Genomic DNA, 57,671 nt, shown 5'->3' on the forward strand with positions numbered 1-57,671 from the left:
GGCACTGAATAAGCGGGCTTTAAGTCCATCACCACCTGATCTTCCTCATCGGTGAAGTTCGTGGATAGTATGCGACCAAAGTGGTTTGCACCATTGCTTTGAAGGCTGTTATTTACCTTGGGCACCGGATGCCCCCAGGAGCTTCGTGCAGGATTGTCCTTCGAAAAAGCCCCAGCCCTGTAGGATGGGGCGCCTATATCGCCAGAAATCAACCCATCTCCAATGGTGATTACATAACTACCCACATCGCTATGATTGTGATTTTCGGCATTATGGCCAGCTTTGATCGCGATCGAAAAAGGCACCTGCTGCTGACCCCGGGATAATACAATTCCGAAATCATCAAAATAGGTTACCTCCGGCAAGACGATCTCCTCCTGCTCTGCAGAAAAATATCGCGATGAATCTGACCATATTATCAGGGCTTCCACCACCTCATCCACGATAAATTTTTCAGGCTTATTTGACCCATAATGCGCGGCAGACATATAATAAGCGAAGTTATCGCTATCATCTTTGACCCTCGTCACCCCATCCGAAAAGGGAGCATAAAGGCCTGGATACAGCTGATAGTTTTCCGGAAAATTGGCCACTCGCTGGAGTTTTTCAGGATTGTCAAACTCAAATAGATCCACCTTCCCCCCGGTATAGTCTGATAATAATTCTGCCAAATACAAATAATGCCCAAAACCATAGCTCCAATAGCCTGTTCCCTCGGAGCAATAGCCATCTTCCCCAAAACCTGATAAATAATACCTCATGCTATTCAGTGCACAGCCTACCGCTGCCACCCGATCCTCGTCCTTCTCGGCACTTACCAAGGTAGTAAACACACTGCCACTTGTACAGACCGAATTCCAATTGCTGGTGGAGCGTATCCAGGAATTACTGATGGGATCTTCTTCCTTACAGGAGGCCAGATAAGAGTCGATAATCCTCCATTCCAGCTGTTCCCTGATGTCGGTTTTTAAGTCCGTGGAGAGGCGGTCTTCCAACAGACTATTAGCAAGGGCCAGGACCAATCCAAACTTCCTGGCACCAAGGTCTATCGCCACTCGGCGGCCTTCAAGCACGCTATTTTCGGCATCATCATGGTTGGGATGCAGCCAGGACTTCATCTCCATAATCGCCCGGATATACACTTCTATTTGTGGTAAATACTCCCCCCTATTTTGGATACATTCCGCCACAATGAGCTTCTCGAGACGATCCATACTGCGGTAATAGCGGGGCTTATAGATACCCCGATTCCCCTCCTTATTGGCTAGCCTATAGATGGAGTCGGATATGGGTACCTCAGGCTGAACCTCCATAAAAGAAAGTGCTTCCTCAAGGGTTTTCTTGCCAAAACTAGTACCGGCTATTTGCTGCCAATAGTTGCGGTCAGAAATGGGCTCGGCCGGCTGGTAAGCGCCGGTGGGCAATAGCTCCTGGAGCATCGCCAGCTGGGCCTCATTGGGGTAGATCTCCTTCCCTTCGGTGAGAGACAGGTACTTAGCGATGTCTAGTTTAGAATCTGATTTCTTCTGCTGCCCAAAAGCCGCAGCAGGTAGTAAAATCCCTATTACTATTAGGCGGAGAATGAGTTGATGGATAGAATGCATTTATTCCGGGTTTAGTGCTATGCGGTTAAAACTTAATTTCCTGATATCCCCCAGCTTCAAACTGGTAGGTTTTGCTATTAATCCTAAGGCTTATGGACACCTCATTATGGAGGTAATACTTACCTGCGACCTTTTCCAGCAGCACATTCCCCGGTTCTTCGGTTTTGATTTCTAAACCTAGAGCGCTTAATAGGCTGCCATTCCCAAGGAATAATACCCAATCCTCAGTTCCCTTGTCTGCCACCATTGCAAAATCTCCATTGCTGGTCATCTCCTGGTACTTGGCGGTCTTATGATCATGCGAGGAAAAGTGATAATCGACACGCCCAGATTTATGCTGCACCTGCACCCCTACGAAATCCGAGGCACCATTCTCATCTTCGAAGCCAGAGATAGATGCGATGGCACTCCCCTGGGTAGAGGTATATGGCTCATACACGCTGATAAAAGGATGGTCCCAAGCCTCTCCATGCTGCCTGGCCGCTAGGGTCAAATAGGGGGAATGAGAAACATCATAGGGGAAATCATGTCCTTTTTTGAAGGCGGTGGTGGCGGGAGATTTGAGGGAAAACACCTCGCGTCCCTCCATGCCTTTCATCCATAAATTCATATAAATATCCTCTTCATTCTCTGGAAAATCCACCTTCCAACGAGCCTGATAGTCTGCATTGGTCTTCACCGACTGCTTGTCCCATTGGTAATCAAGGGCAAATAAATGTCCACCAGCAAAGGCCATTTCTTCTGAGGGCTTCAGCGCCAAAGGCTGCTCGTCTATTCCTAATATCTCCAGGGTCTGCCCGAGATTATGGTAGAAATAGTCATGATATTTGTCTCCATTTCGCTGCTTCCGGGAGCGGAATATGTCCAGATAATAGCCGCTGCTTTCGCTGGTTTTAATGATGCTGACCAGCCTTTGCTGATCACTGCGGCTCTCAGGCTCCAGGAAATACACCTCCGCAAAAGTCAGGTCCTGATAAAAACCAGTTTTCTGCCCAGAAGCGGGGTATTCTGCGATCAGGTCATAGGCATGATTACTCAGCATCACAGGATAAGAGGAGATGCCATCCACCATGACGGTATTATGAGCGGGAAATTGGGAGTAATATTCCAGGTAGTCTGGCTGGAAATAACTCGAGCCCCTGCCTGACTCAGCCCCTAATACGAAACCCTTGCCATATAATTCCATATTGATGCCATTGGCATGCATATGATTGCCGAGCGATCCGGAGAGGGAAACCATCAGGTCATTCTCCTTGTCCATGCCTGTACGCTGCACATGCCAGCTTATATTGGGAGCATAGAAAGTCTGACTGATATATTCGTCCATCCCGGCCGCTGGATAGGCAGGGTTTAGCTCCAATGCGCTGCCTTCGGTGAAGGAGGCGATGGAAGGCCGAGGTCTTTTCTCAGACTTAGTAGCACCCGCATTTGGCTCAAATAATCGGTACATACCCGTAAATTCCTTCTCCAAATCCGCATCACCCGACTGCTGGGCGATCCAGATCAAATCCGCCATCGGCTGGGTATCCACTGGCCCATAATAGGAATCGCCAAAGGCCGTAATCTGGCCATTTGGAAATAGGTATTGCGGAAGCATTTCGACTGCCTTCCTGATCGTAGGGGTATAGGGAAGGATATTGAAGTCCAAGGACTTATAAAAATCCCGGTAAAAATGAGTCAGATCCTTCGTCACCCCCATGGAATAGCTTGGGCATTCTGCCCAAACGCCATTTTCAGGATCATATCCGTAGGACAGGAATTTGGTCAATGACCACTGCCGGGCAGAAGTCTGGTTGAGTAAATAATCTATATAATACTGTCGGCCTTTTTTATCTTTATAGTTTTGGTCATCCTGTAAGATCATGGCCACCTTAAGGATTATTTTGGCCTGGTGAAGGTTCCAATTGTTCTGGGGCACGCCATTCTGAATAATCAGGTCCGCCCACTTCTTGAAGGTCGCCTCATAATTAGCGATGTTTTGAGGATGCTTTTCCCTGATATATCCATGCAAATAGTCGTATAGCTCTGATAAGTCCACCAGGATATTCTCATGAATCACCTGAAAAGAGGATAGCCCCACCAAGGTTTGGATATGGCTATTGGAGATGTCGATAGGCTCCTCCCGGTAATACATCCCTGCCATATAGGTATCAAAGAGCTCAAAGGAAAACTGAGCATAGGTCTCCTTTTCTTCCAGCCAATATAAGAAAGCTGCATCCCGCGCATAGCCTATAATTTCCTGGTTGATGCTCTCGATCCCCTTGCCAGTTTTCGATTGTTGTACCCATTCCAGAGGATTCCCCTCCTTGGCTCTATTATGGAAATATAATCCACGCTCATCATCCATATAAGGAAGGACATCCTCCAGCTTTGGTCTGCCAAATGGGGTAACAGGATCGCGAGAGCCTGAAAACCTCACCGTTGGCACCGGCGCTTCTCCTTCTGCATAGGCATAATTTATCCCATCAATATACACCTTGGTGGCCTTGCTGCTCCAGTACATCTGTAATCGCGACACCATCCATTCGGGGTCTTGCTTATACTGGTCAATATAAGGATCGATGCGCTCGTGAAGGCCTTCCACAATCTGTCCCTCTCGGCTGCCAGCTCCCAGCTTTGACTGAAGCTCATTCTGACTGAAAGATTGGAGTCTAGGGTAATCGGTGGAAAAATGATCAGGCAGGGGAATTTGCACTTCCTGCTGCGCCATGCTCAGCCCCGTGACACATATACCCCAAACCAAAATTATAAGCTTTTTCATCTTGAATTAATTTGATGATTATTCATTTATATACATTTCACCGGGCCCTCTTCTCCCATCTATTCTCCAATATAAAACCTTTTACTTGAATTAAATAAAAAAAACTCAATCGGAAATAAGTCAATGGAAAACCCCGTAAAGGGGAATTCCATTGATTATAAATATGAGCTTAAGAGCTTGCTCTAGTTTATTTCTGCATCGTCGGAGGCCCTTCGATATAGCCCAAAGAGGCTAGGAATAAATCTGCCTCTATGGTGGTGAGGCGGTAATATATGCCATCACCTTTATTATTATTAAAGAAGCCATGGCCCTGTCCTTCGTAAAGGTGCAAGTCACATCGGCTCCCTACCTCCTCCATTTTTTCCTTATAGTTTTCGGCTATGGATACTGGAATCAGATGATCCTCAGTACCTAGAAACACCACGGTAGGCGGTGTGCCGGCGGTGATATTATGAGCAGGAGATATCTCCAAATAACGATCACCCATCCGCTTATGCTCAAAGCCATCGGGGCCATTATCAAACACTGGATTATAAAGTACCAGGGCATTGGGGACTGCGCTGATAGAAAGATCTTCTCCTTCTTCATCCAGACCTGGAAGCGTACCGCAGGCAGCAGCCAAGTGGCCGCCGGCAGAGCCACCAGAGGCGACTATCCGATCTGAGTCTATATTCAAATCCCCGGCATTTTCTCTCAAAAACCTCATGGCTGACTTGGCATCATTCACCGCCTCATAGGGAGTGGTCTGATGTCTGGACTTCACCCGGTAATCGGCCAATACCGTGATCATGCCTCTGGAGGCAAAGTAATTGGCCTGTGGGCGAAACTGCTCGATCGTACCGCCATTCCATCCTCCACCGAAGTAGAAGATGATGGTGGGGTAATCCTGTGCCTCATCAAATTCCTCAGGATAGGTAAAGGTCAATTTTAAGGTATCCTCATCGACCACCTTATAGATAAGGTCAAAGGAATTTTCGATGTCTATTTTTGCCGCGATCGTAGCCGACTGCCGGGCCATTGCTGCTCCCAGGCTGACCATAAATAGAGCAATCAATACAAGGTAATTCTTCATACTATTATATTTTTTTAACTTCTACAAAATAAGCTCCAAGCTCCTGTCCGTCCTCTAAGATAAACCATGTTTTCAAGAAGGTGTCCCCTTTTCGTAAGTGAATAGTATATTCGACAAATTCATGGTCTCCTTCCACCGGTTTTATCCAATCGACATCTTGAACATTTAGTCTAGCCTCCTTAATATTAAGTGCCACCCCTGCTTTACTTTCGCTAACGGAGGTGCCGGGTATCGCTGGTCTTGGCGGTGCCGGGGCATTTAGGGCCAGTCCGGTCTCCTCAGGCCATCTACGCAACCGTATTCTATAGTCTCCGCTTTCTTCCACACGCACGGTCCAGAAGCCATTGTCTATAAATCCCTCCCGTATATGGCGCTGATGCCAGGGGCTGATCTCCTCGGTATGCCAGTCGTGGCTATAAAGCTTCACTGGATTAGCCTCCTCATGTCCCAGATAGATGCGAGGTTGATCTTCATATCCGGGGAGGAGCTCCTTCCACCATTCTTCATAGGCAGCGGTAAACGCAGCCATTTTATCAGGGTGTTGCTCCGCTATATTCGTGCGCTGCTCGGGATCTGTTTCCAGATTGTATAGCTCCACTCCATCGATCAGCCTCCACTTCCCTTGCATCAGGGAGGTTCTTCTCCATGGCTCCGGCACCTCGGTCCGCTGCGAATTGGTAATCACTATACGCTCCTCAAAGTTCGCTTTATCTCCATGGATTAGAGGCAGCAAGCTGCTGCCATCGAAGGATAATTCGGCCTGCACCTCCAGCTGACACATTTCTATCAAGGTGGGCACCACATCATAATGCGCCGTCAGCTCATTGATATCTTTACCGGTACTGATCCCTCCGGCTTCCCAGTGGATGAAGAGTGGCACACGATGGCCTCCCTCGTATTTGCTGGCTTTGATACCACGCATTCCCGCATTATATCCTTCGCTCACAAAACCATCCAGCCTATCACCTACTACCTTCGCCCCCTGGGCAGTACCATTATCCGTCATGAATATCAAAATGGTGTTCTCCTTCAACTCCTTCTCCTCCAGGAAGGAAATTAGCTTGCCGATATTTTCATCAATATTGGCTATCATACCATAAAATGCCGCATTAGGAATATTCTCATTGTCCCGATAGGGATCTATATATTTGTCCTCCACGAAATAAGGGGAATGGGCCGCATTGGTGGGTAAGTAGCAGAAGAAAGGCTCGTCGGCATTATCCTCCATAAAATCCATCGCTTCCTCAAACCATATATCCGTGCAGTAGCCTTCATATTTCTCTAGCTTGCCATTATGAAGATAGGTATCATTGAAATAGTCATTATCAAAATAATCCATGGTCTGCTCAATGCCGCCGCCGCCGTGCACGAGCACTTCCTCAAAGCCCTTATCTTCCGGGCGGAAGGGATAATTATCTCCCAGATGCCATTTGCCAAATATCCCTGTTTTATAGCCATTGTCTTTCATGATCTGGGCCACAGTCACCTCTCGCTCCAGCAATAAGGAACGACCATTGACGGTGTGCCAGACCCCTGCACGATTGGCATTATGTCCGGTAAGTAAGGCTGCACGACTCGGTGCGCAGGTGGGATTTACGTGGTAATCCGTAAATCGTGCACTTACCGAGTGAAGCTGATCTATATTTGGAGTCTTGATATAGGGATTTCCAAGACTGGCGATGTCTCCATATCCCTGATCATCCACCAGGATCAGGATCACATTGGGCTGGCTTCTCTCCTGTGCCTGCAAGGCCGCAGAAACAATCAATAAACCAATGGCGATCATGCCCAGGGTCTTTTTATATAAGCTTGATTTTCGTATCATCGGGTACTTATTTAGGTTATTCTGATATTATTTCTACTCCTGCACTGACGTCCTTTTCCCAGACCTGCAACTTATGGAGCATATCCACCACGATCTCAGGATGGCGGCTAGCCAGGTCCTTGCTCTCGGAAAGATCAGTGCTCAGATTATACAATTCGGCTTTCTTATCTCCTTCTTTTTGGTTTACCACCAGTTTCCACTCGCCGGTACGAACGGCTGCCTTACCCTTAAAACGCCAAAAAACGTCTCTTGAACTAATGGCATTACCGGTAAGAAAATGATCCTTAAGGCTTATGCCATCCGAATGGAGGTTTTGGGTCCCGCCACCTGCCAAATCCACAAAGGTGGGGAGCAGGTCCATCGTCAGGACAGTTTCCTCGCTGACCGTACCTGCTGCTATTTTGCCGGGATAATATACAATGGCTGGCACGCGATGTCCTCCTTCATATATGGAGGCTTTGGAGGCTCTCAGCGGGCCATTATCCCCTCTTCCTCCTGCTGCACCATTATCTGAGCAGAACACCACAATGGTATTTTCTAATAATCCTTCCTCTGCCAAGGTCTTCATAAGCTCTCCTATGCCCTCATCCATCGTCTCTATCATCTCGGTATAAATGCTGGCCACGCTATCATTGGGCACCTTTCTGATAAAATCCCCGCTGCCCTCCACGCGAAGAGGAGCGTCATTTCTCCCTTGGATAGGATAATGCGGCGCCTCCTGAGCCAGGTACAGAAAAAACGGTTTTCCTGTCTTCTTCGGATGGTTATCTATAATAAACTGCTGTCCATAGGACGTGATTAAGTCGGTGGTATAGCCCGGTTCGTCCTTGATCTCCTTACCCTGCCACCAGTCCAGGTAGCCCGCCTGATCGATATGGGAATGATAATCAATATTGCCACTTACAAAACCTGCAAACTGGTCAAAACCCTGAAATGTAGGATTATATTCCCTGCCATATCCCAAATGCCATTTTCCATACATTCCACACTGGTAGCCGGCATTACTGAGCACCTCCGCCATCGTATCCTCTTCCAGGGATAAGCCCACCTCTCGGTGATCGGCGGCGGTGATTACTCCCTCCACTCCTGTTCGCTGCTGGTACTTGCCAGTCATCAATGCTGCTCGTGTGGGGCTGCAAACCGGCCCATTGGCATGAAAATCCGTAAACCGGATTCCATTCGCTGCCAATTGATCCAGATGGGGAGTGTGAACCGTTTTGCTGCCATAACAAGACAGCTCTCCATAACCCAGATCATCTGCCATAATCAGAATAATATTGGGCTGAGCAGTCTGTGCCTGCCCCCATGCCGGAAGCAGCATCCCCAATCCGAGAATCATCCTATAGCAGTTTTGCTTTATCTTCACCGTATTCATTTTAAGTTATTTAGGGTTATGAGAAACCAGATCAATCCCAAAGGGGTCAGTCTCGAGTCCAGATATGACTATCGTCCAGTAATTTCTGATATTCAGATTCCAGAAGTTTTTTCATCCTTCGGAGGTCCTTGGTATTTTTTCCAGCTAGGTCAATGGCCTCTTCTTTGTCGTTTTTCATATGGTACAATTCGAAATCCGTCAAGCTAGCCTGCCTTACCGAATCTTCATTGCCAGTATAAACATTTTGAATTTTAGGTAGGTAATCGTTGTCCATCTTTAGCCTGGCTAATATCTTCCAATCGCCATCACGCATGGCCACTACCTGGTCATTCAGAGCGTTATAGAAACTCCATAACAAAGGCGTCTTCCGATCAAACTTCCCAGACTTCAACAGGGGTACGATCGACTCTCCATCTAATTCCCGATCTGGAAGCTCTGCTCCCGCCAGTTCGCAGAAAGTAGGCATAAAATCCAATGAGGAAACCACCGCATCGGAGTTTCCGGAATAGCCTTTCTGACCCATCCAATAGATAATTCCCGGCACCCTAAACCCAGCCTCATTGGTCCAGAGTTTCATCCCCTTTAGGTCTCCGGGAGAGCCATAAGATCGGGAGGCTTTGGGATAGCGGTCGAGTGTCTCAGGGCCATTATCAGAGGTAAAGATCACCAGGGTATTTTCACCATAATTTTTCTCTATATATTCCATCAGTCTTCCCACCGCAAGGTCCACATTGGCCACATTGGCAAAGTACTCTGCCTGCTTCAGGTTTTCCGCCATGGGTAAGTATTTATCGACCAGGTCTTGTGGAGAAGCCACGGGCTCATGGGGTTCATGGAAGGCAATCTGCAGGTAAAACGGCTGGTCTTTTTCTTTGGTTTCCAGCCACGAAACGGCCTCATCCACCACAATCTGGCAGCTGTACCCTTCGATCTCTCCAAGATTCTCCCCATTTCTGACAAAATTATTAGGGTTTTCGTGACTTGGCGCCGCATTATTGTGCGTGGCAAACCAATGATCAAAACCGAAATGATCGGGAGTCGGCTGCTCCTCGGAGTTAAACAGTGAGCTGCAATGCCATTTACCCGAAAGGCAGGTGGCATATCCCACGGACTTCAGCCTCGAAGAGATGGTCTCCTCATGGGCCTGGAGGTGAACCATATCCCTATTATCAGGGCGTTGTTTTTGTCCCCCAATAATAAAGTCGTAAACCCCAGCTCTATTTGGGCTACGCCCCGTATATAATCCCACCCGGGAGGGAGAGCATACCGGAGCTGCAGAATAAAAATTCGAAAATTTCATACCTTGAGAGGCCATCTTATCCAAGTTGGGGGTCTCAATCACCGGATGACCATAAGAGGACAAATCCCCATATCCAAGATCATCGCATAAGATAACCACGATATTTGGCTGGCCTGAGACCTTTTTCTTTTCATGAAATGAAAATAGACTTACCGTCACTAAAATAAGGAGGAGGGAAATTGACTTATACATTTTTTTCATTCTTGATTCCAAAGTTTATAGGGGTCATCATGCTTTTGCATTTGATCGAGCAGCAAGGCTTCCATTTCTTCCAGCTTCGCTTCATACTCAGGCAGGCCTGCCAGGTTCGTCTCCATCTTTCCAGTCATTTGGTGCTCAGGAAGGTATTCATGAGGGTTTTCGGCTAGATTGAAGAGTTGTGTTTCTCTCACCTCTCCATCCATCACATCGTATTTGATGAGTTTCCAATCTCCTTTTCGCACCGTCCTCATTCCCGGCTTGGTACCACCGCAATACACTCCATACTGTACCTCTCTGATCGTTTGCTTTTCACCGGTGAGCAGAGGCTTGAAGCTTTTCCCTTCCACTGTTTCAGGAATCTCTATTCCCGCCAGATCACATAGTGTAGGCAGGACATCCAATAAGTAAATATTACCTTCTACACGCTGTCCCGCTTTGATGCCGGGACCTTGCACGATGAAGGGAACCCGCCAGGTATGCTCATAGAGATTTTGCTTTCCCATCAGCCCATGACGGCCTATGGACATGCCATGGTCGGAGGTATAAATAATATAGGTATTGTCCAGCTCACCCATGTCTTTAAGCTTTTGCAGCACCTTGCCCAGCTGGATATCAATATTCTCAGAGCAGGCATATTCACGGCCTAACTCATTTCGTACGGTTTGCTCATCCCTATTTTTCCATACCCCACTGACACGCTCTTCATCTCTGAGCTGTGGATGTCCATGAAAGAAAGGATGCTCTATCAGGTAATTTTCCTGAAGCGGGGGTTGTTTAGGGTTGGCAGGTGGAAGGCTATTTTCATCCTTATGATTTACCGCACCGTATTTCTCCAATAGTTCCGGCGTGCCGTCCCGAGTATCATGAGGATGGGAAAAACCAAAATAGATCAAAAATGGATCTTCCTCTTTGGTGGCCTCACGGTCACCTAAATAATCCAACACCTGCTCCGCATGCCATGCGCTGCCTGTATCATCAGTGCCTCCCCGCTTGGTGGCATCTTTGACCACTGAAAACAGCCTATTGGCTCCGGGGTACGAATTTCCTGCTTTACAGGTTCTCATCGTTTGGTATCCGGCCCTGTTAAACACCGCCGGCAGGCTCTGCTCATCCAGGGGATGGGGGTCGGTTTGTTTCTGAAACTGAGCACTTGGAGGAAGATGCCATAGCGTCCTTCCTGTCATGATCATATGTCTGGAGGGCGTGCACACCGCTCCATTCATGGAGCCCATATGACGGGCACTTTCGAAGACCATACCTGAGGAGGCCAGCTTACTTATATTCGGAGTTTCCAGGATGGACTTGGCATCATATACCTGCAAGTCAAATGGCGACTGATCGTCCACCAGCACAAATAAGAAATTTGGACGTTTGGCTTCTTCTTTGCTCTCGCAAGAAGATATCATCCCCCCGACAAGGATCGCGAATATAAACCTTAATACTCTATGGTCTTTGATCTTCATTTTTAGGTTAATCTATAGTAATTTGAATATTATATCCAGCAGGATATTCCTTTTCACCTTGCTTGGGAAGGCTGATTTTTATGGGCTGATCTGAGCTATAACTGTATTTACCCTCCTTATATCTTAGCTCAGCGCTCATCGGGCCTTCAAGACTTTCGATTTGATAACCATCGAACCTGATTTTCTTTCCTTTACCCAAATACAGGTATTCCAGACGTCCATTTTTTAAGGAAGCTATGCCGAATATGCCTTCAAAAGCACTGTCATGCTCCCCTTTATACTCCTGCTCATCTGTGGCATTGAAGATATACTGCTCATTATCCTTGCTACTTACTTTTAAGCTCACAAAATGCTCGGAGGCTTGCAGCCTGGTGATTTCTTCTATGGACTTTTCACCCTCCTCATACGATTCAAAAACAGCTACAAAAGGGCTTGTTGCCGCATTATTATCAGTTTGTCTAATCAACAATGCTGGGGTTTTCTCAGGGCTTTTATTTATTTGCTCCGGGCTGACATCTGGTCTCAGCGTGGTGGGTGGGGCATCCATCTGGAAAATCGTCCTGCCTTCCTGGCCCATCATCCACATATCCACATGGATCTTTGGCGAGCTGGTCGATAAGATCCAAGAGGACCTAAAATCCTCGCTATGCCTGACGCTTTTTACTTCCGAGAAATAAGAATAGGCCGGATGAGGGGCATTGGGAATGGAGTCCTCCATCAGCGGCAAAGCTGTTCCATTGGTGGTAGTGAGCAGATGTTCATTCCCTAAACTATGATGTAAATAATCATTTTCCTCCAGATCTGATCTAAATATATCAATATAATAACCAGAGCTTGGCGATGTCCTCACCATGGCGATCATCCTTCGCTTTTCATCTGCGCTAATATCAGCAAAGGAGAAATTTTCGGAAGTGGTCACCTCATTATAGAAGCCGTCTGCTGGCACGAAGGGATCCATCGCATTGATGGTGATTTCCCCCTTTTTATATCCCTGAACAATGGTATTGCTTCCTACAACTCCTGTATAGTAGTTCATATCAGCAGACCAATAGGACTCGTATGCTGCTCCATCAGGAGCCAGTGCCCATCCATTGCCGTAGAACTGCCAGGCAAGCCCATTAGAGGAAAGGTGGCTTCCTTCCCGGCCTCCGTATAGGGTAAACATCATGCCGTCCTGATCATCATTACCATTTTTCATAATCATATGCCTATGAAATGGCGAATAAGCAGCGCGATGATAGGGCAAGGTACTGTCCTTAGTGCTCAAGGGCTCGTTCAGCACGATCCCCCTCCAGCCGCCATTGGACCTCTGGTACTGACCGGCCTGGAAGCCTTTATTGAGCACGGCAGCGATCTTCTGGGCATTGATAGTGTCGCCTTCCCAGGTATAATAAGTTAGTAAGCGCTCAAAAACCGCATAGTCCAGTGGGCCACCTCTCATATCTCCAAAGACCACCAAATTGCCCCTTGGATCCAACCATCCTAAATTAGCCATTGCCGCTTTTTGAAGGAGTGGATTATCCCCGATGGTATTTACCCCATTAGCATATAAGGGCATAGCCATCTCCAAAACCACCCCAATCATCGCAGAAGCATAGCCAGGCGACTCGGGCCATAAGCCGGTATGTTTGTCATAATTCTTGATGATTTCTGGAAGTGCATCGTGGTATTCCCTTGATATTTCGGTATAATAAGGAATATAATACTCCCGTCCTTTGCCATCTTCATAATAGTCGTTGGTCTCCAATACCAGCATACTGCTAAGGATATGTCGGTAGCGGTTTACATTCCAATTGCCCTTACTACCTCCACGGACCAATCCTATTTCTATAAAACGCTTAAATACCTGGCCCGCAAGATCGGTAACATTCATATCAAGCTGCGCTAAATGGTCAGCAGGGTTATCCATCATATAATCATGCAAAAAATCATAAGCTGTGGCGGCGGGATATTGGCGATCATCATGGATCACTTCGTAATCATAATAACCCAAAATTCCTCCCGGCTCATATCCACCCGGGCCTTTGGAGGAGCGCTCAGGATCCAGTGGCGGCTGCATATAGTAGGTACCTATCAGCCAGGTCCAAAGGATATCAGCAGAAAATTTAGCGTAATTTTCGTCCTGGGTCATATAATAAACAAAGGAAGCCTTCTCCGCTAGTTCGAGGATCTCCTTATTATTATTTCGGATCATATGTCCGCTTTCTTTATAAGGCACCAATATAGGTGTGCTATCTCCCGAGGATCTGCTGATTCCCCACATGTCCCCAGTCTCATTATAGGGTGTGCGCTCCTCCAGAGGGACATTTCGGAAGTCATTCCACCTTCGCATGCCTGGCAGCCGAACCGTCGGTACCGGCGCATTGCCTTCACCATAATCCCAATCCTGATCCTTGATATAGCATTGCGTATAATGCTCACCCTCCTTCCAGTACATCGCCAGACGAGAAACGATCCAGTCCGGATCAGTCTGGTGTCTGCTGACATAGGGATCCACTTCTGCTAATAATGCCTCCCAGCTTTCCTCTGCCCATCCATTATTGCGGATTTTCTGCTCTAAGGCAGAACGGTCGTATTGAGCCCCAAATAATACGGGATGGGAAGCCGTCTCCTGCCCGGAAGAAACCGACTGAGCCATGGAATCTCCTATCCCCAAGCTCAGGCAACTTAGCGCAAATACTACTCTTATTAATCGATCAATATTGATTATCATTCTTATGCTTTTTTTTCAGTAAGAAAATCCATTACTAAAGGCTCAAAGGGTGGATTCCTTGCAAATCGAAATATGCCTAAAACCTTTTAAAAGAACTACTATATTTTTCTCCATAAAGCCTCAATTCTTTGCTTCTTTTGGAAGTCCATTCCTCCACCTGACCAGAAACCGCATGTTGGAGGGACAAATAATTATTCTTCCCTATAAAATCACTGCGCCTGGAGCCGAGGCACTATTTTATCAATTGCTTCTGCAGGTCCTCCAGGGATTTACCCTTGGTCTCTGGCAGGAATCTAACCGCAAACCACAGGTGTAAAACCATTGCCACAAAGAAGAAACCGAATGCTATAGCACCTCCATTGGCCAGCTCAGCCACCATAGGGAAGGTCCAGGTCATCACCGCTGCCCAAAACCAATGGACAAAAGTGCCAAATGCCTGCCCACTTGCCCGTACTGAATTGGGGAATATCTCTGAAATAAATACCCAGATCACTGCCCCCTGCGAGAAGGCAAAACTGGCAATGAATCCCATCAAATAAATTAAAACTCCATAGCCGGAGAAATTCTGTATATGAAAGGACCAGGCGGTAAGGCCGAGACTGATGATCATCCCTACAGATCCGATAATCAACAGCTTCTTACGACCTATCTTATCAATTACCGTCATTGCCAATACCGTGAAGATCATATTGGTAAGTCCTATGGCTATGGCTTGCAGCAAGGCGGAATCTTCTCCGATCCCCGTCATTCCAAAAATCCGTGGGGCATAATACATGATGGCATTGATCCCTGAAAACTGGTTGAATGTGGCCAGCATAAAGGCGAGAAGTAATGGATAACGGTATTTTCTACTGAAAAGCTTCACGCTTCCTGCATGCTCTCCATCCATTAGCGAAGCCTTGATCTCTGTCAGGGTATTGCGAGGATCTAAGGTCCCCAGTTTCTGCAATACATTCAGCGCCATCTCATCCCTGCCCACCTTGACCAGCCATCGTGGACTCTGAGGAATGGTAAATAATAATAGTAAAAACAATACTGCCGGCACGGCTTCCACGCCCAGCATCCATCGCCAGGCCTGATCATCGATCAGATTATTGATTATATAATTTGAAAAGAAGGCCAGTAAAATTCCGAAAACGATATTGAACTGAAACAGCCCCACCAATCTACCTCGATACTGGGCGGGGGCAATCTCGGAAATATACATGGGGCCCAATACGGAGGAAGCTCCTACGCCTAGTCCACCAAGAAAACGGTAAAACAAGAAACCTTCCCAAGACACGGTAAGCGCACATCCCAAAGCAGAAACCGCATAAAATACCGCAAGCACTACCAAGGTATTGCGCCTTCCAAAGGCCTCACCGGGCTTGGCGGCAAACATGGCACCAAAGATAGTCCCGATCAGCGCAATGGCATTGGTGAAGCCATGGGCAAAACCCTGCAAGCCAAATACCTCCTTGATGGACTGCTCCGCACCGGAGATTACGGCGGTGTCAAACCCAAATAGCAAGCCCCCCAAAGAAGCTACTATAGCTCCCAAAAATAATTTCTTAGTCATTTAGGTATCCGTTTATGATTCATCATTCATTAAAATATCAGGCGTATTAATCAGCTCTTTTTGGCCTGAGCCTCTTTATATTTCTTTAGCCTGATTAAGGCTTCTACATAGTAATAGTCCGCATAATTGATGGAGGCATCGATTTCGGATCCTCCGGGATGATGACCCGTCGAATGCAGTAAGAAAGCTGAATTTTGGTCCCTACTTTGATAGCGCTCAGAGGACAATTCCACGATCATTTTTTCGGCCAGTTCCATATACTTGGCTCCCTTTTCGCCGCCCACCATGGGACCCAGCTCCAATAAAGCGGAGGCCGTCACTGCCGCAGCAGAAGCATCTCTGGGTGCATCAGGGATATCAGGCGCTGAGAAATCCCAGTAAGGAATCAGATCTTCCGGCAATTGGTCCAAGTACACATCGGTAACTTTCTGTGCAAAATCCAGGAATTTGGCATCTTTCGATTCTCTATATACCAGGGTATAGCCATAGATCGCCCAGGATTGGCCCCGCGCCCACATCGTGGAATCGGCATAACCCTGATGCGTCACCCCCTTGATCTTCTCCCCACTTTCACGATCATATACCACCACATGATAGGAAGAATAATCCTCCCGGAAATGATGCTCCATCGTGGTCTCGGCATGGTCGATGGCTATGGAATCAAAACGCTCCTCTCCCCCATTATCAGCACTCCACATCAGAAGCTCCAGGTTCATCATATTGTCCATGATGGTATTATGCTGAGGCCATTCCATATTGGGCACATCCCGGGGCCAACTCAGGATAGTACCCACATTGGGATTATACAAGGTGGTAAGCTGGTCTGCCGCATCTAGGATCACCTGCTTGTACTCCGGATTACCGGTCAGTCGATAGCCATTGCCAAAGCTGCAAAATATCTGAAACCCAATATCATGATCCAGCGGTGCCTGCAGTGATAGAGGCGTCAAAAAACGGGTGTATTTATCTGCCGCCTCTTTCCATTGCTCAGTTTGGGCATATTCGTATAAGTACCATAGCGTCCCCGGCCAAAATCCACTGGTCCAGTCTTCCACCGGCACATAGCGCCAGGCCGTTTCGCCCTTTTTGATCGTACGAGGAAAAACCGAGTCTTCAGGGATCATTTGCAGGGTTTTCTCCGCCTGTGCCAGACAGTAGTCCAGCTGATCATCCACCTTAAACTCTTCCTGACTTAGCTCCTCCTGCTCATTATTTTGCTTTGGACCCTCACATGCTCCAAACATCATAATCATGGAGAGCAGTGATAATGCTATTTTCCTATTTTCTAATATCATATTTAGTATCGTTTCATCGTTATTGTCCTTCATTTGTTATTTGATAGGCAGGCGGAAGGTGAAAAGCCCATTTTCGTCTTTCTCCATTGAGCTTGCCTTCTGACCGTTTAGTAGAAACTTGCCGAAAGAGGATTTCCCTAAGCTGATCTTTGCCCCTGCCTGACCATCGATATAGGCTGTGCCTTCGTGGCTTATTTCTCCATAAAACTTTGATAGAGAATGAGCCATTACCTGTCCTTCCCTTCTCAAATAACTGCCATGGCCAATAAAAAACTGCTTAACATTTTCCGGCTTGGTTCGGTCAACACCTGCTTCAAAAGTTAGTGCTGTCAGGTAGGCGTCCGTTTCCCATCCGTTCATAGATATCACACTATTCCTATGCTTCATGCGACCATCTGCCAGAAGGTTAAAATACACTTCTGTCACCTCGCCATTTTGGGTGATTCTGATACCCAAAAAGTCCTTTCCTTCAAATTTCTCAAGTATTGGCAGTTCCTTGCTTCCCTCCTTCAATAGGATGGCATTGATAAATTTGGTCCTAATGGATTCCTCATGATGACTAATGGACCAATATGGCAGCTGCTTTTCGGGCTCATGATCCTTATACCCCATTCTTTCCTCTAAGCGCATCTGCTCAGGAAAATCATGTGGCAGGCCTCCATCAGGAAAGGTCTCCGGATAAAGTGCCTGCACCAATACCTCAGCTTCTCCCTCCTTTATGGATAGATATTGGCCATTTCTTTTAGAAGTTCCATTATAATGCAATAGCCACTCAAACTTGCCCGGCTGATGAGCCAAAAGGTCATCAATCACCAGAATCACATCCCCTACCCATAAGAAGCTCCGGTAATTCCTTCTCAGCAGCTGAGCATAGGGACCGGAGGCATCCGCCAATAGGTACTTGTATTTTTCGCCCTCTATCAGGTGATGTAAATCCCCATGATTGACAGTACCGAAATAGGGGTCTTTCCTATCCTGTCCTTCCCCATCAAATAAAATCACATTATGTGCTTCACTTTGGCAATAATACTCCGTGTATAAGGGATTACCATAGGAGGAATTTCCTGAATCAATAATGAGGTTTTTGCCTTGGTGAAATAAGATAAAAGAGCCCGCATCCGCATGAGCATGGTTCCAGCTAAAACCAGATTTTACTGCTAACAGGCTGGCATTATCATCCCAGGAACTACGCATAGTAGCCCAATCCATCTCCTCATACAGGTGGGAGGTGGCCAGATCAGGCCTAAACCCAGGATCCAAATCAGGAAGGTCAGGATGTAAAATCAGCCCTATGGGCGAATTAAGTTCTAAGCCTTCCATGTCGCTACCTACATTTACCTTATCAAGGTACCAAGCGTACCGCTCGTCCTGATAGCCCAGATTATATAGCAGGACCACGCATGAATTTCCATTTCGATGGATGTCGGTATCTCCGAAATTCACCGACATGGGAGCATCATCTTTCACGTAATAGGTAGTTTGGATAAAGAAATCCACGAACTTCTCCAGAATCGGAAAATCCTCTTGCTCCATGGAGGACATAGCATTCTCCATGGCATATCGGAATAGTAAATACTGAGAAACCCCATAAGCCGCATAATTGATGCTTTCGTAAAATCCACCATCCTGATCGAAGGTGGGTATCTTGTTTTGCAGCACAGATCCAGAATAGCCGATCCACTCCGCAGCGGTACCTGCTATTTCGCTGATCCAGGTCTGGGCCTCGGGGATTTCATTTCGCACCGCAATGGCCGATAGTCCAGCCATATAGACACAGGCACTCCACCAGTTATGCCCCATGGTATCAAAAGTGTGGAAGCTAGTCTCAGGAGATAGCCAGTTTGCCATTTGCGGTTTTATGCCTAGCCTCACGATGCCTTCCGCTATTTTCATTTTATCCTCTTTCGACAAATACCCATAAGCCGCATCAAAGCCCAGAGATAAGAAAAACGAGGTATGGGAAGTTTTCAGACCTCCTGTCCACGAAGGACTTCGATTCAGCAGCCCCTGGCTCTCCCATGTTTCTGTATCAATGGAGGACAATAAAATATCTCTGATTTTTTTGGCATAAACGTCCTTGCCGGTCATCCGGTAAGCCAATGCTAGCACCTGGCAATCTGCTGCATTCTGTCGTGATGATTGTAGGACTTTATCGGCTTTTTCGAGCTGATCCTGCCAGGCCTTCTCCACTATATCATCGTCTTTTATTTGAGCCTTTAGCCTTTCGATATTATCATCAGTATATAATAAGTAGTCTCTTTTCTGCGCAAAGCTATTTCCACTTAGCCCAACAAATAATACACTGAATACGATTGATATGAATACCCTGATCATTAGCTACTTAATTAGATTATAAATGGCCTTTCGGTAATTTCTTCACCTCGCTGGAGTCAGTTGCAGGGGATATATATACCGCCGCGCCACCGCTGGCCTCCAGGTCAAAACTCAGTTGATCCGCCGCGGTAACGGTATAGCGCAGACTCCTCACCTGGGTCCTGCTGTCCATGCTGGGATCGTCTATATAGATATGAGCGATATAGCTTTTGTCCTGATCGAGAAAATCCAAATCATAGGTGATCTCCCTGGGCTCGGTGTTGGTAATACTTCCTATAAACCATTCCTGCTTCGAGCAGCGGGCCACCGTAATGTATTCTCCGATTTGTCCATGCAGCACCTGGGTATCATCCCAGACGGTCTTTATTTTATCAAAAAACGCCAACTCAGCCTCTCCTTTATAGAACTCCGGCTTATCATACCAATACAGGTATTGCAGGGGGCTATAGTATATTGCCGCTAAGGCCAGCTGGTGGGCATGGCTGGTTTTTATGCGATTGCTAAAATAGCAGATGGTATAATCTGCGGCCCCAGCCAGGTAGCGGGTAAATGGCAAGATGGTATTATGGTCTGCATCGGGCATTTCTTCATTTCCTCGAATGCCTTCCTGGGTCATCAGGTTGGGATAGGTACGACTGAAGCCTGTAGGGCGATATTCATCATGAACATTGACCATCAGCTGATGATCTGCAGCTTTACGGATGGCCTCATGCATCCAGCTGGTCCATTTATCAGAGCCAATATGTACAAATCCAAACTTGATTCCCTTGAGCCCCCATTCCTGATATAGCGGCAGTATTTCGTCCAGCTGCTGCGCCAAAGCCCTTTGATTGACATATACGATGAGGCCTATGCCCTTACTTTCCCCATAGCTGATGACCTGAGGAAGGTTTAGGCCTATGGTAGGGTCCACGGTGCTGGCATCGGAGGAGACTTTCATCTCTGGCCCATACCATCCTGCGTCTAAGTGGACATACTGCAAGTTGCGGGATACCGCAAAATCCACCGCTTCCATTACGGCCTCTGTCGTCAGTCCCGAGCGGAATACCTTCCCAGGCTTGATCCAGGAGGTATCTTCAATTTTATTCTCTGTATTAAGGTTGAGGATCAAATCATTATTTTCAATTAATTGGCCAGGAGAATCCGCCGCCATGATCACCCTCCAGGGACTGCGGAAGGGTGTAATCACATCTACTTGATTGTATAGGGAGGTCTCTAAGGTGGCAGGTTTATGATCACTCAGCCGGAATTTTGTCCGGGCAAAATCCACTAGCCGAGCTTCGGTAAGGGCTACGGTAAGTCCATTCTTCAGGCTCAAAGTAAGCGGACGCTCGCTTTCACCCTCCCAATCCTTCAGAGGCTTGCGCTCATAGGGCCCCTGAGCCCAAAGTTCATAATAAGCATAAGTTTCTTCAGGAAAAGTAAAGGAGGTCTGCTCTCCAGCGATATGCAAAAAAAGTCCGTTTTTCGATTCGGGAAAAGAATAGCAGAAGGCCAGTCCTTCATCATAAGCCCTGATGATCAGGTCCATTTCGTACTGCTGCCGCTTATCATAGGAGGTCCCCGCATGCCCCTCTTCCAGCGATCCCTGCTGATTTCCGAATTTCTGGAAATGCAGCGTTAGTTCATTATAATGATCGACAATTTCACTTCGTTCTCCATACACTGGCGTCCAGGTCGCCTTACGGCTATCTGTACTTTGGCCGATGAGGTCCAGGTTTTGGCTCCATAGTTCTGTCGTATCTTCTGGCACCGAAAGCGCCGATTCAAAAAGTTGGTTTTCAATCAATACCCCAAGCTCGGACTCCAGGATGATCTCTTTCTCCTTAAAAGTAAGGGAATAATGCAGCTGTTTTTTTCCTTCCCCCAAATCCCTTTGGTACACTAAGAATCTAAAATCACCATTGGGAGACACCACTTCCTTTTGGCTATTTTCTATTATTTCCTGTCCTATACACAGTGGCGTTGCCAAAATTGAAAAGGCATAGAGGACCAGTTTTTGGTAGGTTATTTTAATCATAGGTTTTTGGGTGAATTATATTTCCAGATTTCAAGGGGCATTGACGCCTTCGAAATCTTGTATTAGCACATTCTAATTTTCTTCATAAACTGACTTTTCTTTAGCCACCAGCAGGGCAGCACCAAAGACACCGGCGCTATCTCCCAGCTTAGCCTTCACCAATGGGGCGTCAAAGCTATTATTGAAAACCATTTTATTGAGAGTCAGCAGGCTGTCTTTATAGATATTTTCAATATTGCTCACTCCTCCACCGAGCACGATGACGTCCGGGTCAATGATATTCACCACCACACTCAGGGCTTTGGCAAAGCCGTCTGTCAGTCGGAAGATCGTCTTTACCGCATCTGGATCGGCCTCCACTTCTGCCAATAAGGCTATTTCTCTCAGGGTTTTCCTTCTTCCAGACAAGCGATGATAGTATTTCTCCAAGGCTGGGCCAGATATCATCTGCTCATTACAGCCATTCTTGCCGCAATAACAGAGGTCTCCCGCCTTATCCAGCAGGTTATGGCCCCATTCTCCGCCTATGCCATGCTTGCCATTGATGATCTCACCGCGGACCACCACTCCTCCACCGACGCCGGTACCAAGAATAACTCCAAATACCACCTCTGCATCAGGATAGAGTTCATTGACCACGCCGAGCTTGGTCTCTGCCAGAGCAAAGCAATTGGCATCATTCGCCAATATAATATCCACTCCCAGCACCCGCTGAAGGTCCTCCTTGAAGGGCTGGCCGTTTACCACGATCGCATTGCAGTTCTTCATCTGCCGCTTTTGGGGAATATAGGTCCCAGGACTTCCCACACCTAGCAGGCTTGGGGAGTAGCCCGCCTCTGCCACCATGATGCTAAAGAGCTTGTGGAATTGCCCCAAAATATGTTCATAACCCAGGTGGGATTGTGTCTCCACTCTATACCTGAAAATCACCTCTGGCTCTTTGGCTGACAATAGAATTACTCCTTCTATCTTGGTCCCACCAAAATCAATTCCCCACAAATTCTCTTGGTTAAAACTTGGTTTCATTTAGTTGATATTTTAAAATTGTCCTGCATGGCTCCATATAAATGATTCCATAGCTCAGCCATTATTGTTTTCTAGATTTATTTATTTCCCCACTTCCACCACCAGGGGTTTCGCGAGCGTCTGGGCAAAGGATTTTAAATAGTGATCCCAGTCCTCAGTGGTATTAAACTGGCCGCTTTTGTCCCAGCCAAAACCAGCGTAATATTCGACTTTAGTCGCATTTTTTTCACCGATCACAAGGATATGACTGCCATCCGGATATTCTACCCGATGATCCTTTGAGCTGGCGATCGATGAGGGGGCCATTACAATCCCCAATCCCAAATGAGAGTCATCTATAGCTTCCCAATACCTAAAAATACCAGCCTCAGGATCAGTCATTACCGTCCCCTTTTTATCATGGAGGCTAATACCTATGGCCGGGCTTAAGGACTGGTCAAGTCCTGTGAACTCAGAAACAAAATGGCTGAGATTTGACCCCAGGTCCAAGCTTATCAGTTTGGTTTCCGAAACCTGCGTATCCCCCACCTGCCATGGCGCGTATTCCAATTGGAATACTGTACGTATAGGACCTTCGGCAATTTTCTTATAGGAAATAAAATTCTTAGAGATATATAAAGAGTCTTCCAGCCAGATGCCTGTTCCTCCTATTCCACGGCTGCTGCCAACATGATAGGGATCATATCCTTCTCCCGAGTCGATATGGTAAGCACCTTCCTGCGCGGTATTTTTGGCATACCAGGAATTGATAATGGGGTATTCTACTCTTTTCAGCCAGGCATCCATGCCGCTGGACAGCGTCCCACCATATTCAGATGCTTCTATTCGCCGCTGAGCTTCGGGCCCATAAGTCCTGAAGGCCACGCGGTCATTCTCCCAGGTATAATCGTCGGTACGCTCAGGCACAAATCGCGAATACGTCATATGCTGAGCCTTGGGTTTTTCCTCTCCTTCCTGGAGCAGTCTTACCTTATACTTCTTACTTTCACCGGCCTGCAGGTCCACCTGAAAAATCCACTGATCCATCTCCTCATCCCCATCGATGTCAATCCACTGATCCACCAGCAGCTTGCCCGATGCGATCTCCTCCACTACCAACTGGCCACTGTCAGAACTGCTAAGTAAATCTGAAAAATCCGCTGGTGCTAGGTCCACCGTTACTGATTTGCGGTCCACTTCTGATGGATTGGATAGTACTATCTCCCGAGAAGTGTCCGGGGAACTGCAATTCATAAATAAAGATGCCAAACCATAAACCATGATTCCTGGCATTCCTCGCACTATCGACCTGCTACTGCTCTCCATATTTCTTTAAATTCTATTCTTAAAATCTTAATTCGTCAGTCTTCAACCCTTACAAAATTGACCTTCCACACTCATTATTACTTATCTCGCTAAAATGGTCTTGGGCTAATAGAGCCAAGAAGGTCAGGTATAATTCATAAAACCTTTTAATAAATGAAATCAAAATTCCTGAACCCTCAAAAATCCTGAATAATAGATTAAACCTATATTATAAAACCCAAATATTGAACGTACCCATGATTCTCTTCTTAATTGAGGCTGAAGAGTAATCTTATTTTAAAATCATAAAACTATACGTTTCATGAAATTATATTCTGCTTATTATGAAATATTCACTCCTATCACACGACCAACTGCACTATTCCCAATATCAATTCTCAAATATAAAATGATTTATTAAAAGGTTTTACTTTTTTTTAATAAAATCTTCCTAAAAAGTGAGATTATCGGATTGGTTTGCGCGATCCATCGAAGGGAATACCGGATTCGGATAAACCAGAAAGTTGATTTTCATTACGTTGATTTTCATTATTCTGGCTGATAGCCAATACTATTAAATACGGCCTATACTGGCTCGAAAGCGGTATTTAATGGCAATCCCTCACGAGCTCTTTAGGCTTGATGGTTTATATAAGTAAGGATTAATAGCCTCCATTGGATAGGGAAAACAAGCCTTAATTTGCTCAAATTCCTCAATGATTAGAAAGCAATAAACATGACTTCTGAACTTTCAGAAGCCATGTTTGACTAAAAACCCCTATTATGATTCATTTCTACTATAATACCTTATTGACCTTTAAATAATGTCAAAGATCACCCTGTCTATTTTCTATCCTGATTCGATACCGCTAGCAGCTATTCCCAAATCTCTCCCATGCCTGAAAGCGATAGCTAAAAGGAATTACCTGCATCATTCCCGAACTTATATCCTATGATGTTCCTATCTATTATTGATAGCTCTAGCCCAGAGAAAGCTGATTTACAGCAGTGATATTTATGGATTAATTTGCCGGGAACAAAATTCCCGGAAGGGATTTTCTCCCACTAAAACCTCAAAGGTAAATTGTTTTACTAAAATGCCTATGTTTTTTCAAAAAACCAAATAAAAAAGCTAAAATACCAAGGATAAATAGCAGGGAATTTGGGGTTAAGCTGTAGAATTTATTGTATGACAGGTAGGCCTATGCACTTCAGCCCTAATCCTCCAGACCTGAGGGCATTGCACTATGGCTATTTAAGTCTGAGCGAATGGTAAAAAGTCTTTTCACCCCCTACAAAAATCAGGAGGAAGGGATCGTTTTAGAAGAATTGTGGATAGGCAGGGATATAGTGATGATCCCCGTAAGACCCATTGGATTAAGGCTTATAGCTGGATTCTCTCACCACGAGACTTCCTGGCAGTTCGGCATAGATTATCTTTTCTTTTCCATCCGGCATATTCAGTTGCTTAAGCATGATTTCCATTAGCTTGTCTGCGATGGATTCTATAGGCTGGGAAAGGGCAGAAATAGTTGGCGAATAAAGTTCAAACACCTCACTATCATCAAAACTCATGACTCCCATCTGGCTGGGTATCGCTACTTGGAGCTTTTTCAGCACCCGCAATCCACTTTTAGCCAGGTAGTTAGTAGCAAAAAACAAAGCATCTAAATCCTGTGTTTTATTCAAAAATGCTTCCACCTGATCCCCTGTCTTTTTATTTTTGAGATCCTTAAAATTGATTTCAAGGACATTGCTCTTCAGATCATATAAATCGATGGCTTTTTGGTAACCATTTAGCCGGTCCACCATCTGCGACTGACTGGAATCCAGAGTGACAAAACCGATATTCCTATAACCTCCCTCGACCATATGTTTTATTGACTTGAAGGTACTTTCCATATTGTCAATAATGACATGACTCACATCAATGGATTCAAAATACCTGTCAAATAATACTACGGGCTGTCCCTCTTGCAATAATTGCTTGATGTCCTCCTCAAAGTCTGATGGTGGGGTGATAATATAACCATCCACCTGTCTGTCCTTAAACAGCTGCACGAGATCCCGGGTCTTCTGTGCGTCATTTTCGGTGCTGCAAAAAAGTAATTTGTATCCATTCTCATAAGCCTTCTCCTCCATCAAACGGGATATGCTCGAGAAAAATGCATCCGATATGTCCTCCACCATAAAGACTATGATATTGGATTTTCCCGTCCGTAATCCCTGCGCCAACTGGTTAGGCTTATAACCTACCTCCTTGACGTAATTCTGGACTTTTTTGATAACCTCCTCGCTGATTTTCCCCTTGGCTTTATTGTTCAAAATAAATGAAACAGTGGTGATGGAAACATTCAGCTCCTTGGCAATATCGGTAATGGAAATCCTTTTCTTAGACATAATAACGTAAATATAACACTATTTATAAAAGATGAGAATCGTATCCCAAGCCAGTTCTCAGTCCATCAGGAAGGCCTAGACCCCATATTAAATTGGTAAATCAATTTACAGACACCTATAAAACTATAAATCAATCACTTATATCAAAAATCATCAGGAAACCCGCTATTTTTTGGTCAAAACCCCTATCTAAAATAAATCCTATAAATATTCAAATAAAGGTTCATATTCCTTACTGCTTTTGAAATAAAGGTACATCATCCACCCAAATTGTCCTAAGCCCAGAATATCTGTGAAAATACATTCCCTATAACCAGTAAACGGTACTCCTTCGCTTGTTGCTCCGAATATTACAGGGAAGGCCCCTTCCCTTTGATAGATAGACCTATTGGGTAAATCACCTTTCATTAGGCTTAGTCAAAATGATCTTTACTGTTGGGTTTTCTTACACAAAAAGAAGTATAAAATTCCTTTCAGGGTCACCCTTAGTGCCTGACACTTGGCTAAATCTAGGGTTTATTCTTAAAAATAAGGCTGTCCACTCGCTCACCTTGAATGCTTACATTTCTGCTAAGCAGTTATTGTTTCTCAGTTTTTCCAATCCTGAAGAAATAATTCCTTCTCAAATTCCGAGTTAATTATGGAAATGAACAGTGGACAGCCTTTATATTGAACTATGGATACTCTACAATAAACCTATTAGACTCAAAGAGCTCAATGGCCCGGGGGCTAGGAAGGAATGAGCTGATGATTTCAAATTCGGATCCTTCCAGGCAGTCTGTAATCAGGGTTTCGGTTTCGTCATTTTGCACCATAATACTTTTCTGCTGCATAGAGGTATCTGTATAAGTAAGGTTGGTAAAAGCCATCTTATTAGCTGCAGAGGTCCATTTTATGGTCACCACCCCCTCTTCGACCTGTAGGGAATTTACACCTCTATTGATAAGGCTTTTGCGATAAAGTTCCCCATACACTTTGGCAGGTACTTCCGTTCGCACAGAGCTATTGCCATTGTCATCCATCAAGAAAAGCCCCAGGGTATATTCTCCCTCTTCCATGGCCACATCCACCGTGACAGTGTCCTTTCCAGACTTTCTACGAACGATATCGAATTCATGATGAAAAGAATCATCCGAGGTTTTCAGAATGGCCTTGGTGATTTTAGGATCAGCATTGATCGCAATCCATAGCCTTACCTTATCAAATCCCTCCCCGAGTAGCACCGTATCCGCCATACCGATATAAATTGTCTCCCCATTGCGGGCAAACTCCTCATACGTTTCGGAGGTTTCCGTACATGAGATTACTCCACTGATCATTGCTATCAGTAAGCAATAATATATAATAGAATTATTAATGATCTTTTGCATAATTACTCGATTACTTGTCCCCAAAAATTGATTTCCATAAAGTGTAAAAACTTCTGTCCTGACCAGGATTCTTTATTCACAAATCTGATATACCGTACTGGAGGAGCCTCTGCCAGGCATTCGAACTCTTCCCCTTTAACCGCCTGCGCCTCATCTTCGGCACTTAAGGTGCCTAATGGCGCTCCGGAAGGCTTGATCACCTCACCATTCTCCACGAGTTTTTCCCATCCATCAAGGCTAGCGCCTCCATCGGCAGGGATTTCGTTGGTTCCCCATACATCAAAGAGGTGAGGATTGCCATGCCGAAAAGCCCAGCTGCCCTGTCTTTGCCAGAATTTCATCCTGCTCAGCTTCACCGTCTTGCCCAGGTCCATGCTGAAAATATGGTATTTCTCCGCATAAGGTGGGACGATCTCACCCGGTTCACTTTGGGAAGTATGAAATCCCGAGCCACTAAGGGAGCCATTCCATAGGTTGGACTTTACCCAGCCATAGGCATCTGATTGGTCGCCTTCCAGGACCAAATCCTTGAAGTCTTCAATGGGAATAAAGGATTCCTCTAAGGGGATCAGCTCTTGGCTCAAAAACGAGGTTTCATTATTCCATCGGTCAATGGCCTTGATTGCAAATTTTCTCTTCTCCGGAAGCATGCCTCTGAAGGTAAAATGGCTGCGCTGACTATCGCTGATAAATGCCGACTGCGCATACACCATATCCCCTGATTCATTTTCGATATACAATTTCAATTCGACCGAAATCGCATCATTATTTAGATATTTGATGCGCACGCCGCCGAAGTCCTCCACCAAAACCAGGCTTTCGAAAAGTAAATCCACGGGAGCCGTCAGGGGAGAAATCCTCACGGTGATAGGTTCGGAGTAATTATTACTTCTATCCATCACTTTCAGTTGTACATCCTGAGGCTTCTGCTCTCTCAGTCCCTCTATGATCACAAAATCCTTAAAAACGGAGGATTTGGCATTTACCTCCCGGCCATTGTCCAGGAAATAAGTGGCTTCCACCAGAAGGGCATCTTCGTCATTTGGTACTTGATATTCTATTTTGGCACCGCCAGGCATATTAGTGACCACCACTTCCTGGATGCTCCCCGGAGCAATGGAATCCTTTACCAAAGGTCCACGTTCATCTTCCTCACAAGCCCCAAGCAACGATACGGCGAGAAGGCTGAAAATTATTTTTATGTATTTCATGGTTATGACATTTTCAGTTTTACAAAAATTACCATCCTGGGTTCTGCACTAAGTTGGAATTAGCGATCATATCTTCTTCGGCGATTGGCCAGAAATAATCTCTATTCAGAAACTTATAAGCGCCCACAGATACAATATTGTAATAGGTATCGGTGGTTTCGCCTTCCACATTCCATCCACGGATCTCGGAGTTCAGGTATTCTGATGCCAGTTTCCATCTTCTCAGGTCCCAGAATCTCACTCCCTCGAATACCAGCTCAATAAGCCGCTCCTGACGGATAATCTCCCGCATCCCTTCCTGCGTACTCGGCTTGGTAGGGTTGCTAGAATGCTCCGCCCAGGCCTGCACCACGCCCTCCAGTCCTGCTCTCTCTCGCACTAGATCCACCCATTCATAAGCGAGGGCTGGACCGTTGCTTTCGTTAATCGCCTCTGCATACATGAGGTACAGATCGGCCAATCGAATCACTGGAAATGGATAGGATCTCGCGGTATATCCAGACCCGGAAGTCCGCTGTACATTTTCGTAATAGACCATTTTCTTGGCCAAATACCCACTTTGGGACCAGCCAGTAGCATCAAGGATACCACCTTTTTCGCCTTTTTTGGCTTCTAATATCAGCGCATCATCATCATTCTTTACACCATGACCAAACCAAACCCCTCCATCAAATCCCAAAGAGGCATAGAATCTCGGCTCACGGTTTAGATTTAGCACCGCCGTTTCGAAGCCTGGCTTCACATAGTTTTTATGCTCAGGGCTGGCCGTGGCCACCTGATAGCGTTGGGCATAAGCATAGTCAAGGTCTTCATTGATGGGTACCCCATTCTCGCTGTAGAACATCTCTGCTATTCGTAAAGGTGGAGACCACCAGGACTTCACACTTTCGCGGGTCTCGGCAGTAAGGTCCTTGGCGATTTTTCCCTGGGCCCAAGACTGGAAGCCTCCGGAAACCTGACTGTCTGATCCTCCCCAGATGACCTCACTGTTCCATCGCTCGGCCATGGCTCCACGGAGACTTAATTTAATCACCGTGGTATCAGACCAATCGGTAGGCGCCTCAGTAAAGTGATACAGCGCATGGCCAGCGCTGTGAGCCAGCACTATCGCCTCCTCACAGGCCGTGGCAGCTCTTTGCCATTTGGTTTCATCATATACTGTGTTGATCAGCTGTCTTCCCTGGCTGTCCACGAAGCTTTCGTAATCCTTATTTCCATTGAAAAGAGGGCTGGCAGCGGTGAGCAGCACTCGTGACTTCAGGGAGGCGGCAATGGGCGCTGTGATCCGGCCGAGCTCTAATCCGGTATCCTGAATTTCTACTGGTAGATCAGGAATAGACTCATCGAGCAGCTGGACGATATAATCCACCACCTCATCCACAGGGTCTCTGAATACCCGCACGGCATCCACGCCAGCACTGACATCTATATTCACATCGATGATGGGGATAGGTCCATACATCCTCATCAGGTAAAAGTGATAATAGGCCTTAAGGAATTTTGCCTCGGCGATCCATCGGATTTTTTCGTCTTCACTTAGGTCAAAAGGCATATCAATATTCTCTAGGAAAATATTACAATCCCGAAGGGCCACAAACAAGTTGCGCACGGTACCTCGGTTACCCCAGTATCCCAGGTCGGGAACCACTACATTTTGTCCACCACGGGCGATTCTTCGGGCAGGCCAATCTCGCGAAACATTATCATTGACTGATATCTCATCCCCTGCGGCTAGGGCCGGGTTCAGGTTGGAAGAATATGGAGGCAAGTTTCCGTATAGGGTTGCCAGCACCCTCATGGCCCCTTCCCGGGTCTCAAAGGCTTCCTCGATCACGGCAATATTGTCGGGGACCACGTCCAGGAAATCTCCACAGGAGCTAACCGACAAAGTAAACACTACCGATGCTATATATTTAATGATTGTATTTTTCATCTCTCTATTGATTTTTTATTAAAACCCAATGTGAATCCCCATATTAATCACACGCTGGAGGGGGTAATTTAGCCCATTGCCTCCCAGCTCAGGATCCCAGAGGTCAAACACACTCCAGGTGTATAAATTGGTGCCTGAGGCGTAAATTCTGAAATTGGTCATACCAAGTTTATTGGATGGTTTCTTGAGTAGATTATAGCCAATTTCCAATTGCTTCAGTCTCAGGAAAGCTCCATCTCTAAGCCACCAGGTACTGGTTTGGGTATTATTGTGTATCACCCCAGTGGACAGCCTCGGCCATATCGCATAGATATCCCTATTTTCTTCCGACCAATGACTGTCGGCATAGGCCTGAAGAAGCCCATTTTCGCTTAGGTATCCATTGCCAGAAGCAGAAGCATTGATCCCCGCTTCCTGTACCGAATTGATAAATGGACCCGTGGTCATCGGGTTGATAAAGAAGGACACCTCACTTAGGCCTTGGAAAAACACGTTGATATCAAATCTTTTGTATCCGGCAGAAAAGCCCATACCGTAGGTGATTTTCGGGATTCGAGGATTTCCTATTGGAGCCATATCGAGCTCGGTGATCACTCCATCCCCATTGAGGTCCTTATATTTGATATCTCCCCCACCATAGTCTATCCCTGGCGCACCAAACTGCGTCGGGGAATTCACGGCTTCCTCATCATCGACAAAAAGCCGCTCGGCGATATATCCCTGGCTCACACTTACATTATTACCAATAGTGGACTTCCAAGGCGCTCCTATTTCTGCGTAATTGGGCTCTTCGTAGACCATAAACTCATTGTCTGCATAAGTGAAAGTTCCGCGGCCCAGCACCCATAATTCATTATTGAAATAATGATTGATATCTATGGAAGCATCAATCCCTTGGGCATCTACTACGCCCACATTGGTCTTCAACTCGGCCTGTAATCCCAAGGTGGAAGGGATATCTGCCCGGCTTTGCAGGATACTGGAGCGGTTTTCCTTAAAGGCATCCAATCTGAATTGCACCGCATCGTCAAAGAGATTCATCTCAAAACCTATATTCAGTTTCTCCGCCAGCTCCCAGGTCACCAAGGGGTTGGCATATCTCGTGATGGACACTCCCGGCAAGCTTTGATTTAGCTCTCTGCCAAAGGTGGCGCCGCGAGATCCATTATTGAGGTTGACCTCAGACAGGTAAAAAAATCGGTCGTTTCGGGTATCACCAATCTGGTCATTCCCCACAAAACCATAGGAAGCCCTTAATTTCAATCGGCTCACGATACCTGGATTGTCTCTCATAAAGTTCTCATTGGAGATCAACCAGCCCACCCCTACGGAAGGGAAGAAACCAAAGCGGTTGTCCTCCGCAAAGCGTTCGGAGCCATTATAACCAAAGTTAAATTCGGCGAAGTACTTATTGTCGTAATCGTAATTGTACCTACCGGAAATCCCCAGGTTTCTGCTGGGAAGGGAGAGTTGCACTGTATTGGCATTGCCATCCAGGTACTCTCGGGCGATCACCACGACCAGCCCACCTACAGTATGCTTATTGAAGGTTCGGTTATAATTGACCGCCGACTCCATATACAATACCGAGTTGTTTAACCGCTGACCTGGCTGCAATTCCAAGGATTCATCTCCAGAACCCAAGGCCGTTCGGATCAGGGAATAGTCCTCAGTATTGGGGTCAAAGGTGGAGACTCTATAGAAGTAAGGAGAGTAGGATCGCTTATTTTCAAAGAAGGAGGTGGTATTCACATTTCCCAATACCCTAGCACTCAAGCCGGGCGTAAAGGAATCCAGCTTCTGCTTGAATTCCAGCTGTACCAAGGACAGCTGCCGACGGGTGTCCCGGTAGCCTCTTTGCAATTCGGCATAAGGATTAAACCACACCGGATTGGAGCTATCGTCTCCGCCGCCGCCGATACCTCGAGGAGGCAGGCCATTGCCGAATAGAATATGTGGCACGCCCTCCAAGCTTGGATCTGCGTCATACACTGCTCTGAATCGCGTCGGGCTCGTTCGTACCGCCGCATTATAGATGGCGTTGCCGCCTTGAAGTGGACCTCGATAATCATCAATTGTCGAATGCAGTCGAACAATCATTTCCGTATTTTTATGCAAGTCAATATTCACATTGGATCGCAGAAGGTATTTTTTCAGGTTAATACCATTGGTGAAATTATTGGTATTGTCAGCTTTTAGAAGACCGTTGTCCTTATTCAGGGAACCAGCCACATAATAGCGGACCTTGGGGCCACCCCCGCGGACGTTCAGGTTGATCCTGCTGGTATTAGCATAATCCTTAAACAGGGTATTGTACCAGTCTGTCACGGGATAGATATTGGGATTGCCACCACGGATGGTGCCAGCGATCTGCTCCTCGGAGAAAGTAGGAAAATCCCCACGTGTTCTATTGGCCTCATTTTGCAGCCTCATATGAGTGACCGGATCCGCGAGCTCCACCAGTTGGGTGGGCGAACTGAAGGAGGATTCTATCCTTAGATTCACCACTGCGGGGCCTTCCACCCCTGTTTTGGTGGTGACTAGGATAATCCCATTAGCACCTCTCGCTCCATAGATAGCGGTGGTGGTAGGGTCTTTCAGCACGGCGAAACTCTCGATATCATCCGGCTGCAACCTCGCCAAATCATCCACGGTAAGTTCCACTCCATCAATTAAGATCAATGGTCCGTTCTGATTGTTAAAAGAGGCCACTCCACGCACAAAGAACTGGGCATTATCTGCTCCTGGCTCTCCACTGGTCTGGTAAGATACTAGGCCTGCCACTCTTCCCGCAAGAGAAGTGGTCAGGTTACTGGAGGGAATCTTAAGTTCCGAAGGGTTCACCGAGGTCATGGCTCCCACCACGCTTTCTTTCTTCTGCGTGCCAAAGCCCACCACGACGACCTCTTCTAAGCCCTCAAGATTTTCCTTCAACTCCACGGTGATGGTGGAGCGGCCGGAAACCGCTATTTCCTGACTCTCGTAGCCTACAAAGCTGAAAATCAAGGTTGCATTTTCATCAGGAACCTTAATGGTGAAATTACCATCTATATCCGTTACAGTGACGATGTCTGAGTTCTTTACCCTTACGGTCACGCCAGGAAAGCCCAGTGGATCGTCTGAGGTGAATACTCTCCCGGATATAGAGATCTCTAGCTGCTCAGCTCCCGCAGCGCTTGCGAGACCTGCTGGATTTTTGTGGCCAGACAGGGAAGCTTCGAGGCTGGATTTCCCTTTGAGGCTTACAGAATTCCCTGAAGGGGTAAATCGTTTTTCTAACGAGATGTATTTTTTATTATCATCAATTGAAAAATCCTTTTCATTAGTTGATAATTTGACAACATCTGTGTCGTTGGGATGGGTTTGGGCCTGTATGGGCCGGAGGTTTAGCAGGCTAATAAAAAATAGGCTAGCCCAAAATACAGCCCTCAGTTTTGGAAGCCAGCAGAGCTGGTCCATGAGTAGTGATTTTTGCATAATATGGTTATTTTGGTTGGGTATAGAATTAACTGGTCTTAATAATTATTGCCGTTTTATTAAACAACAATCATTTCGACCAATCAAGGCAATTAAAAACTATTATTCAACTAAACAATAGTATAATAACAGTATTTAATTTTGATAATTATAAGTAAATCATTTTATTTCCCAAGTCAAAGAATTATTTTCACTCCTGCAAAAATCCGCATACTCTTCGCAAATAAAATACTGATAATGAGTAAACAAAACCACAATATACCATCTACAATAAAATAAGCTACTGAAAAAATAATATAACTCAATATTTAGTTTCAAAATTAGGTGAATTTACCCAATTAGACCTTCAGCCCTTATTAGCCTTAAAACTCCAGTGGCGAGATACTATTTAAACCCCAAAAATCATTAAATAGAGGGAGGTTTGCTTACGCAAGAAGTCCATTTTGCTTCATTAAATCTTTAGAATAATTGAAACTATATAATTAAGAATAAAATATGCCAATTATATACCTCCCATTTATATAAATAGTATTAAAACAAAAATCCCCCCTAACAATATGTAGGAGGGATATAAAGCCATTTTTACCTATTCATTCGGGACGGATTCCTTAGCCCTCAAACCTCCTGAAAGGTCTGTTTTTGAAAATGGGAAAAGCACTAAAAATAGACCCACATAACTTTCGCTTTCGTACTCCTAGACTGCTGCTCTTAAACTTCTTTTTATAGAGGTATTGAAAGTAAAAATGCTAAAACGATTTATTACTTTTAGTGGATTCACTAAGCGAAAGACTATAAACCGGGAATCAAGAGTTTCTGAAAGGGCCGCTCCAGGCGAAACTCTATTTGTCCAGTATCGCTAATGGGTCTCCCTTTCCTACGAATGGTGTTCCCCTGATCAGTAATGATAATTTCTTGGTTTCCCGACATCAATTCCATAGGCACCTTCAGCACCATAGCCTGTTCATTTTGCAGCATAAAGCCACCCTCCTCGGCCTGAATCGTGAAAGTCACCGCCTTACCAAGGGAAAGAAACTCCCATTGGTCAAACTTCATCCGATAGATATCAGCGCCTAACAAAAACTCCATTTGTTGATTAGCCATATTCTTACGATGAAGACTTAAAAGTCCCTTTTGGTAATAATCTTCCCCATCTATCTCAGAATTTAAACTAATCCCCACTCTCCATACATCCTGATAGCCATCTTCAAGATCTACGATAATCTTTTGTTCTCCTTCCTCAAATTCATCAAATTGCACCTGCTGAACCACCTTACTTTCTCCATTGATATAGGGGTTAAACAGCAGCACAAAAGGCTTGTCCCAGGCCTCTTCCTGTCTGCGAAGAATCATCGTCGGCAGCTCCTGCCCCAGCATTTCCCGAGGAGCGGTACCCTTACTGAGGGCATTGCTTTTGGGAGCACTCACTGAATAGATCGCCTGGCCGGGCTGACCTTTAATCCATGCTTTCATGATCTGTGTCGAGAGGCCTTCTCCCTCGAGGGTAAATAGAGCAGTCAAATCCCCATCCACTACGGACTTTTTCTTCCTGGAGAAATAATCGTAAGCTTTCAATTGCTCCTGATCTGAATTTAACTCTGTCGTCTCCTCCAGTGCAATTAATTGCTCTTGGTTATCAAAGAAGGTAAGGGATTGGCCGAGGCTATGATAAAAATAATCATGCATCTGCTCCTCATCCTTTATTTTGGCAGATCGGAATATATCCAAGGCATATCCTTGCCCCGAAGGGGATAAGGCCAAGGCGGTAAGGCGCTGCTGATTCGACTGGGTTTTGGGCTCTACAAAAGATACCTGCACAAAACTCGCCTGATCGAATAGCGGAAAAACCTCCGGCTTAGGAAAGCTGGCCTCCAAAGTATAAGGGTGAAAACTCCTCATGGAGGAGTAGGTAGATTTGCCATCCACGGCCACAGTATTATGAGCGGGGAATTTCGAATAATATTCCAGAAAATCGGGATGCCAATAGCTCGATCCACGCCCCATATCCGGTGCCCAGACATAGCCATTTGCAAAAAGCTCCATGGAGATACCATTGGCCTGAGAGTGATTCCCAAAAGAGCCCACTGTGGACACCATCATGGCATTGGCGCCTGTGCCGAGCCGCTGCACAAACATACTTACATTCGGCGCATAAAAGCTCGGAGTGATCAGGGTAAATTTCTCTGCCTCCGCACTAGCTTCGGCCAATTGGTCCACATAAAAGAAGAGTTCGAAGAGCCCGTCACCCTTTCGCTCATAATGGCCCTTATCCACCAGATCCTGCAGGAGCGGAGTAATTGCCTCTTCCCTATCCCGTTTGGCATGCTTTCTATAATTGGCGATCAGCATCTCAAAATTCTCTGGAGGCATGGTCATATGCCCCGAGTCTCCAAAGCCTACGGTAAAGCCAGTGGGGAATAAATACTGAAATGCAGCCAAGGCGGCCTTTTCCACCAAGGGGAAATTATCAAATTCATTCGTCTGAGATGAATTATCCAGCACGGTCAGGATCTCCAAAAGCGTGCCTGTCACATGGACCGAATAAGAGGGTGATTCTGGCCATATCCCTGTTTTCTGATCATAAATCAGGATCGATTCCTTCAAGGCCACTTGTCGAGGAGTGGATTCATCAAAGGTCATCTTGAGATAATATTGCTTGCCCTTGCCATTGCTATATTCATGATCATCCTCCAAGGCCATGGCGATATAGGTCAGAAATCTAGCCTGGAAAAAATTCCAGTTGTTATCAGGAATACCCTTTTCGATAATCTGGTCTCCCCATTTCTGAAACACCCGCTGAGAAGGCTCCAGATCTCTCCCCTGCTCCACGAAGTAATCGTACAAGAAATCATAAGTCAGGGTCAATGGAATGACGATGCCCTCATGAATCACCTCAAAAGTAGCTAAACCAGAGATATTGGCCTGACTGGACTCATCCATCACATGAGGTGGATTACGCTGATCCATTCCATCTATATACTGAAAGAAAACAGGCTCCGCCAATTCGGCATATTTACTCTCTCCTGTGAGCCAATACAACAAAGCTGCGTCCTGGGCTATGCTAATGATCTGCTCATTGATCCGCTCTATCGCATGACCCGACTCTGAAGGATGCACCCAAGTCCATTCCTTCGTTTCCTTATGCTGCATATAGATCCCCCGAGGATCATCCGAATAAGGTATGAGTTCCTCCAGTGGGGCAGTTCGGTAATCTGTCGCCCAATCTCTAGTGCCCGAAAAACGAACGGTGGGTACAGTTGCCTCGCCCTCAGCGTGGTCATAATCGCCCCCCATTAGATAGACATCGGTATGCTTAGTGTCCCAGTACATCTGTAACCTGGACAGTAGCCAGTCCGGCTGCTTCTCCACATAATCCAGGTAAACTTCCAAGCGGTCCTTTTTGCGCTGAATAAAATCACGCTTCCAATCAGCAGTCTCCAAGGAAGCCTGAAATTCGGCCTTCCTGGCATCGGTAATGTATATTCTGGGATGCTCAGATGGCTGATGCTGAGCATGTACTTGCTGCAGCAGGAATAGGAATAGAGATAAAAGAAATAGTCGAATCACAGAGCAATATTGAATCATATGTATAAAATTTTACTTCCAGCATCATCGCATTTATTCTTATCCAGCGAATAATAGACTATCTGGGGTCCAATCTCTGGCGGATCATAATACCTCCTGGATACTTTCCAACAGTAGTTTTTCCATGATTTGATAGCCTTCCAGGCTTGGATGCACGGTATCCCGCCCAAGGCCTGGCTTCAAGGCCTTATTTTCATCCACCATAGGGCTATAATAATCGAGGTATTTCAGGTTGTTTTTTAAGGCATATTCAGCCAGGATCTTATTGATGGCTAGGATATCTTCTGATGGGGCGATCCCCGGTCGCCAGGAATAATTTGCCGCAGGCAGTACTGAGCATAGGATTACCTTCAGCCCCTTAGCCTGTGCCAGCTCAGCCATGGAAAAAATATTTCCGGTGATCTGAGGGATGGTCGAAGGGCCCCGATTAGCCGCCAGATCATTAGTACCGCCAAGGATGGCGACCACTTGTGGCTCCAGCGCTAAGACATCCTGCCTGAAGCGTAGCAGCATCTGAGCCGTGGTCTGTCCGGAAATACCTCGGTTTATCAGGGGATTATCCTTGAAAAAAGCGGAATCTGCGCGCTCCCAGGATTCAGTAATGGAGTCTCCCATTAATACTGTCACAGGTTTCTTCTTTTTTGCAAGCAGCTGTTCGTTGGCAGCTTTATATTTGGAAAGGTTTGGCCAATCATCTGAAGGGATCATATGCATTTTCACCACTGCATCTTCAGCCATTTTAGCCGAATTGGGTAGTAATATACGGTCGCCCTCTGGGCTCAGCTCCAGCGGCGTATCTGGTAGCAGCCAGGCCTCCAGTACAAGTAAACTCTTATCCACAGTAAGGCTTCCATCCGCAGGCCACTGATCCACATGGGCATAGTAAACCGACTTCTTTTTGGAATAGGAGCCCCATTCTGGGGAATCTGAAAAAACAATAGGATCACCATAATCCCCTTGGTCAGGCTTCCCTTGCTGGGCCCAGCCAAAGAGAGGAAGCAGGAGAAAAAGTCCAATTGCGCAGCTAACCCTCCATGGGCTGTGTGGCCTGAGCAGTGAGTCCATATGCTTGCATTTTTTGGGCATAGAGGCCTTTAAAGCCATAGATTTAGGGTCAATCATCATTTGAGTTTTAAGGTGGTTTCTACTTGGTTTCTCATCACGGTTATTTCCCCTTTGGAGGATTCTATAGCCTTCCAGTCGAGAGCTTGCAAGTCTTCTATTGTATTGATCTTATGATCAGCCACCTTAAGGATCACATCATTTTCTTTGAGTTGGAGACTTTGAGCTTGGCGGTCCATAACTTTCATCACGAGCACTCCGGCGATCTCTCTCAGCCCTGAGGCAGATTGCTCAGCCATAGTTTCTATGGATTTCAATTTCATCCCCTTCCATAATATGGTATTAGAAGCTTGTATTCCTCCTTGCATCCCCGCCTCTATCGCAGGAACCTCAGGTGTTTTGGCGATCTTCTTAAGTGCAGGTAGCTGCACGCCAAACTCATTCATTGGGAAATTATTAAATCCCTGCTTGATCGGCTCCGAATCCGCTGGAAGCGTATAGTTTAGACTTTTGGGATCTGCAAATTCTGCTTCGAAATAACTACTGGAGGCATCTACCCCTTTGGCTTGGGTGACGATCAAGGCCTCTTCATTGGTAAAGAAATTTTGATCCACTTCCTTCCCCCATCCTTTCAGTCGTACATCCTGGTGCGTGGTCATCACAATATTGTTTTTGAACACATCCTCAGAATTGGCGAACCATACATGAGGATGAAAGCCATTATTAATCATAATATTATTCTCTACCAGCCTATCAAATCCTTCTCTCAATTTTATCCCGCCATTCAGGCACAGGTTATTATAGATATGGTAATTGGAGGAGCCATCATCCAGGTCGATATCCCAGCCATGGTCACATCTGAAGCGGTTATTATTAATGGTAGTGGTGCGGATCGCATCCCAGGCCACCATCGATCGGCGGGCAGTGGTCAGGCTGTCCATCACACCCCGGTTTGGGTGCCAAAATCGATCCCTACCCCAGGAATTGAAAGAGCCATGGTCACCGGTTTCCATTACGGTATTAAACACATCATTATAAGAAATGACATGCCCTCCCCAGGTGCCATCGCCGATATTGATGCCGGCACGAGGAACATCATAGATGCTATTATGGCTCACGGTGATATCCATCGCCATGGCGATCTGAACCCCCGCAGCCTGCTTTTCCAAACGCCCAATACGGTAGATTAGGTTATTATCCGCCAGGCAGTTTTTGGGATATTCGTTGGTCTGAGGGCCAGACACGGTGTCCATCTCTGATAGCGGCACATATTCAGTATAGGTAAAACTGGGCGACCTCACCGCCGAGGCTTTCCCCACAAAGGATATAGCCGAGGCGCCACTATCGTGAATATGATTTTTGGAAATGGTGATATTACGATTATAGCCACTCACCATGATGACATTGCCACCGAGGTCGGTAAACTCACAGGCGGTAATCCGGCAGTGCTCGGCACCTTCCACGAATAAGGCGGCTCCACGGTAGATGGACCAATCACTCCTGAGCAGCTGTTCATATTCTTTCATAAAAGTCCTGCGGGTGTACTTAAAGGTGATCCCCTCCACTTCAATATTGCGCACCGGATTCTCCTCCGTGCCCACTATCTGGATCAGATCATCCAGTCTGGCGATCTCAAAGGTGGAATGATCCAATTCCATCCCCTCCTGCGGCCAAAAATAAAGCATGCCCGCCTCCTGATCATAAAACCACTCGCCAGGGCTGTCCAGCTCCTCAAAGATATTTTCCACCATCCTGAATTTCTCATGGGGCGCTGAAGGGCGGTTGTTTTGAAATCCCCCGGTCCACTCCACTTCTCCCTCTTCACTGACGCCAGTAATTTCATAATGAAATCCTCCCCATCGACCTCTATGCATGGCATGGAAAAAACCACCTTTGGGATTCTTCCATGACTGTACTCGCTCCGGAGACAGGGCGTCAGCAGCATGCCCCTGCCAGTCGCCACCATTCTCATCGAAGTTGGGATAGCGAGCTAAAATCTGCGGGCTACCATTGACAATAAATTGATCAAACTGACGGTCTTCCGCCAGTGCGGCGCTATATATGCCCGTCGAATCCTGCTTCCATTGCAGGTTTAATTTCTTTGCGCCTGAGAGCGTTACTAACCCGGCGTCTTCTCCTATGATCTTCAGCCCGCTGAGTTTCGGACCGATAAGCAAGGATTCTTCTAATTGGTATTCTCCGGGAAGCACATGAAGAATTATTTCCTTTTTTGACTGCTCAGCCTTCAGGCTGCGAGCATGGTCCAAGGCCTGTGAAAAAAGCTTGAAAGGTGCCTCCCTGGTTCCATCTGCGGGATCCGCCCCTTGCTTACCAATATAAATATGAGCGGGATCCTCCGAGCACCCCGTGCTCAGGACAAAGGAGGACAGGAGTATAAGTAGAAAAATTGAAGGCCAGGTTTTGGTCATTTTGTGGTTGGGCTAAATGGAAAGTATCATTTCAAAAAGCATGATAAGCTTTCTGAAATGATACTATAATTATTACTTATTTCTTAAGGTCAATCTTAATTACCGTCACCTCAGAGGCTGGCAGATCGCTAGGAAGGCTAAGGCTGTGGCTAGCTTCATCATAGCTTAGTTTTGAGGAAGGGGAAACCAATAATTCCACCTTGTCCACAGCTATATCGGCATTCAGCGTTACCTTGCCGCCTGCGGGGATGTCAAATACATGTGCGTAAATCACCCCATCTTTGGTGGTGTATCGTCCCCAGTCAGGCTTTTCATATGGACTGGACTTGGCACCATAGATGGATTCTCCATTTTCCTTGATCCAAGCGCCCATATCTTCCAGTCGCTCCACACTTGGCCCCGGAATCTCTCCCTCGGAGGTAGGCCCCACATTGAGCAGCAAATTACCGCCTTTGGATACGATATCCACCAAATCTCTGATGAGTGTCTCAGAGCTCTTCCAGTTATGATCCACCGACTTGAAGCCCCAGGTATTGTTCATGGTAAGGCAGGATTCCCAGTCCACACCCGGTATTCCAGTGTCAGGAATTTCCTTCTCTGGCGTACCAAAATCCCCTGCAAAGGTTCCTGATTTGTTCATTCCGCTCATCCCTGTACGGCCCTTATCCACGCGGTTGTTCACGATGGTATTTGGCTGAATATCCCGTATAAAACTATATAGCTCCTTCCCCATTTCGGTGGTATAATCAGGAATCCAGTCGCCATCAAACCATACGACGCCCACATCACCATAGTTGGTAAGCAGTTCCTTCACCTGAGGTTTCAGGTAGTTTTCATAATATTTAGGAAAGTCGGGGTTAAAGACGGTAGAATCTCTTTGGCCCGCATTATAATTAGGATAAAGGGGAGCTTGAGCATCTGGATGATGCCAATCGACGATGGAGTGGTAGAAGCACAGCTTGATATCTTCTTTTTTGCAGGCCTCGGCGAGCTCGGCAAGAATATCTCTCTTAAACGGGCTGGCATCCATAATATCATAATCGGTCACCTCCGAATCCCATAGGCAGAAACCGTCATGGTGCTTGGTGGTGATCACGATATACTTCATTCCGGCATCCTTGGCTATTTTTACCCATTGATCAGCATCGAATTTTACGGGATTAAACTGCCCGGCAAATTCCTCATATTCTTCCACCGGAATATCCAGCTTATCCATGATCCACTCGGCATTTCCTCGTACCGTATCTCCCTTATATATCCCCGCAGGAATGGAGTATAATCCCCAGTGGATAAACATCCCAAAACTGGCATCTCTCCACCATTCCATACGCTCCTCATCGGGGAGTTTCTCGGTAGAGGCCATCGCAGCAGCTTCATGATCTGCGTTTTCAGACTTATTCTGGGTACAGGCAGATTGTACTACAAGTGCCAATACCATTAGATGTAGTAAGGTTTTCTTAATCATTAGTATTCATTTTAGTATAAATTTCAATATTTCTGTAAGCCGCTGAGCGGGTAAACATATGCCGCAAGCCTATCCGCCCCTCTCTTACTGGCGCTGCACTGGAGAGATCCCAGGAGAAGTATTCCTCCCGTCCATCACCGACCACGCTTAGGCTAAGTTCCTTATCGGTCTTGACCCAGGTCAACTGATAACTTACCCCAGGCAAGAAAAGCCCGGTGCGCTCGTAGGAGGGTGGAATCTCCGTTTTTCTAAATTCCTCCACCGTCGGTGCTGGGTACCTGCGTATCCGAATATAATCATTGGTCGGGTCCTCATTGACCATGGGGAAGGCCGCATAGCTGACGTGAAGCAGGTTCATATTCTTCCAATAAGTACTCATGGCAGGTACTTTACGGGCCTCATTCCACTGACTAATGTCTTTATCAAATCCCTCCTCCCCTGTGCCTGTCGCCTGAATATAGAGGATATTTACATTGATAATCTGTGAGTCTAAACGGGTATAGTCATAGCGGATTTTCACATCCCCGGCAAAGGACTCCCTTGTCCAGAGCACTGCGTGATGAGCATCATCCAGATTGGTAGGACCGGCACTGAAGGCCATTCCTTTATCTGTATGCTCGATTTGCGCCAGCTCTCCATCCAGGAACCAATGTGCGCGATAGTCCTCCATCCCCGAATCCTCCATCTGGAGTGTCCAGTCCGTCCCGCTGGCCTTCACTTGGTCCTTCTCCTGCTCATTGTTTTTCTTTGTCCCACAACTTCCTAGCAGCAGGGCAAATAAAACATAGAGTAAAGGCTGGCTGCTCCTGAGCATAGTTGGCTTATTTCGCATAGTAATTTTAATCTTCTTTATAGTTTAGCACCTGCCCGTCTTCCTGAAGTTTGCTCTTCAGCAGCTCATAATCCAGCTGATGCAGGCTCACTTTATTTTCCATACTCAATACGGCGGCGGTGGCGGCACTCTGTCCCAAAATCATAAACACAGGCTCCATCCGCACCGAGCCAAAAGCGGTATGGGAAGCGGAGACGCATACTGGCACCAAAAGATTTTTGCATTCATTTTCCTTCGGCAAAATAGTCCCAAGTCCTATCTTATACGGTCCTTTGAGGTGTACCCCTAGATCCCCTTCATTCTGCACATAGCCATCAGGCTTGATATACCGCTGTACATTATGCGAGTCAATGGTATAGGAGCCCATTCCAATAGATTTGGGGGTATTATAGGCCAAGGTGACGTCATGCTCGGTAAGCACATATTCGCCCTGCATGCGGCGAGCCTCACGGATATAAAGCTGATGAGGCCAATGGTTATTATCGGTAAACTCATCCTTTGCCAAGCCCCATTGCTTCACCTCGTCCTGCACGTCTTTAGGCATACGAGGGTCATTAGCCATGAAATAAAGCATACCTTTTTGGTAGTCCTCATGCTGCTTTATGATCTCCCTTCTTCGGGCATAACTCGCATCTGGGTAATCGTAATTTTTTCCAATATTATCACTGCTAAATGGCCCATGATTATTGGTATCTGTTTTCTTATTAGGTATAGGGTCAAACTTCGTAAAAGTCTCTCTCCACCCCGATTGGAATACCCGAAGCATGAGTTCATATTGGGAAGGATCATAGTTTTCTGGTTTGGGGAAAGGCAGTCTATTCTCTGGCAGGTCGGTCATGCACAGCCGAAAACAATAGGCTTGGATGCGATGGTCTCCCTCGCCTTTTTGCCCGGGATCCTCCACGGAGATAAGTGGCAATACTCCACTGAGCGGATCACCAGGGACCACATAAGGGGATATATCTTTCTTATACCAATGGTCATGATGAAGTACTCCGGTCTGCACGCCATTCCAGTTTTCGCCATAGCGCTCATTGGACTCTCTGCCCACGGTATAGGACACGCCGGCGCTGGCCATCAGGTCTCCCTCATAGGTGGCATCTATGAACATCTTGCCGGTATATTCAGCACCACTGAGCGTTTGGATCGACTGGATGCTTCCGTCGATGACCTGTACTCCATGGTCCCGATCGAGCCATTCATCCTTATAGATTTCTATGGAATAATCGGCAATAAAATCCTCAAAAACTTGCTCTGCAATATGCGGTTCAAAAATCCACATGGTACGCTTATCCCCATCCATGGCCACTGTTCCTTGGCCTTTATTGCCATATTCCGATTTCTTCTGCCAGTTCCAGCTATCATCGGACTGGTAGTAATCATAGATGCGCTGATAAAACTCACGGGAAAGCCCGCCGATTACCTCTTTATTTCCGGTATCGCTAAAGCCCAGCCCACCGGAAGATAGGCCACCCAGATGGCGATCGGGTGATACGATGATGACGGACTTACCCATCTTCCGCACTTGCACTGCTGCCACCACCGCGGCGGAGGTCCCCCCATAGATGATTACATCGGCAGATTTTGTCTTTGCAGGATTTGCAGACTGAGCATGGCTGGTATAGTTTAGGGTCAAAAATAATACTAATCCTAAAAGGTATTTTTTCATATCGAAAGCGATTATTAAGGCTTGCTAATTAATTTGATCAAAGTCCCATTTTCTTCAGCTTGAGAAGGGCTTCCATAAAATAATAGTCGGCATAGACGATGGGTACATCTACTTCGGACTTTTTCGGCATATGCCCAGTGGAATGTAGCAAAATAGCGTCATTCTTATCCCCAGCCAGATAGCGGTCCGTGGACAGCTCCGTCAATAGGCTGATGGCTACTTTTTGGTATTCTTTTTCCTTCTTTTTATCATGGACCAATTGAGAAAGCTCTAATAATGCCGAGGACGCAATGGCCGCTGCAGAAGCATCCTTAGGAACATTAGGGATGTCGGGATCATCAAAATCCCAGTAGGGCACCTTGTCCTTTGGCAGGCGTTCAATAAAGTGATCCGCTAGCTTCTGGGCAGTTTCCAGAAATTTCTCCTCTTGGGTCTCGCGATAGCAGATGGTAAATCCATAGATCCCCCAGGTTTGGCCCCTAGCCCACATGGACTCATCAGCATAGCCTTGGTGGGTCTTGCCCTCTAAAAATTCCCCCGTGACATCATCAAATGAGGCCAGGTGGTAGATGGAATAATCATCTCTTATCAGGTTTTCCATGGATACTTCCGCATGGCGGGTCGCTATATCTGCTAGCTCGCGGTCGCCTCCATTCTTTGCCGCCCAATACAGTAGCTCTAAATTCATCATATTATCGATGATGGTATTATGAGGGTACTGAGGCTTGCTTGGCCAGGAGTGAATGGTCCCCACCACCGGATTGTATAAGGTGGCTAAGGTGTCTGCTGAGGCTAGCAAAACCTCCTTATACTTAGGATTGCCCGTCAGCCTATAGCCATTACCATAGCTGCAATACATCATAAAACCAATATCATGATCGTTTGCAGGGCTTTTGGAGATTATCTCTAAGGCCTCCGTGTACTTTTCAGCCTCCTCCTTTAAGGATTCATCTTGGCTAAACTCATAACTATACCATAATACCCCGGGCCAAAATCCGCTGGTCCAACCGGTCACTTTGGTGCTCTCCCAATGCTGCTGGCCCTCAGGAATATTCCTAGGAAACAGGTCATACGTCTCCAAAAAAGGTAGGCTTCCCTTCACCTTTCCGATACAGTATTCCAGCACTTTATCGGTATTCAGTTTGGTACTAGCCATGCTGAGCAGTCCAACGCAGCCTATCGCTAGCAATAAGATTCTAAAAGGCTTTACTAAATTTTGCATTCTATAGGTTTTGGTTATTTATGAGTTTATTTTAATCTTCCCCGCCCTATTTTCCCCAATCAAAGCCAGGTAAAATAGATGTTTTTACTAAATCGATTTAATATAAAAAAGAATTTGCAGAAATGATAGATTACTGCCCCAAGAATTCACGTAGATATCCGGGATATCCACCGAGACTGTCCTCTGCTCTCTGCTGATCACCCACTCCTTTGGTCAATGAATCCCCAAAACACAGTACTGACTGATCCTCAGTCATCGCAGTCTCCTTTTTTATAAATTGATATAATGCGCTTGCCATAAATCTATATCCCAAACTGGTGAGATGGACTCCATCTTCCAGCCCGCTATTGTATTTGTTACGGATAAATAAATCCGAATTGTGAGCGGGAAGGTTTCTATCGGAGAAGGCTTTATTTAGGTCAAAATAATAATAGCCTGAATCCACCGCCAGTTGCTTCATCCGCATACGCACCGCGTCAATTCTGTCATTTGGGGCGATATCGGCGGAATCTCCAGGATGGCGCTGCCGAAGATAAATCTCATCCACGGGCGGTGGGCTCATCAGGATTATTGTGCTGCCATTGGAGGAAATTCGCCGCGTGATTTCCATCAAATTATCGGTGTAATCCTCCAATGAAACTCTTTTCTTCGAATTCAACATATCATTGGTCCCCACCATTATGATCACCCAGTCGGGATGAAAGGCCAAGACATCATGGTCTACACGATCGAGCAGGTCTCGCGAAGTATTGCCACTCTGGCCTGCATTCAGCCATTTACCTGAACCTTGGGCATTCATATGCTGGATAGACGCAGCCCACAGCGCTATTACTATCCATCCTTTACTGATCATTGTGCTGTTTCGGTCTGCTGGCTTCCATCTTTGGCTATTTTGGTAAAGTCCACGGTGACAGGTGCTTTTGGGTTTTGTAAGTTCCTGATCTTAATGATATGCTGGCTCCCATCTTTCATCTTCACCATTATTTGCTCTGGATTATCATTGCTGATACTCTCCACCTGCGCTGCACCAGAATGAGGCTCTATCAAATTAATAAAAACGGCTTGTGTGCCTTCTTCCCGAATCAGGTAAGTTCTCCTATCAGGGTTATTCCTGATGTCCCTTTGCTTGCCCCCATTGGCATAGGTGGCGAGCATGGAAGTACCTTCCTTTGGCCATAAGGTATGCAGATCCATCGCATGCCCCTGATCTTCAAAACTCAGCCTAGCCCTATCTCCGAAGGAATACCATTGGCCCTGACTGAAATACTTATAAGGACTGCTATGATCGGTGCTTACCGAATCCAGCAAGCCTCCCTTCGGCGATGCCCTCTGAATGTCCCTGAAACCGACAGGGTGGAAAAGCCAGTCATAGGTCCTGCTTTCCTCCGCTTCCATAAAATCCGCTAAAATAAGGTAGTCATCAGTCAGCACCGTAAGTCTTCGCTGAAATACTGGACTGTGTTCTGGCAGGTAATCCTTATCATCCCAAGGGGGAAATTTATCGATATTAAAGGTAGGAATCTCCCTCCACCTGGCCCTAACCTCTATCATATTGGCTTGCAGCAGTTGTCCGCTGTATAGCATCACCTGATATGCAGGAATTGCTTCTTGTTGCATTTCGTCCACCACCACCATATTATGAGCAGCGGAGGTCTGTACAAATTCCTTATACCCCGGGCTTCCATAGCCAAACCAGGCCATTTCGGTCCCAAAATAATGATGTCCATCCTTATTGATATCCAAGAGGGCAGTCCGATCAAAATGGCCATGCCAACCCCCATGGGTTCCATACTTGGTATATACCTCAAATTGTTTTTCTGAATCGTCTTTAATTCCTTGAGCTCGTAAGGCTGTCAACCCCACATTGGGAAGGCTGGCGGTCGCCATTCGGGGATCTTCGGCAAGCGGGAGCTCATCGATACCATACATCAGGGCCTCCCAGCTGTCCCGCTCCGAATGAGACAGTACCCAGGCTAGCTCGGGACTCCGGTAAGCTCGGTAAGCAATCTCATAAAATGGATGCGGTGAGGTCAGCACTCCGTCATTATTCGCCACCAGATTGGCCGAATTATCCATCATGGGAATATAGGCATGAGCCATATCTGAAAGGCTTCTGCTAGGCTGCTTGACAGGTCCCCAAATTTCAAATTTCATCCCTGTAAAGCCTTCCTTCACTGTATCGAAATCCTTACTTTTATACTTATAGGGGAAAGGATAATGGTAGATATCCCAACCATAATTGGATAAAGCCTGGGCGGCCAGAAGGTACTTATGAGTGACCAGATAGCAATAGCCGGGAGTCCCCTCAAACCACCATCCATCGGACATGACACCGCGACCAATCTGGTCTGCCATGCCACCGTCAGCCTTTATCATAAAGTGAATCGCCTCTATATCCTCTAGAAACAAGGCCACCATCAATGCGCCCACATTGGCACTTGCCTGATGATTCATGATCCCCAGAGAGGACATATGCTCTCTGCTGGTATGGAGAAAATGCTTCATGGTGTTTTCAATATCAGATTTTTCCTGCTCTGAGAATACCTCCTCCTCATACAGGAGATCACATAATGCGGCATAAAATTGAAAAAATCCTCCTTCATGCACCTGTACCCCGGAGGTCGCCGCACCGATGGACAGATAGCCTGCCTCTGCATCAGCAACTTCCAGTATTAGTTTCTTTAATTTCTCAAGGTACTCCTGATTACCAAAAAGTTTGTATGCCAATCCCACTTTGAAGGCAATTTCCATATCCTGAGGGGAATAATTGAGGCTCGACCAGACCTTGGTGGGGCGGGCTTTGGTGATTACCTCTCGTTTTGGCACCTCATAATTATCGGCAAGATTTTTTAATTCTAAAGCGTTTTCTTTGGCCCAGGGGGCCGTCTTTATTTTAATGCCAGCTTCCTGTAAAAGCTCTGGATTGACCAATAAAAATGGGTGGGATTTTGACCTTACTGTAAATAGGTCAAAGTAAGTCAGTAGCTTTTCATCCCTTGATTTCACCAATAGCCTTGCATTTTCATACGCTCCTTTTGGATAGTTTTCATTGATATCCACCAGGACTTTTTGCTCCATGGAGGAGCCTGCGGGCAAGGTAATTTCTTTGTTTTCTATATGATAAGTAAAGCCCAGTGCTTCGGGCTCATTGAAGGCTAAACTTAGCTGTTGGGACTGATTTGTTGGATTGTTTAGGGTAATGCGATGTTCGATGGTACTTCCTGCATCACCGGCTTTGGAGGATATCCCCACAGGGAATTCCTGCCCCAGGCATGGCAGACTGATCCATACGCATAAACTTAGCAGTAATCCTAAACGGAGGGTTATTTTGGGAGTAAGCATAGTTTGGGAATAAATCAATAAAACCAAGCTCTGACCACTACCTATAGAGGAGTGGTCAGAGTATTTTGGTTAAGCAATTTTATTTTACCAACCTGGATTTTGGCCCAGGTTAGGGTTTAGATTTAACTGATCTTCCGGCATAGGGTCGAGGTAGTTTTTATCTGCCCAGTTTCTAGTTGAAGCAGCTTGGAATAAAAGGTATCCATCTTTCAGTCCTGGGTAAATCGCAGTAGGATCATCTTCATAATTTGTGCCTACTATTTTCACTCCCAGCATATCCATAGGCATTTCCACTTCGGCAGTTTTCCATCTTTTCAGGTCAATAAGCCTCTGGCCTTCTGCGGCGAGCTCCACGGTTCTTTCTCTTCTGATTTCTGTACGCATATCCAAGCCATTGGCATTGACAAAGGCGTTCGTTAAGGCAGGCATGTCCACGCGGGCTCTCACCACATTCAAGGACTTGTTCAGGTCAGCATCGCTAATCATCCCATCTCTTTCAAATACCGCCTCAGCATAGGTCAGAAGCACCTCAGCATACCTGATGATCGGAGAGTCGTATCCTTCTTCACCGTCTTGGATTTCCTCAGAACTCACAAATTTAATCCAGTTGTAACCAGTAAGTGTATTGGAACCTAGAATTGGTTCGTAGATATTACACTGTCCTTTTGGACAATATTCATTGAATGGAATCCGGAAGGTATTTGACAATCTGAGATCCCGGTTCTTAAATTCTGCGTCAATGGCAGGGTCATTAGGATTTCCTCCTTTGTATAAAGGTGACTGGCTGATCGGCAGGCCATCCTCACACAGGTACATATCCAGCAGCTTCTTGGTAGGAGAAGAGTGATAGCTGGTCATGGCATGAGAGATATTACCACGCTGCGACCGGATGATTCGGTCATATTTAGCGACCATCACGTGCTCACTAAGGTCATTTTTGGTGAGTCCACCCGGATTACTTTCCGGCCCATTCATCACGAATAGGTAACGATAGCTATCATCACCAAGGCCTTTGAACAGCTCGTGCTCCCCAGCAGTAATGACGGCGTTGGCCGCATTGGCTGCCTTGGTCAATAATTCATTGGCGCGGTCAGTATTGCCACGGAATTTCTGCCAGGTTCCCTCAAACAAAGCCACTCGTGCAAGTAATGCAGAAGCTGCCTGAGAACTCATTCTTCCCTTATCAGTATCCGGGATAGCACTCTCTATAGGTAATAAAGGGATCGCTGCTTCCAAATCAGTGATAATGCTATTGGCAGATTCTTCTCTGGTATTTCGAGCGGCGGTAAGCTGTGGAGAATCCACATCTAGCACCTCATCTACCACCACAAACTGGCCATAAGTCTTAAGCAAATCAAAATTCAAATAGGCTCTAAACAAATAGCCCTCTCCTACAAACTGGCTGATTTCCTGAGGATTTGAATAATTATTGGCCTGTCTCAGGAGAATATTGACATTCCTAAGTCGAGAATATGCTCTGCTCCATCGGGCATCAGTGGTAGGTACAATATTGGTCCCCGAACTGATATCGTTCACGATATCATCGGTCTCAAAATCGGAATCACTGGTGACAGCGGTGAGGTCCTGAGGCCTGGGCAGATAGAAGTAAAATTCGTTTGCTGCCTGCTTAAAATCTGCGGCAGTCTTCCAAAATGTTGCTTCCGAAAGTTGTGCTTCTGGATATAGCTCTAGCTGTTCGCTACAAGAACCCATGCTGATAGCCACACCAAGTACGAATATATATTTATAGATTGTTTTCATGATTACTATTATTTTTTCTTAGAAAGAGATATCTAGACCCACCGTATAGCTACGATAGAAAGGATAATATGATGGAGCGCTATTGACCGCTTTCTCAGGGTCAAATCCATCTTTGATCCCGGTGATTTCCCACATATCAGTTCCATTGAAGTAGATTCGTGCTTTTTGAACCTTGATTTTGTCAAGTAAAACCTGAGGAAGGGTATAGCCCACTATCAAGTTTTTCAATCTCATATAAGCACCACTTTGAATCACTCTATCGGAAGCATTATAGTTCCATGTTCTCACCCCACCATTCAGCGTCAGCCTTGGGTATGGAGCGTCAGGATTCTCTTCTGTCCAGGTATTATTATAGAAAACAGAGTTTTGGTTTTTCCACCATCTTTTGAATGGGGCACTGAGTGTGGCGTTTGGATCACGGATGATATCACGCTTAGCCACTCCCTGGAAAATTGCTGCAAAATCAAAGTTCTTCCAGCTAAAGCCTGTGTTTAGGGAGAAATTATGATGAGGGTCAGAGTCTCCCAGGAAGACCACATCACCTTCTTCACCATTTTCGCCATATACATTGATCTTTCCATTGCCATCCAAATCCTTATATTTCACATCTCCCATTTTCAACTGCTGATTTACACCACCTAGCGTCAGGTATTCAGCCAATTCATTTTCGGAAGTGATATATCCATCAGACATATACCCAAAATACGAGTTGATCGGGTAGCCTTCTCTGGTTTTTACTAAACCTGCAGAGTATGAATCTGCTCCTTCCATAGAAAGCAATTCGGTACGGTTGTCAAAGTAAATCAGGTCCACATGGTAGCTGAAGTCTCCGATACGATCTTTCCAGCCCAATACAATTTCATAGCCCCAGGTCTTCAAGTGGCCAGAATTGGTATCAGGGGCATTGGCACCCAATACGTCTGGATAGGTGACTCCCACCAACATATTAGGATTGTCCTTGATAAAATAATCAAAACTACCGGTCAGCTTATTGCCGAGAAACCCGAAGTCAATACCAATGTTTTTGGAGATCACTCGCTCCCAGGTTCTATCATAACTCACCATCCCTGCGGTGGTGGCAGAATTGATAAACTGAGGCGATACGCCAAAAGGATAATAGACTGAATTCAAGTTGATTCTAGGGATATAATCATAATTCCCGATACCACTTTGGTTACCTACAGACCCATAAGAAGCTCTGATTTTCAGGTTATCAATGAAAGAAACATTCTTCATAAAATCCTCTTCAGACATTCTCCAGGAGGCCATCACACCACCAAAGCCTGACCACTGATACCCAGGGGCAAATCTCGATGATCCATCATACCTAAAATTAGCTTCTAAAAAGTATTTACCATCGTATTCATAGTTCAGTCTGGTAAATCCAGAGGCGATGGCCCAGTCATAGGCATCGGCATCATTGAATTGCTGATCAGCGGCACCTGTGTTTAGCGTATGGATCTCAGGAGAAATCAGATCAAATCTATAAGCACTAAAATTATCATACTGTTGCTTCTCGAAGGATCCACCCACCATTAGGTCAAAATAATGCTCTCCCACCTTCTTAGAGTAGTCTGCATAGCCTGTATAGTTATAGTAGTTGGTGATTGCTGTGGACTGCCCTGCTTTACTTCTTGCAGGAAAAGTGGTCAGAGGTACTCCGTCATAATTATAGAACTGTACGATATTCTCCCAGTATTTATTATCATTGGCCCAGTACTTACCGCCCCCTACACCGACAAGCTTGAGGTCTTCGGTGGCATCATATTCAATTTTAAAGTTGGCAGAAAGTCTATTTCTGATCGTACGATTGTCACCACCCAGTTCTGCAAGCCAGTTAGGAGTGGCCACATTCATCCAGGAATAAGGCTGTCCAAGTGGATTTTCGGAAACGATAAATGGTGGGTCAAAATCAGCTAGCACATTATTCATTAGTGAAGGTTCCACGACATTTTCACGCTCATAAGACAGGACCGTAGAGATCTTAACTTTATCAGACAAGGTGATGCCATAGTTGGATCGGATGCTGGTACGCTTCACGGAGTTATTTCCCCACTGCAGCAGCCCCTGGTCATCAGTAAGACCGAGGGAGATTCTATAGTTTGACTTTTCAGATCTTCCGGAGATACTCAGGTTATTGGCCCACATGGAATTGCTTCCCCAGAGGACATCCTGCCAGTTGTTATCAGCAAAAGTCTGATCATAAGGGTATTCAAAACCAAATACGGTTGGAGATAAGGCCCCGTCATAGCCATTGATAAAGTACTCACCATAGCCGTTATTATCCCATCTGTTGGCGGTGCCATCATTGGCGGAGGCTTCGTCGAACATCTCGAAGTATTGCTGGCGGTTGGTCAGAGTTTTGTCCAAGCCCGGAGATTTCACGGTAAAGCGGGTATTAAAAGTCACGGTAGGTTTTTCGCCTTTACCTTTTTTGGTGGTAATCAATACCACTCCGCCGGCGGCACGTGCCCCATAGATAGCGGCAGATGCATCCTTCAATACCGTCATGGATTCGATATCATTAGGGTTGAGTGAAGAGATAGCGTCAGCATTGGTATAAGGGACGTCATCCACGATCACCAAGGGATCGGTGGCATTGAGGGAGGTAAGACCACGGATTTTGAAATCATATCCTTCCTCACCAGGCTGTCCGGAGGTACGGGTAATGCTCATTCCGGAAACCTGCCCTTGAAGGGCTGCCAGAGGGTTGGCGGCGGCTCTACTTACGAAGGCATCCTCGCCGATAGTAGATATGGCACCACTAACACTTGCCTTGTTTTGGGTACCATAGCCTACGACCACGACTTCACCTAGTTCTTCCAGGTCTTCACTGAGGTCCACATTGATAATAGATCTTCCGCTAACGGGAATTTCTTGGGATTCGAAGCCCACAAAGGAAAACACCAATATGGAGTTTTCGTTGGGCACGTTGATAGCATATTTACCATCGATATCGGTTACGGTACCCACGGTAGTGCCTTTTACTTTGACCGTTACTCCCGGTAGAGGTAAGCCATCACTGGAAGACTTTATGGTTCCTGTGATTCTTTCTTCTAAGGTGGAGATGACGATTTCATTGGTGCTGCTGAAAGGGATTTCTGCAGCGGTAACACCCTGAAAAGCCATTCCGCTCATCATCAGGATCATGCACATTGCCCTTTTATCCGGGCATTTTCTTTTAGTATAATTTTCTGTTTTCATGAAAATGGGCTTATTGTTTCCAACTAAATAAATTTTCAAAACCTTTATTAAAACCTTTTACTAAAAGGTTTTAATAAAGGTCACTTAAAATTGATAATAGATCTGATGATCTTATCAAAACCGAACAAAAACTTGCTATAACAATTACTATCCATAAATTATTTTGATTTTAAGATTTATTAAACGTGATGGTTTTACAGTCCTCTAATTTATATATTTTTATAATAAATGCAAAAAATCGTCCCTACATTTTATGTAAAACATTTTAATAAACTCTAAATAACGTAAAAATCACCTCCAAGCCATCGCTTTTCCGCCCTAAATCAGGGATTTCTGGACTTTACCACAAATTATTATAAAAGCCTGAACCAAAAAACCAAGCCTCTAACCCTCTATCATTTGCTCTAAAAAGCTTTTACCAAGTAAAAATCATCGTATAAAGAACATTGACACCTACCCTAAGCATCATCCTTCAGCTTCCACTCTACCTGCCAGAGTTTTCTCTTAAATTTTATAGACACTATTTTATTATAAGGAGCTAAGCTTATTTGAGCAAGCGATTCTCGCAGACGATTATAGCCCTACCAAAAGTAAAGGCCTGAACATTTGCTCAGGCCTTATTCAAAATATTAGTATTATCATACCAGTCTTATTCTCCCTCCATAATACGAACTGGCCCAATCAACCCAGAAGACTCCAGAGGGATAGTTTTCTGGGCTTTGCCACGGAAATCATGAATCAATCGGATATTGGTGCTGGTATAGGGATCATCCACCGCATTCATCTGCTCACCAGCCACACGGTTATACCATGAATTCACCACCTTGATCTCCAACTGATTAGTGCCCTCAATAAGTTCATCGGTGATATCCACGCGAAAAGGCTTCGTCCATACTACCCCTTTATCGACTCCATTGATGGTAACTTCGGCAATCCCCACATCCTTCACCTCATTAAGCTCTAGGAAGATCCGCTTAGATTTCTTTGCCTTAAGCTTAGTATCAAAACTAGTGGTGTAAATTGCTGGTCCGGAAAAGTACTTTATCTGAGGATTTGGATGGGAGGACCAATCAAAAAGGGCGTCTACGCTCATCTCCCCAACCCCATGCTTTTCCTTAGGGAAATCCACATTCCAAGGCCCTTCGAGAGTTTGAGCCAGGGAATAAGTATAAAATGCACTCTTTCCATCAGACTTGGCGGAGCCTTCCTTATCAAATACCACAAAATAAGCGCCATAAGGATCAAAGGAAAGCGGCAGGGAGGTTAAACCCTCCTCCGTATCAATGCCCTCCAGCTGCATCACCTTTCCAGATAAAGGGTCCCAGATCTCTGGCTGACGCTGAGAAACTCTAAAATGAGCCGTAGCCCGCTGTGCCTGCTCCGTTTGGTTGCTGACAAAATACAGGTCCTTTCCCCCTATTTGGTAATGGATATAGTCGAAATTATTTTCATCATTTCCTGAAATGCCAAAATCAGCCTTCAGCCCTTGGGCCAGCAGATACTCCTTAGCGCTCATCCCCCAGGCAATACTGCCTTTGCCATGGACATGTTCTCCACTTTCTGCATCAGTCTCGCCCCAGATAAGATTTGCCAAATAATGAAATTCCTCTTGCCCTTCAGGGCCATCCGTAAGACTCACCATCTTAAGAGGCTTAGCACCCAAAATACTAGCGCCATCTTCCAGCAATTCCTTCACCTTTCTTATCGCCTGAAGGGACAGGATGCGGTGATCCGGCAATACCAGCACCTGATAGCGCAGGCCGCTGGGAACGAGAATCGCGCCATCCTCCACTCGCAGCTGCATTAGTATGGTTTCGTCCGTCACATCATAGTCAAAACCAAAGCGCGCACCAGCGGGATCTGCATATTTATAGGGGAAAATATTAGGCACATGATCACCATAATAATAGAGGACATCCGCCACAAAGTCCCCGTTCTGGACCACCGCCTGCACCCTATGCATATAATCGACAAAGGCTCCTGACTGATCCCACCAAGTCACCTGAGGGTTGACATGTGTCCCGGCAAAATACTCCTGTCCCGGCAAGCCCATGGAAGCTGGTGAGCTAGTAAAAGTATGAAAATAAACCCTGTTTAAGCCAGAGCAGATGCTTTGGTCAAATGCGGGCTTCTGGTCATGCCAAAGTTCGTCATTCCAGTGTGGCCCTATCGTGGTGAAGGATTCAGCACCCACTATTCGCTTACCATATATATGAGCTGCCGAAGAAGCCTGCTTTACAAAGAATCTCTTGTCGGGTGTGGGCCGGTGCGGGGAGGGCGACCAAAATTCACACATTACAATATCATTATAGCCATAATTCTTGATCCCATCCATGGGGCCCGCATGTGGCCCTGCAGACTCTGGCTGTATTCCCATTCCTAGTTTATGGGCATATTCCTGAAAAACCGCATAATGCTCATAGGCCACCAAATCGGCGATGGTCTTCCGGAAATCAGCCAAAAAGGAAAGTGAACTATTCATATCTTCCACCACATAGCCCGCCACCACTGGTAGGTATTCCTTAAGCTCATAGCCTCTATAATGCTGAAACTCCTTACCAAAATCCGAGGTCCAGTTCATGCCCCCACATTCCCAGCTATCCGTTTCCATATATTTTAGCGTCTTGCCAAGGTGCTCACTGGATGCCTCCAGGATTGGATTAACCACCTCTCCCCAGTACGTCTCAAAGGCTTCTCTATTCATATAATCCAGTACATTGCCCTGCCACTCGCCACTCGAAGTGGACACTTCCGCATCCGTACAAGTATATCCAAATCGCAATACCACCCAGTTTCCTTCTGGCACCTTCCAATCCAGCAGGCCATCAGCATCCATCTTATCACTGAGATCTATTACCTCAGTGGTGTTTACCAGGTAAGC

31 protein-coding genes (2 of these 31 cut by a window edge) are annotated in these 57,671 nt (G+C 46.0%); all 31 read right to left on the reverse strand.

Annotation, left to right across the window (positions count from 1 at the left end; genetic code table 11):
* Nucleotides 1-1,604: the 5' portion of a heparinase II/III family protein gene (locus B050_RS0116235; protein WP_018475003.1), read on the reverse strand. The gene continues 373 nt to the left of window position 1, outside the view; 1,604 of the gene's 1,977 nt are visible here — the first part of the coding sequence; it begins with the start codon at nucleotides 1,602-1,604; its stop codon lies beyond the left edge, outside the window.
* A 25-nt stretch (nucleotides 1,605-1,629) separates the two neighbouring features.
* Entirely contained in the window at nucleotides 1,630-4,365 is a 2,736-nt protein-coding gene (locus tag B050_RS0116240; protein ID WP_026235956.1) for a heparinase II/III family protein, read from the reverse strand.
* 187 nt (nucleotides 4,366-4,552) lie between these two features.
* Complete coding sequence (locus B050_RS0116245; RefSeq protein ID WP_157492847.1) at nucleotides 4,553-5,437, reverse strand: alpha/beta hydrolase; 885 nt, start codon at nucleotides 5,435-5,437, stop codon at nucleotides 4,553-4,555.
* Between the two features lie 4 nt (nucleotides 5,438-5,441).
* Nucleotides 5,442-7,262, reverse strand: coding sequence for an arylsulfatase (locus B050_RS0116250; RefSeq protein WP_018475006.1), 1,821 nt, complete (start codon nucleotides 7,260-7,262; stop codon nucleotides 5,442-5,444).
* 16 nt (nucleotides 7,263-7,278) lie between these two features.
* Nucleotides 7,279-8,637: a sulfatase-like hydrolase/transferase gene (locus B050_RS0116255; RefSeq protein WP_018475007.1), complete on the reverse strand. Its 1,359-nt coding sequence runs from the start codon at nucleotides 8,635-8,637 to the stop codon at nucleotides 7,279-7,281.
* 46 nt (nucleotides 8,638-8,683) lie between these two features.
* Nucleotides 8,684-10,138, reverse strand: coding sequence for a sulfatase-like hydrolase/transferase (locus B050_RS0116260; protein ID WP_018475008.1), 1,455 nt, complete (start codon nucleotides 10,136-10,138; stop codon nucleotides 8,684-8,686).
* Nucleotides 10,135-11,601 (reverse strand): sulfatase-like hydrolase/transferase, encoded by a 1,467-nt coding sequence (locus B050_RS0116265; protein ID WP_018475009.1) that lies wholly within the window; start codon nucleotides 11,599-11,601, stop codon nucleotides 10,135-10,137. The genes B050_RS0116260 and B050_RS0116265 overlap by 4 nt, the downstream gene beginning before the upstream one ends.
* A gap of 7 nt (nucleotides 11,602-11,608) precedes the next feature.
* Entirely contained in the window at nucleotides 11,609-14,314 is a 2,706-nt protein-coding gene (locus B050_RS0116270) for a hypothetical protein (RefSeq protein ID WP_052308758.1), read from the reverse strand.
* 232 nt (nucleotides 14,315-14,546) lie between these two features.
* Nucleotides 14,547-15,872, reverse strand: a complete 1,326-nt coding sequence (locus B050_RS0116275) for a sugar porter family MFS transporter (protein WP_018475011.1) — start codon at nucleotides 15,870-15,872, stop codon at nucleotides 14,547-14,549.
* A gap of 50 nt (nucleotides 15,873-15,922) precedes the next feature.
* The gene (locus B050_RS0116280; RefSeq protein WP_018475012.1) at nucleotides 15,923-17,200 is read right to left on the reverse strand and encodes a glycoside hydrolase family 88 protein; all 1,278 of its coding nucleotides are present in this window, start codon (nucleotides 17,198-17,200) and stop codon (nucleotides 15,923-15,925) included.
* Between the two features lie 3 nt (nucleotides 17,201-17,203).
* Complete coding sequence (locus B050_RS0116285) at nucleotides 17,204-19,501, reverse strand: heparinase II/III domain-containing protein (protein ID WP_018475013.1); 2,298 nt, start codon at nucleotides 19,499-19,501, stop codon at nucleotides 17,204-17,206.
* A gap of 16 nt (nucleotides 19,502-19,517) precedes the next feature.
* Complete coding sequence (locus B050_RS0116290; RefSeq protein ID WP_018475014.1) at nucleotides 19,518-21,521, reverse strand: glycoside hydrolase family 97 protein; 2,004 nt, start codon at nucleotides 21,519-21,521, stop codon at nucleotides 19,518-19,520.
* 72 nt (nucleotides 21,522-21,593) lie between these two features.
* Nucleotides 21,594-22,547: an ROK family protein gene (locus tag B050_RS0116295; RefSeq protein WP_018475015.1), complete on the reverse strand. Its 954-nt coding sequence runs from the start codon at nucleotides 22,545-22,547 to the stop codon at nucleotides 21,594-21,596.
* A gap of 81 nt (nucleotides 22,548-22,628) precedes the next feature.
* Nucleotides 22,629-23,852 (reverse strand): DUF4861 domain-containing protein, encoded by a 1,224-nt coding sequence (locus B050_RS0116300; RefSeq protein ID WP_157492848.1) that lies wholly within the window; start codon nucleotides 23,850-23,852, stop codon nucleotides 22,629-22,631.
* Nucleotides 23,853-25,208: 1,356 nt separating this feature from the next.
* On the reverse strand, nucleotides 25,209-26,231 hold the full coding sequence (locus tag B050_RS0116305; protein WP_018475017.1) for a LacI family DNA-binding transcriptional regulator: 1,023 nt from the start codon (nucleotides 26,229-26,231) through the stop codon (nucleotides 25,209-25,211).
* Nucleotides 26,232-26,905: 674 nt separating this feature from the next.
* Nucleotides 26,906-27,601 (reverse strand): DUF4998 domain-containing protein, encoded by a 696-nt coding sequence (locus B050_RS0116315; RefSeq protein WP_018475019.1) that lies wholly within the window; start codon nucleotides 27,599-27,601, stop codon nucleotides 26,906-26,908.
* 2 nt (nucleotides 27,602-27,603) lie between these two features.
* Nucleotides 27,604-28,812, reverse strand: a complete 1,209-nt coding sequence (locus tag B050_RS22960; protein ID WP_018475020.1) for a DUF5000 domain-containing lipoprotein — start codon at nucleotides 28,810-28,812, stop codon at nucleotides 27,604-27,606.
* Between the two features lie 28 nt (nucleotides 28,813-28,840).
* Nucleotides 28,841-30,745 carry a RagB/SusD family nutrient uptake outer membrane protein gene (locus tag B050_RS0116325; RefSeq protein WP_018475021.1) on the reverse strand — a complete coding sequence of 635 codons (1,905 nt, stop codon included), beginning with the start codon at nucleotides 30,743-30,745 and terminating at the stop codon, nucleotides 28,841-28,843.
* An 18-nt stretch (nucleotides 30,746-30,763) separates the two neighbouring features.
* Nucleotides 30,764-34,222: a SusC/RagA family TonB-linked outer membrane protein gene (locus B050_RS0116330; RefSeq protein WP_205745000.1), complete on the reverse strand. Its 3,459-nt coding sequence runs from the start codon at nucleotides 34,220-34,222 to the stop codon at nucleotides 30,764-30,766.
* A gap of 789 nt (nucleotides 34,223-35,011) precedes the next feature.
* Nucleotides 35,012-37,804: a heparinase II/III domain-containing protein gene (locus B050_RS0116335; protein WP_018475023.1), complete on the reverse strand. Its 2,793-nt coding sequence runs from the start codon at nucleotides 37,802-37,804 to the stop codon at nucleotides 35,012-35,014.
* Nucleotides 37,805-37,888: 84 nt separating this feature from the next.
* Nucleotides 37,889-38,869: an SGNH/GDSL hydrolase family protein gene (locus B050_RS0116340; RefSeq protein ID WP_205745001.1), complete on the reverse strand. Its 981-nt coding sequence runs from the start codon at nucleotides 38,867-38,869 to the stop codon at nucleotides 37,889-37,891.
* Between the two features lie 56 nt (nucleotides 38,870-38,925).
* A complete protein-coding gene (locus B050_RS0116345) occupies nucleotides 38,926-41,295 on the reverse strand; it encodes a right-handed parallel beta-helix repeat-containing protein (RefSeq protein WP_018475025.1) in 2,370 nt (789 codons plus the stop codon).
* A 76-nt stretch (nucleotides 41,296-41,371) separates the two neighbouring features.
* On the reverse strand, nucleotides 41,372-42,760 hold the full coding sequence (locus B050_RS0116350; RefSeq protein ID WP_157492849.1) for an alpha-L-fucosidase: 1,389 nt from the start codon (nucleotides 42,758-42,760) through the stop codon (nucleotides 41,372-41,374).
* Nucleotides 42,753-43,592, reverse strand: coding sequence for a DUF1961 family protein (locus B050_RS0116355; protein ID WP_205745002.1), 840 nt, complete (start codon nucleotides 43,590-43,592; stop codon nucleotides 42,753-42,755). Before B050_RS0116355 ends, B050_RS0116350 begins: the two co-directional genes overlap by 8 nt.
* A 7-nt stretch (nucleotides 43,593-43,599) precedes the next feature.
* Nucleotides 43,600-45,261 (reverse strand): FAD-dependent oxidoreductase, encoded by a 1,662-nt coding sequence (locus B050_RS0116360; RefSeq protein ID WP_018475028.1) that lies wholly within the window; start codon nucleotides 45,259-45,261, stop codon nucleotides 43,600-43,602.
* Nucleotides 45,262-45,298: 37 nt separating this feature from the next.
* Complete coding sequence (locus B050_RS0116365; RefSeq protein WP_018475029.1) at nucleotides 45,299-46,483, reverse strand: glycoside hydrolase family 88 protein; 1,185 nt, start codon at nucleotides 46,481-46,483, stop codon at nucleotides 45,299-45,301.
* A 130-nt stretch (nucleotides 46,484-46,613) separates the two neighbouring features.
* Entirely contained in the window at nucleotides 46,614-47,336 is a 723-nt protein-coding gene (locus B050_RS22965; RefSeq protein ID WP_018475030.1) for an SGNH/GDSL hydrolase family protein, read from the reverse strand.
* Entirely contained in the window at nucleotides 47,333-49,825 is a 2,493-nt protein-coding gene (locus B050_RS0116375; RefSeq protein ID WP_018475031.1) for a COG1470 family protein, read from the reverse strand. The genes B050_RS22965 and B050_RS0116375 overlap by 4 nt, the downstream gene beginning before the upstream one ends.
* Nucleotides 49,826-49,909: 84 nt before the next feature.
* A complete protein-coding gene (locus B050_RS0116380; RefSeq protein WP_018475032.1) occupies nucleotides 49,910-51,586 on the reverse strand; it encodes a RagB/SusD family nutrient uptake outer membrane protein in 1,677 nt (558 codons plus the stop codon).
* Nucleotides 51,587-51,604: 18 nt separating this feature from the next.
* Nucleotides 51,605-54,790, reverse strand: a complete 3,186-nt coding sequence (locus B050_RS22570; protein WP_018475033.1) for a SusC/RagA family TonB-linked outer membrane protein — start codon at nucleotides 54,788-54,790, stop codon at nucleotides 51,605-51,607.
* A 649-nt stretch (nucleotides 54,791-55,439) separates the two neighbouring features.
* Nucleotides 55,440-57,671, reverse strand: the 3' portion of a protein-coding gene (locus B050_RS0116390; RefSeq protein ID WP_018475034.1) for a glycosyl hydrolase. It continues 693 nt past the right edge of the window; only the last 2,232 of its 2,925 coding nucleotides appear in the window; its start codon lies off the right edge, out of view; the stop codon is at nucleotides 55,440-55,442.

Source organism: Echinicola pacifica DSM 19836, from assembly GCF_000373245.1.
GTDB classification, from domain to species: Bacteria; Bacteroidota; Bacteroidia; order Cytophagales; family Cyclobacteriaceae; genus Echinicola; species Echinicola pacifica.

Bases quoted from the DNA above. Each gene is read 5' to 3' on its own strand.
- B050_RS0116240 (WP_026235956.1), bottom strand. From the start codon at position 4,365: ATGAAAAAGCTTATAATTTTGGTTTGGGGTATATGTGTCACGGGGCTG.
- B050_RS0116245 (WP_157492847.1), bottom strand. From the start codon at position 5,437: ATGAAGAATTACCTTGTATTGATTGCTCTATTTATGGTCAGCCTGGGA.
- B050_RS0116250 (WP_018475006.1), bottom strand. From the start codon at position 7,262: ATGATACGAAAATCAAGCTTATATAAAAAGACCCTGGGCATGATCGCC.
- B050_RS0116255 (WP_018475007.1), bottom strand. From the start codon at position 8,637: ATGAATACGGTGAAGATAAAGCAAAACTGCTATAGGATGATTCTCGGA.
- B050_RS0116260 (WP_018475008.1), bottom strand. From the start codon at position 10,138: ATGAAAAAAATGTATAAGTCAATTTCCCTCCTCCTTATTTTAGTGACG.
- B050_RS0116265 (WP_018475009.1), bottom strand. From the start codon at position 11,601: ATGAAGATCAAAGACCATAGAGTATTAAGGTTTATATTCGCGATCCTT.
- B050_RS0116270 (WP_052308758.1), bottom strand. From the start codon at position 14,314: ATGATAATCAATATTGATCGATTAATAAGAGTAGTATTTGCGCTAAGT.
- B050_RS0116275 (WP_018475011.1), bottom strand. From the start codon at position 15,872: ATGACTAAGAAATTATTTTTGGGAGCTATAGTAGCTTCTTTGGGGGGC.
- B050_RS0116280 (WP_018475012.1), bottom strand. From the start codon at position 17,200: ATGAAGGACAATAACGATGAAACGATACTAAATATGATATTAGAAAAT.
- B050_RS0116285 (WP_018475013.1), bottom strand. From the start codon at position 19,501: ATGATCAGGGTATTCATATCAATCGTATTCAGTGTATTATTTGTTGGG.
- B050_RS0116290 (WP_018475014.1), bottom strand. From the start codon at position 21,521: ATGATTAAAATAACCTACCAAAAACTGGTCCTCTATGCCTTTTCAATT.
- B050_RS0116295 (WP_018475015.1), bottom strand. From the start codon at position 22,547: ATGAAACCAAGTTTTAACCAAGAGAATTTGTGGGGAATTGATTTTGGT.
- B050_RS0116300 (WP_157492848.1), bottom strand. From the start codon at position 23,852: ATGGAGAGCAGTAGCAGGTCGATAGTGCGAGGAATGCCAGGAATCATG.
- B050_RS0116305 (WP_018475017.1), bottom strand. From the start codon at position 26,231: ATGTCTAAGAAAAGGATTTCCATTACCGATATTGCCAAGGAGCTGAAT.
- B050_RS0116315 (WP_018475019.1), bottom strand. From the start codon at position 27,601: ATGCAAAAGATCATTAATAATTCTATTATATATTATTGCTTACTGATA.
- B050_RS22960 (WP_018475020.1), bottom strand. From the start codon at position 28,812: ATGAAATACATAAAAATAATTTTCAGCCTTCTCGCCGTATCGTTGCTT.
- B050_RS0116325 (WP_018475021.1), bottom strand. From the start codon at position 30,745: ATGAAAAATACAATCATTAAATATATAGCATCGGTAGTGTTTACTTTG.
- B050_RS0116330 (WP_205745000.1), bottom strand. From the start codon at position 34,222: ATGCAAAAATCACTACTCATGGACCAGCTCTGCTGGCTTCCAAAACTG.
- B050_RS0116335 (WP_018475023.1), bottom strand. From the start codon at position 37,804: ATGATTCAATATTGCTCTGTGATTCGACTATTTCTTTTATCTCTATTC.
- B050_RS0116340 (WP_205745001.1), bottom strand. From the start codon at position 38,869: ATGGACTCACTGCTCAGGCCACACAGCCCATGGAGGGTTAGCTGCGCA.
- B050_RS0116345 (WP_018475025.1), bottom strand. From the start codon at position 41,295: ATGACCAAAACCTGGCCTTCAATTTTTCTACTTATACTCCTGTCCTCC.
- B050_RS0116350 (WP_157492849.1), bottom strand. From the start codon at position 42,760: ATGATTAAGAAAACCTTACTACATCTAATGGTATTGGCACTTGTAGTA.
- B050_RS0116355 (WP_205745002.1), bottom strand. From the start codon at position 43,592: ATGCGAAATAAGCCAACTATGCTCAGGAGCAGCCAGCCTTTACTCTAT.
- B050_RS0116360 (WP_018475028.1), bottom strand. From the start codon at position 45,261: ATGAAAAAATACCTTTTAGGATTAGTATTATTTTTGACCCTAAACTAT.
- B050_RS0116365 (WP_018475029.1), bottom strand. From the start codon at position 46,483: ATGCAAAATTTAGTAAAGCCTTTTAGAATCTTATTGCTAGCGATAGGC.
- B050_RS22965 (WP_018475030.1), bottom strand. From the start codon at position 47,336: ATGATCAGTAAAGGATGGATAGTAATAGCGCTGTGGGCTGCGTCTATC.
- B050_RS0116375 (WP_018475031.1), bottom strand. From the start codon at position 49,825: ATGCTTACTCCCAAAATAACCCTCCGTTTAGGATTACTGCTAAGTTTA.
- B050_RS0116380 (WP_018475032.1), bottom strand. From the start codon at position 51,586: ATGAAAACAATCTATAAATATATATTCGTACTTGGTGTGGCTATCAGC.
- B050_RS22570 (WP_018475033.1), bottom strand. From the start codon at position 54,790: ATGAAAACAGAAAATTATACTAAAAGAAAATGCCCGGATAAAAGGGCA.